This is a genomic window from Mesorhizobium sp. M0715 (genome assembly GCF_040320355.1).
GTDB lineage: Bacteria > Pseudomonadota > Alphaproteobacteria > Rhizobiales > Rhizobiaceae > Mesorhizobium.
Map to the genome: position 1 here is coordinate 57,672 of NZ_JAMYPL010000023.1, position 55,884 is coordinate 113,555.

Consider the following 55,884-nt stretch of genomic DNA (forward strand, 5'->3'; position numbering starts at 1 on the left):
ATGCCCGAAGCCGATCAATCTTTCGGACTCGGTGGAATCAACAACTCTTCGAAATTGCAAGTCAAATATATTGGCAGAATCCGACCAATGCCCTTGGTCTGCAGAATTATCTGAGCCCATTAAAAAATAGCGTCAGCTTTTCCTTGGATTTCTCCACATCCGCGATCCCCCCCGCCTACAGGCAGGGATTTCTGCATATTGGTGGTATGTCATGCAATGGATTTTATTTTCTATTTGAAATTGGCGTCATGAATTGGCCGAGCTTCAGGCTGTCTTGATCGCCTTGTTTGTGATCTGATCCGCCGCCATCGTTGGCTCTTCTGGTTTTACCTCTCCTCGACAATCCTCAGATAAGCCGCGGTGACGAACAGCACGATCAGCCCGAACAAGATCCGCCTCGCCCCCTCCGGCATCTGCAAAATCGTCAGCAGCGTCGTCAGCACGGTCAGGATCAGGGCGCCGATGATGGTGCCGGTGTAGCCGCCGCGGCCGCCGAAGATGGAGGTGCCGCCGGTGACGGCGGCGGCCACCGAGGGCAGCACCAGCGGTTCGGCGAGCGACAGCGAGGGGGCCTTGATCAGGCCGATATAGAGCAGGCCGGTGGTGCCGGCGAGCATGCTGGAGGTCACATAAGGCCAACGGCGGCTCTCCATCGCCGCTTCGCAGCCCGGCGCCTTTGCCCGGGAAGGCGCGGCAGGGCTATGGATACTTCGTCGGCGGCACGCCAGGGTTCAAATCGCCCTGCAGTTCCTTCGGCAGCGGCAAGCTCGAGCATTGCAGGTGCACCTCGCGGGCGAACAGTTTTCGTTGCTTCTGCTCATGCTCCTTGATGGCTGCGACGAGCCCCATCGAGTATGGACCAAGCAAGACGCCGAAACCCCACCCCGGATGCTCTTTCTCGCGAGCCTCGTAATTCGAAGCCGCCCTGCGGGCCTGCTGGCATGCCGGCGAAGCCCATTTCTGGTCCTGCTGCGAAAGCGACGCCTCATAGTCGACCGGGGAGGTCGCGCATCCGGCCACTGCCGCGGTCAATGCGAGGCAGATTGCGATTCTCATCCGAAGCCTCTCCTGAGCCTTGTAAAGGGCCTGCATAGACCTCTTCATCCCACAAGGCGATAGCTGCGGTCAGGCGCCTTCCCCACCCTCCGCAATCCGCCGCCCTCTCCCGGCCTTCCAGCCGCCGGATTCGAACCCATGCCTGGAACCAAATCATGGGGCCTGGAACCAAATCACGGGCGAGACTGTTCAGTTGTAACTTTGATCCCACGCTGCGGCCGGCAAAGCGGCGACATTGAGGAGTTCTCACCATGAAGATTTCATCCGGATTTCGTTCCATCGCGGTGGCCGCCATCGCCACCGCGAGCATCGGCTTTGCCAGCGCCGCGCATGCCGACAGCGGCACGATCCGCTTCGCCGTCTACAAGGCTGCCTTCTTCGTCGGTGGCTCCGGAGGCGAAGGAACGCTGACCTTCCATGGCCGCCGCTATCCCATCTCGGTCGGCGGCGTCTCGGGCGGTCTCGCCTTCGGCGTCTCCAAGACCTATTTTCAAGGTACCGTGCGCCACATCAAACGTGCACGGGATGTGACCGGGGTCTATGGTGCGGCAGGCGGTGGCGGCGCGCTTGGCAAAGGGGCTCAGGTGATCGTCATGAGCAATGACAAGGGCGCCCGGCTCGAATTGACGGGCAGGCAGGTCGGCCTGCAAGTCAACGCCGACCTTAGTGGTATGAGCATCTCGCTGCGGTAGGGCTAGCTCCTCAACCCCGGCGCTTCCTGCCCCGTCCGCTCGACATATTCCGTATAGCCGCCGCCATAGGTGTGGATGCCTTCGGGCGTCAGTTCCAGCACGCGATTGGACAGCGCGGCGAGAAAATGCCGGTCGTGCGAGACGAAAAGCATGGTGCCCTCGTACTGCGACAATGCCGTGATCAGCATCTCCTTGGTGGCGATGTCGAGATGGTTGGTCGGCTCGTCCAGCACCAGAAGGTTGGGCGGATCGAACAGCATCAGCGCCATCACCAGCCGCGCCTTCTCGCCGCCTGACAGCACGCGGCATTTCTTCTCGATCTCGTCGCCGGAAAAACCGAAGCAGCCGGCAAGTGCCCTGAGCGGCGCTTGGCCGGCCTGCGGAAACGCGTCCTCCAGTGTCTGAAACACGGTGCGCTCGCCTTCCAGCACCTCCATCGCGTGCTGGGCGAAATAACCCATTTTCACACTCGGCCCGCGCGCGACCGTGCCGGTGTCGGGCTCGGAAGCGCCGGCGACCAGCTTCAAGAGCGTCGACTTGCCGGCGCCATTGACGCCCATGATGCACCAGCGCTCGCGGCGGCGGACCTGGAAGTCGAGCCCTTCATAGATGGTGCGGCTGCCATAGCCCTTGTGGACGTTCTTCAGCGTCACGACATCCTCGCCGCAGCGCGGCGCCGGCAGGAAATCGAAGGACACGGTCTGGCGGCGCTTCGGCGGCTCGACGCGGTCGATCTTGTCCAGCTTCTTCACCCGGCTCTGTACCTGTGCGGCATGCGAGGCGCGCGCCTTGAAGCGCTCGATGAAGGCGATCTCCTTGGCCAGCATCGCCTGCTGGCGCTCGAACTGTGCTTGCTGCTGCTTGTCGGCGATCGCCCGCTGCTGCTGGTAGAATTCGTAGTCTCCGGAATAAGCGGTCAGCGAACCGGCGTCGATCTCGACCACCTTGTTGACGATGCGGTTCATGAACTCGCGGTCGTGCGAGGTCATCAGCAGCGCGCCGTCATAGTTTTTCAGGAAGGACTCCAGCCAGATCAGGCTTTCCAGGTCGAGATGGTTGCTTGGCTCATCGAGCAACATGGCGTCGGGCCGCATCAACAGGATGCGGGCCAGCGCCACGCGCATCTTCCAGCCGCCGGACAGCTTTCCGACATCGCCGTCCATCATCTCCTGCGAAAAGCCGAGACCGTCGAGCACTTCGCGGGCGCGGCCATCCAGCGCATAACCGTCGAGTTCCTCGAAGCGGTGCTGCGCCTCGCCATATTTTTCGATGATCTCGTCCATCCGGTCGGCCTGCTCGGGATCGGCCATGGCCGCCTCGAGCGCTGCCATCTCGGCCGCGACTTCGGACACCGGCCCGGCGCCGTTCATCACTTCGGCCACGGCGCTGTGGCCTTCCATGTCGCCGACATCCTGGCTGAAATAGCCGATGGTGACGCCGCGATCGACCTGCACCTGGCCTTCGTCGGGCTGCTCCTGGCCGGTGATCATGCGAAACAGCGTCGTCTTGCCGGCGCCGTTCGGCCCAACGAGGCCGACCTTCTCGCCCTTCTGCAGGGACGCCGACGCTTCGATGAAGACAAGCTGACGGCCGTTCTGCTTGCTGATGCTTTCAAGTCTGATCATACGGTTTCCGGGGCTGAGCCTGCGATGAAAGGATTTGCCCGGCGCCTTACGCGAAGGATGGCCGCAAAGAAAGAGGCGCAAGCGCCGCATACAGCCGATCTCCCCCCTCGTGGCAGGGCTATCGCATATGGATTCTTGCGAAGAAGAACCCCCACCCTAACCCTCCCCACAAGGGGGAGGGAACGCTGCCGCGTGCCTTTAATTCTTCTTGGCGCCGAAAAGACAGGCGATTCTCCCGGGTCAGTGCCAACGGAAGTCTCCCTCCCCCTTGTGGGGAGGGGTTAGGGGTGGGGGTCCGTGCCGGGCAGACATCTCAGGAATTCCATATGCGATAGCCCTGCCACGAGGGGGGAGATTGGCAGCTTCAACGCCCACCAGACACACCCCAGAAACAAGATTCAACATCCGGGAAAAACTCGCGAAAACATCGCCTGTCATAACCACCCTCGCGGCGGCCAAGCGGCCGCGGCACAACGCGAAGAAATGGTCCCGAAACATGCAACGACGTTCGACCGGATGGATCGGTGCCCTGACAGGCATTTCGCTCGCCATGCTGGCGGTCGCACAATCGGGTGCGGACGCAGCGGTCACCCGGAGCGAATATTGCAGCCAGCTCGGCCTTCAACCCGACGGGGCCATCCAAACGAAAGTCGCCCCAGGCACCAGCGCAAGCCAGATCGCCGAGGCAACCGCGCTCCAGGACAAGGCGAACCGGTTTTGTGCCGAGCGCAAACAGGCCCAAGGCATCAGGACCTACGCCAACGCCCTGAAACTCCTTGGCGTGACACCGGTCGACCTGAACCAGTGACAGCAACCATCAATTCTCGAAGGAAGGGCCGCCTCTCTCGCAGAGCGAGGGCGGTTTTTCCAGCGCATCGCACCGCGGAAGTTCCTGCCGGACTACTTCTCGCCCAGATATTGGAAAACGGCCTGTTTCCACCAATCGCTTTCGATGGTCTGCAGGAGGGCGACATCGAGAGACTTGCGCAACGGGCTGCCGAGCGGCAGCGCAATGGCATATTGCTGCTGGTCGAAGGTCGCATCGAGAACCTGCAGGCTTGTCGCGTAATTCTGCCCGACCAGCCAGCCAAGCAGCGGCTTGTCGTGCACCAGCGCATCGATCTTGCCGGCGCGAAGCGCGTTGAGGCCCTGCTGGATCGAGGCAAAGTCCTGATGACGGATCTGGGTCGAATCCAGATAGGACGCCGTCGACGAACTCTGCACCGCGCCGACCCTGACCGCGGCGAGATCGCTTTCGCCCTGCACCATTCCTTCCATCTGCGTCACCGTCAGCACCGATGTGACGCCCGCGGTGAACACCGCGATGGCAATGATCGATCCCATCATCCAGAGCGCGGCCAGCACGCGCCCCGGCACGGTTCGCGGACCGAAGTCGCCGGTGCTGGCTTGCGTCGCGGCGATGGTCGACCACCACATGCTGGAAAACAGTCCCTTGGCGACGCCGCCGCCGAAATCGTCATTGTGCCGACGTTCGAACATCCAGATCAGGACGCCGACCACCACCGAAATGACGACCAGCGCCAGCACCGCCTGCAGGAAGCCGAACGACGTCAGGGCATGCAGAACCGGCCGCCATGACGGCTGGTTGTTGAGCGGTGTCGCAATGCCGAGCCCAGTCGTGAAGAAGGGCTGCGTGAAGTCGACGGCCTTTTCGCGGTCGGCCGTGACCGTGATCGCGGCCATCGCCGCATCGAACCTGCCGTTGACGACGCCATCGATCTGGTCCTGCACGGCAGGCACTTCGACATAGCGGAAGCGAAGGTTGAGCCGCCCGGCTATTTTCTGCCAGAGGTCGATGCTCAATCCCGACCAGCTGCCGTCCTGCAGCTTGAACGCAAAAGGCGGCGCCTCCTTGATCCCGACCGAGATCTCTTTTGCCGGCGAGGCCGAGGGGGAAGCCAGGTCGGGAGACGTCTGGTCGGGCGAGGTCTGGGCAAGCGTGGCGCCGGCTCCCACACACGCGACGATGACAATGAGACCCAGCGCCATCGTCCACGAAGCAACTCTTCTCAACGGCAACGACTCCCAGCGTCCGCCGCTCGATCGTCGCGGCTTTCGAAGGGTAGCCGCCGTGCCGTCCTTCGTCCACCGGCGATGTCGTTGCTGAAGCAGCCGCGCGACGCGCCGACCATCGAATTGCGCAAAAACAAGCAGTTGGAACAATTTCACGATTCAGATCCTGAAGCGCTTCGCGCAACGCCGGATCCCGTGCGGACAGGCTTGCCGTGCCGAAGACGAACTCGCGCCCAAACCAGCCCACCCCAAACCTTACTTCCTGCCTTGCGGGTAGATCGTCTCGCCGCGCTTCAGCATTGCCACAAACGTCTCGATCTTCTTCTTGCGCCCGGCCTCGGTCTTCATGTTGTGGGTGCGGAAGGCGAGCGCGAAACGGTTCTGGGCACTGAGCTTTGCCAGCATCACCTTCGCAGCGGGTTCGGCGTCTATGGCAGCCTGCAGGTCGTCGGGGATTTTCATCTCCTTGCCGCTGCCATAGGCGCGCGCCCAGCGCCCGTCCGCCTTGGCCGCCTCGACCTGTTTGAGCCCATGCTCGGTCATGCGGCCCTCCTCGACCAGCCGCGCGACATTGTCGATGTTGATCAGGCTCCAGATGCTCTTCCGACCGCGCGGCGTGTAGCGCTGCAGGAAACTCTTGTCGTCCAACCCCTTGCGCACCGCATCGATCCAGCCGAAGCACAGCACCACGTCGATGGCTTGCTTGGGGGTGATCGACTTCAGTCCCGACCCCACCTTGTGAACCTTGATCCACACTTCGGTTTCCGTGGCGTGGTGCTTGCCGAGCCATGCGTAGAAGCTGCCCGGATCCGGGAATTCATGGACCTTGTCGGGATCAACCTTGACCGGCGCCATTAGCCGGCCCGTTTGTTCAGTGCCGCTCGCGCCATCACAGTTCCTGCTCCCACTGTCGTCTTGCCCCCCGCATTGCGCCCATCGTCATTGCCCGGCATGTGGCACAGATCGCTGTCAGTTTTCGTCAGTTGCGTCACCACAAAGCAAAGGAAAGCATCGCCGCGCGACTTCGTCGGGGAGAAGAGAGGGCGCGCGATATTCCACCGCCATGCTATAGGACCGCAAGGTGTCAGTCTGGGGGAATATGCCACCATGAAATCTCTGCTGCTCGCTTTTCTATCTTTGCTGTTGCCGAGCCTCGCCCTTGCGGAGCCGATCGAAACCCGGAAGATCATCACGGCGGTGACTGGCGACTTCAATGGCGATGGCGCCGTCGATCTCGCCATGGTGGTGGAGACCGAGCCCGGCCACCCGATGGATGTCCACTTCTTCCTCAGGGACAAGGAGCACAATTACCTCAAGCCCGTCGAGATCGTGCACGAGCAGATCCACGGGGAATGGAACGGCTACGACCGGCCGGGCTACGAGAACTCCGACACCGAGCCGGAACTGACGATGCTGCCCAACGGCTCGATCAAATTCTACCTGCCGGCGATGCCGGTCGGCAGCGAACGGACCGACATGACGCTGACCATCGCCTGGCGCGACGCTGCCTTCATCGTCGCCGGCTTCGCCTATGACCATGATGACTATTTGAAGGAGAATGCCGAAAGCGCCTGCGAGTACAATGTCCTGACCGGCAAAGGCACCGGCAGCGAAAAGCAGCCGGACGGCAGCACCAAGCACAAGACCGTCTCGGTCGAAGGCCAGACCATCGCCTTCAAGGACTGGAACCCGGGCACCGCCTTCACCGCTTGCGGCAACTGATCGCCCTGCATCATCGGCGCTTCCGATAGCGCTATCGGTTTCTTCCGTTTTCACTTGCCGTACCGAACTGCCAATTCCCTGCCCTTCTCCATCCAAGCAAAGGCAGAGCGAATGAGCATTTCAAATGAGAAAATCCTGATCGTCGGTGGCGGCTCTGGCATGGGTCTGGCGCTGGCCCGGCGCTGCGTCGAGGCCGGCGCCGAGGTGATCATCGCCGGGCGCGGCGAGAACCGGCTGCGGCAGGCGCGCTAGGCGCTTGGCAATCCCGCCGAGGCCCTGGCCGCGATGGCCGAGCGGCTGCCGGGTCGGGCGGATCGGCCAACCCGACGACATCGCCGACGCCATCGACGCGTCTACTGCAGTTGCGGCTTTTTCAGAAAGCTGCCGCGGTCGGCCGATTTGACGCGCAGCCAGGTTTCGCGGCCGTCGCGCAACACCCGCATCGGAATCTCGGCCCCCGCCGAGCCGCTTTCCCACAGCTTGCGGTAGAAATCGGCCAGCCCGTCGACCGCGCCGTCCCGGATGTCGGAGATGATGTCGCCCTGGCGCAGGCCGGCCTTGGCCGCCGGGCCGCCCTCGGTCACGCTCATCACCACCACTCTGCCGTCGCTTTCGGCCGACAGGGCGCCGAGCCACGGGCGCGGCGGCTTGGCCACCTGGCCGCGCGTCAGGAGGTCATCGAGAATGGGCGGCAACAGATCGATCGGCACGATCATGTTTATATCGGCGACCTCGCCGTTGCGGCTCATCTGCAGGCGCAGGGAACCGATGCCGAGCAGCGAGCCGTCAGCGCCGAACAGCCCGGCACCGCCCCAGGACGGGTGCGCGGGCGCAATGAAGATCGCCTCGTCGAGCAGATACTCCCAGTAGCCGGCGAATTCCTGCTTGGTGACGATCCTGGCCTGCACCGACTGGCCGGTGCCGTCGGCCAGCACGACGGCGTCGCCGATCCTGGTCTTGCCGGCATCGCCCAGCGCCACCGCCGGCAGGCCGAGCGGCGCCAGCGCCTGCACCAGCCCAAAACCCGATTCCTGGTCATAGGCCAGCGCATGCGCGGGGATGACGCGGCCGTCATGGCTGGTCAGCCAGACCTCTTCCGCCTCCGTGATGAGATAGCCGATGGTCAGCACCAGCCCATCGTTGCGAATGACGACGCCGCTGCCTTCCCTGAGCGTGCCGAGCGCGCCGGCCGTAAAGGCATCTTCGGGGACAGTGGCCCGCACTGCAACGACCGAGCGCGGATTGGGATTGATGGTCATGCTTTTGTCCTGGATGGGCTTTGGTGACATCTTCTATAGGTATGCCACGCAGGAGAAGGCGCAAGGGTGAGGAAGTGCCCAATTGCCGATCTTGGCTCCGCGGGCATCGATAATAGTTCAACGCAAGTTGAACTTACACATCCGCAGCCCTAGTTTATGGCGACCTGCCATCCTTCCCCGACACGAGGCCACGAAATGACCGACTACACACCGCCGAAAGTATGGACCTGGAACAAGCCGAGCGGCGGAGCCTTTGCCAGCATCAACCGGCCGATCGCCGGGCCGACGCATGACAAGGAACTGCCCGTCGGCAAGCATCCGTTGCAGCTCTATTCGCTGGCGACGCCGAACGGCGTCAAGGTCACGGTCATGCTGGAAGAGCTTCTGGCGCGCGGCCACAAGGGTGCCGAATACGACGCCTGGCTGATCCGGATCAACGATGGCGACCAGTTCGGCAGCGGCTTCGTCGAGGTTAATCCAAACTCCAAGATCCCGGCCCTGATGGACCGCAGCGGCAAGACGCCGGTGCGCATCTTCGAATCCGGTTCGATCCTGGTCTATCTCGCCGAAAAGTTCGGCGAATTCCTGCCTACCGAACAGCCGGCGCGCGCCGAGGTGCTGTCCTGGCTGTTCTGGCAGATGGGCTCGGCGCCGTATCTGGGCGGCGGCTTCGGCCATTTCTACGCCTATGCGCCGGAAAAGTTCGAATATGCCATCGACCGCTTCTCGATGGAGGTGAAACGCCAGATGGATGTGCTCGACCGCCGGCTGGCCGAGACTGAATATCTCGGCGGCAAGGACTATTCCATCGCCGATATGGCCGTGTGGCCCTGGTATGGCGGGCTGGCGCTCGGCCGCATGTACAATGATTCCGCCGAGTTCCTATCCGTGCAGGAATACGCACATGTGCAACGCTGGGCCAAGGCGATCGAGGCCCGACCGGCGGTCAAGCGCGGCCGCATGGTCAACCGCGCTTTCGGCGAGCCTGCCATGCAACTGCATGAGCGCCACGACGCCGGCGATTTCGAGACCAAGACGCAGGATAGACTGGCCGCCGAATAGGCCATCGCGGATCGCGACAAAGGAAACCCGCCACCGACGCGACGTCGGGGCGGGTTTTTCCCAAGGTCCAATGCTGCGGGAACGCCTTAGTGCAGCACTTCAACGATCTGGCGGGTCTCCGGGTCGACGAGGACCGTCTGGTCATTGATCACCGCGACCCGGTATTTGACGTCGGGCACCTCACGCAGTTCGACAGTGTCCGGTACCGACGAGCCGAGCTTGAGTTCGACCCCCAGAAGGTTCACCGAGGCAAGCGGTTCCCTCTTGATGTATTCGCGAACGACCGTCTCCTGCTGCGGCTGGACGACGACGACGCTCTCCGCCAGCGCCGCACCCATGCCACCCGTCAGGACGATGGCAGCCGCCGCGCTTGTAAGATAAAGTTTCATGACCGTCTCCTAGTGACAATTGAATTCCGCCCTCCATAAAAACTCCACCGCTGCCATGTGGTTCCATCCAACTTCAGAATTGAAGATGTTATGTTTGCAGCCCGGATATTAATTTGTTGCTGATCAAGCATGCGGCAGACAGCGCGGAAATGCTTGAAAACTTGCACAAATGTGTACGGACATTAGAAGACGAAAAATCCCTTCTGCAGCCGAATTGGCGAAGCACCTGTTGTCGCCGCGTCAAATCAGCCTCGCGTCCCTCTATCTCGACGATGGGAGCACGAAAAAGACTCGCCCCGCCGGGAGCAGAGCGAGCCATGGCAGTGCCGATAGAGGTGGCAACCTCACCGGTACTGCTAGAGGACGCGAAGCATGATCACTTGTTCCACCTGACGGCCTGAGCCATGCGAAGCCGGTCGCGCATGCATCATGTTCCCACGACGACGCCGAAATGTTCCCACGATACGCTGTGCCGAAACCTCCAGCGGGGCTATGCCCAGACAACGCTGTCTCTCAGTGACCAAACACCGTGATCGCGCTGTGGGCGAGGTTCCCCGAATTTGCCCGGGCGCACACGCGCGAGTGATCCTGGCCAGCCGGTCTCAAAGCTGGACACCGTCGCGATGCAATGGCGGGAAGGCGTCTACCGGATCCTGGCTCGGCACGATATCGTGCGAGCGCCTGAAGATCAGCCTCACGATGAGCACGAAGTAGCCGACCTGCAGGACAAGCAGCGTCGCTATCGTCCAGGCAAATGCCTCCCAGAAAGAGCCGGTGACCATATAGGTCCACACCGCGACAATGAGAGCCGTGGCTGACATTCCTACGAGAAACTGCCCAAAATACATGGTTTCCCCAAACCGCCGAAACCGCGCCGGTTCCAACCAGTCCCTGCTCATCCCATTTCCCGCGAACAACATTTCATTATTTTAGCAACTTCGCAAGTAAGCGGCCGATCGCCACTGCGCGCTTTCCATTGCGCGGCGACTTGGCAACGGTGGCGATCCGGCGCGCGGCGGCGGTGCCGGCGGGGCTGGGCTGACGCGCCAGCCGTCGAAAATCCAGAAGCACGCCCGCTCTTTGCACTTCGAGCAGGGGAACAAATGCCGGCACGCCGAGTTTCGCCTCCAGTTTTTTCAAGGAAGGAGGCCGGCATGGCACCGCGCAACAAACCAAGCGCCGACATCGAAGATGACGCACCGCAGGCGGATGGGCCTACCATCGAGCAGCAGGATTGGGATGCGATCAAGGGCGGCGAGATCCTGCCAGAGTCCGTGCCGGAAAACGGCGACATGCGTTACGGCGTCGAAAAAGACGGCGATCTGCCCGACGAGGACGACGATAACGCGTACCAGGACAGCGACGATGCCCTTCCCGATGATGAGGAAGAAGCCGCGATCACGCGCGATCAGACCCGCGAGGGCCGATTCGACGAGACGTGAGCCATTCGTCGCCCGAGACATGACTGCCTGTTGTTGAACTTGCCAAAGCCACATTTTCCATGCCCGGTTCGCGGGAAAATGTGCTTGGCCGGCTAAGTTTTCCGCCTAGGCATTATATCAGATTTACCTAAAATAGCGGAACATCCAAGGGACATTATCGGAACTGAACAAGGCCCCTTGGACTTTTGCGCACGACGGATAAGACCTTGGTCCTACAGGAAAAAGCAAAAGCCCGACGTGACCGATTGAAGCTTCCAACGAGGGAACATCGGGGCCGTGTTCGTCGTTTGTCGAAAGCGGCCCCGCCGGGTGCCATGCCTGGAGAACAGCGCGATGCCCCACCGATCCACCATCATCAAGACGGGCCATGGCCCAGGAACGGCGATCGCCGTGCTCATGGTTGGATTAACGGCGGTGGGCATCGTGTTCCTTCTACTCGGCAGTTCACTTTACTTCAGTGAGCAGCCTGCGGATCAACGTGCCCTGTCTTCCCCGCCCGCTCGATCGATACACGCGGCCGATAGCAAAGCGGCAAACTGAACGAGCTACTGCTGAGCCATAGCGAGATTGCCGCCGCGCAAGTCCTCCAGACTTAGGCCAGGAAGATCCGCCATTGCCGCTGTCTGCAGTGCGGCGGCCGTGCTGGTGATCATGCAGCGAAACGGACAGCTTCGGACGGTGTTTTGTCCATCGGAGAAGTTTTGGGTTGCTTGCATTAACATTAGATATATCTAATGTAGCGATGGCCGACGACCGCCAGAAGTCGGCTGGCCCGGCGTCCTCCCTTTGCACCTGGCTGCCGGGCCATTTCTTGTCCTCGCCTTGCCGTCTTCGCCTTTGTGTGGCGCGGATTCATCTTCGCGCCGTTTCGCCACGTATAGCTTCAGCCTCGACAAACAGCCTCCGGCTCGGCAGCCGCAGGAAAGATGCGGACGCCGAGCCCATCGCACTGATCAAATCGCTAGGACGTGCAGGCTAGCTGCTAAAATCGAAGGACGACCGAAGGGCCACGTCTGCGATAGCACCGGACGCGACGGCGACCATGCCGCCAGTAACTGCGGCAGACCCGTCTCCAACGCCGCCCGTGCCGGCGCCGGCGCCAGCCCCGATCCCGATCCCAGTCCCGATCCCAGCCCCGATCCCAGCGTCGATGGTCGACCGGCTGCACCTCCGCATGTGCACCTTCGTCGTCGAGGGCCTCTGCCTCAATTTCATCGAGAATGCCGTTTCCAGCGCTTGGAACACCGGCCGCTGCCTCGATCGGGCGAATTGCCCCTGCAAGGGCCGCGGCCCCGGCAATGCCAAACATCGCCGTCAAGAAGGATCGCCGATCCATAGTAACCTCCCAACGTTGCATAAGCTGAACGAAGCGCTCGGCTGCCGAATGAGCAGGCCGGCGCATGGTGAAAATAGAGGATTCGCCAGCCGCCGAAGCGGCTTGCGAATCCTATCAGCGCAGGAAGGGACGTTGCTGCGCCGATCGACGACATGTCAGCCAAGGACTATCCCCATCACCAGAAAGGTGACAGCTGTCGCGAAAATCGGTGCGAGCAACCAGCGCGCTTGGCCAACACTTTTGTCCATCTGTCTCTCCGAATTCCGGGAGACAAACAGCCATGAACAGAGAGCCGTTCCCGTCGGTAAGACCAATGCGCTCGCAGACCAGACTTAAGTCGCACGTCTCACCCGACCGAAGCCCCAGCGGAGGAACATTTTCATTTGGCTCAAGTTCAGTTGCCGTCAGCGTTGAACGATCCTGTCATGCTGACTCGCAAGGAGAAACGGTATGAAAATGCACCTAACGGGCGCCGCAGCGGCGCTATTGCTGTTGGCTGGTGTCGGCGCCGTTGCCGCTCAGGACGTTGTCATTCAGCCTGAACAGGACACGGTCATCCGCGAGTATGTGAAGAAGCAGCCTCTCGCTTCGGTCAAGGTTCCCGGTGTGGAACTGAATATTGGTAGCGCGTTGCCGGACACGGTCGAACTTCATGAGATCCCCGATGTCAAATACCGCTACGTGGTGGTCGACAACCGCACCGTCCTGGTGGATCCGGGCACCCGCAAGATCATCAAGGTCTACGATTGAATTTCGAACTGTCCAACCCGCCGCCAGCCATGGCGGCGGGTTGCCCAGCTTCCAATCAGGACGAGTGAAGATGACAAGCAAAGCTGTGACATCCCCTGCTTTGGGCGTTCGCCTGGCCGATCTCCAAGCCAGGATGCGTGATGCGCGGGTGACGGATGCCGAAATGAAAACCTTTCAAAAGGTCGCGGCCATCATGGAAGATCGTCATGGTCGGATCGATGCCGACGACCTGATTGCGGCATCGTTCCTCGCCGATCCGGTGCAGGACCCGGCAAACGCCCTGAGCGACATCCCGACAAGCCAGCAGACTTTTTGACTCCCTGACCGGGAAAGCGCGCCGAAAGTCTCAGCCGAATCCGCACTTTTGCTCCGGCCTATTCCGCTTTCGCGGAAGTTTCGAGCGGCCCGCAATGTGCAATGTTGCTAATGCGGCGGTACGAGCCGCCCTGGTTGACGCGGGCGCCCGAGCCATCCCAACAATGCGCCCCCCCGTCCGCGTCGACCACGGCAGCCGCCTGTCTTCTCTCGCGAAGTCCTCAAGCCGGCCCGCCTGATAATGCGCGCTGCGGCGACGGTCGGGCTTCAGCCGCCGACAAGCGCCTTTGTGGTCACCAGATTGACGCCGGCCTCGGCGATTCGCCATTGTGCCTGAGGATGACCTGCTCGGCACTCTCGCTGGCATTGTCCAGCGTGCTGTGCACATCGGAGACCACGGTCACGCCGAGCCCTCTGGCGATGGCGCCCTTGACCGTCGCGGCCACGCAAAAATCGGTCTGTGCGCCCAAGAGCACGACAGCACTCGCACCCTGACCGGCAAGCCAGTCGCCGAAGGCAGGATTGCTGAAAGCATCGCGAACGGATTTGGCAAAGGTCGGCTCGTCCGCCGCTTGGCCGAGCGCGGGCCAAACCGGCCAGCCCAGCTCATCCGGTGCCAACGGGTCGCCATCGGGTCCGTCATGCCTGATAAAAGCGACCTTGCGCCCGCCGCGCCGCGCCCAATCGATCACCGCCTTGGTGCGCTCGACAATATCAGGCGCATCATGGATCGGCTGCTCGTGCACACCGTCGAACATGCCGGTCTGGAGATCGATGACGATGAGCGGCGCATTGTCTGGGAGGCTGGGTGCTGGCATGGGTTTTACATAGCACGGCGGACAGGGTGATCAAGATTTCGCTCATTCCGGCGCGCCGGCAAACAGCACCACGCCGTCGCCGCCGGTGGCCGGCAGTCGCGGATGGTGCGGTCGTTGCCGCCGGTCAGCACCGCGCCGTCGGCGGCGAAGGCCACCGCATAAATCGGGCCGGTCTGGCTGTCCAACATTGCGATCCGGTTGCCGCTATTGGAGGGCGGGCGCCTTGCCGCGCCTCCTTGGATTTATTGCAGTTTGCCGATTTCAGCCCGCATGGTTGACAGATGGCCGCAGTCTGGCATCATCGGATCGGGATTTTAGGAGAGTCTGATATGAAAAAAATCTATGTGAAGCCATCGTTCTTGAAAAAAGGCCGGTTGTCGGCGGTCACTGCGGCCAACGGCTCCTCGTTGCCGACACCGCAATAATTTCAGCGCCACCTGCTCCTGGCGCGTCCAAACCTCAACGCACCAGGATCAGGTCGTCCAACACCATTTGCCAATAGTGCTTCGTCGACAGGCGAACACGCGTTACAGCTTTGAGCATTGGAGCGTAGTGCAGCGGCGTTAGCGCCGACAGCGTGACCTCGTCGCTTGCAATCAGCTGCTCGCCAAGCCAGCTTTCGATCAGCGCCACCTCCCCTTCCGACGCCAGCCAGGCGGCGCTCAGCATGACCGAGTGAAAGCCGAACGGCCGTTCGCAGCTGAATTCGGCCGGCAGCCCGCTGCTGGTGTAGAGCACATGGTCGCCGGAAACATTACCATTGACATAGCCCTGGCTGTCCTTGGTGAAGTCGCGGGCCATCGCATTCAGGTTGCGCCACGCCAATCCGGCATGGCCAGCCGGAATTTTCCTGAGGCTGCGCGACGTCACATCGTCGAAATCGATCGTTTCGAGGGCGGCATCAGTGTCGATGCCGGCGCGTTGCGGCGACAGCAGGCCGAGATCCGCCGAGTAGGGCGATAGCGTCAGCCGCCGCGCCAAGCCGCCGCCGCTGACGCTGACCGTGTCGGCTTCTTCAGCCAGGTCGAAGCTGAAGACGGCACCCGGCGCCAGTGCCCGCGTCTCCAGGACGTACCCATTCCCCGACACGGAGAGGGTCGCTGGTCCATCGCCGGCGACGCGCCCGCTGACGCGGCGCGGCGGTGCCAGACCGACAGGCAGCAGCATCTCCTGCGATACCATCCCGGCCGGCGAACCCGGCAGCGGCAGGAAGTGTCGGGACTGAATGTCATTTTCGCTTTTCGCCTGCCAGCCGGGCGGCACCGAAACCACAAAGCGCCAGTTGCCCGGCTTGCGGATCACTGCCTTTCTGCTTTTCACCGACATGGGAAAGTTGGCAAAGCCGGCATTGTTGGTGCGCGCGGACGCGGCGAGCTTGCCGGCTTCGTCATACAGCCGCACCATGATCCCGGCCATCGGCCGGTCTCCGGCGCCGTATTTGCCGTCGCGATCGACATCGAAATAGACGAAGGACGAGTAATTGAGCATACCCCCGCGGGCGTTCCAATCGGTACGGACGGCATAGTCGGCAGCCGGATTGGTTAGCCGCCGTCCCTTGCGACGGCTGCGCTTCCGCCACAGCAGCCAGGACGCGACAGCAGCCGCAAGCACCACAATGGCGGCGGCCAGTATCTGGACAGCGCCCAAGTCAGGCATGGAGCCTCGCTTGACAAATCTCATGGGGGATTGCGTTCACGGGCGATCCGGCTGCGTTGGGCTACTTGCCGACAGGTTATTGCATGTCGGCCAAAAGCGAACCCGGATTTGGGACAGCGACATGCATCGAGACAAAGACTTAAAGCGCGTTGCAGGAATCCGTTCAAGCGCGACGCATGAAAGCAGTCGCCTTACTTCAATTCCACCCACACCGGCGCATGGTCGCTGGCGCCGTCCTCGCCGCGCACGTCGCGGTCGATGCCGGCAACGGTCAGGCGGCGTGCCAGTTTCTTCGACAGCAGGATGTGATCGAGCCGGAGGCCCGCATCGCGCGGCCAGCGGTTGCGGCGATAGTCCCAGAATGTGTAGAGCGTTTCCTTCGGATGCTTCTTGCGCAGGGCATCAAGCCAACCCTGGTCGAGCAGGCGCTGGAACGACGCCCGGCTTTCCGGCTGCACCAGCGCGTTGTCCTCATAGGAGCGGGTGGGGTAGATATCGCGCGGCTCGGGCACGATGTTGTAGTCGCCGGCCAGCACCACCGGCAGGCCGGTGTCGAGCAACTGTTCGGCATGCACCTCCAGCCGCGCGTGCCAGGCGAGTTTGTAGGCGAATTTCGGGCCGGGCTGAGGATTGCCGTTCGGCGCATAGAGACAAGCGACGATGATGCCGTTCACCGCCGCCTCGATATAGCGGCTCTGCCTGTCGGCATCGTCGCCGGGCAAGGCATCGCGGGTCAGCACTGGCTCGGCACCCCGCGCCAGGATGGCAACACCGTTCCACGTCGGCTCGCCCTTCCACACCGCGCCATAGCCGGCCGCCGCCAATGCCGAGCGCGGAAACTGCATGTCGCGCGCCTTCAGTTCCTGCAGGCAGACGACATCGGGTTTTGCCGCAGCCAGCCAAGCCAGCAAATTTTCAAGCCGGCTGTTGATGTTGTTGATGTTGAAGGAGGCGATCTTCATCGCTTCAGGAAGCGATCCGACCCGACCACGCCTTCACCGTCTCGGCCAGCGTCTTCAGATGGTCGGCCGCCGAAAATCCCGAGATGCTCTTGCGTGGCTTGAGATCATGGTCGCCATCCTCCAGCCAGATAATCTCGATGCGGTCGGAAAGGCCATAAGTCGCAACCCCGTCCCTGGTGCCGAACTCGTCGCGCGTGCCCTGGAAGATCAGCGTCGGCGTCTTCAACCCGGCGAGGTGTTTTGTCCGCAATTGCTCGGGCTTGGCCGGCGGATGGAAGGGATAGCCGAGGCAGACCAGCCCTGAAATCTCGCCCTTGGCAAACATCTCGTCGGCGATCATGGAGGCGACGCGCCCGCCCATCGACTTGCCGCCGATGATCAGCGGTCCCGTCACGCCCTTTGCCCTGAGGTCGGCTATCGCCTTGATATATTCCGGGTTGACCGTCTCGGCCCGCGGCGGTGGCTTGCGGTGGCCGTAGCGGCGCGCGGCCATATAGTGGAATTCAAAGCGCGCGACCTGGAAGCCGGCCGCGGCCAGCGCCTTGGCGGTGGCGGTCATCGAGGGCGAATCCATCGACGCACCGGCGCCGTGGGCGAGCAGAATGGTGGTGGGCGCGGTGTCGGGACCGTCGAAGAGGAAGGCGGTCATGGGGCGGTCTCGCTGGAGAGGTCGAGTTCCGTCACACCCCCCTCTGTCCTGCCGGACATCTCCCCCGCAAGGGGGGAGATTGCGCGCTCAACCGCTTTCGCCAATCTCCCACTTTGCAAGAAGGAGCGGGACGCCCAAGCTTCCGATCTCCCCCCTTGCGGGGGAGATGGCCGGTAGGCCAGAGGGGGGTGTTCAAGCGCCAGCATCACTCACCCCGCCGCCCGCGCCAGCTGCAGATCCACGAACTGCACGCCCTTGGCTGCAACCCGTGCCCATTCGGACTCCGCGTCGAGTTCGAGATACCGCGCCCATAGCCGGCGCGCCTCCAGCAGATTGCCGGCGTCGAATTCCAGCCGGGCCAGATTGAACACCGGATCGGCATAGGTCTTGTCGAGCGCGATCGCTTTCTGCAGGTGCCTTCGCGCCGAGGCTTCGCGACCTTGCTCGCTCATCAGTCCGGCCAGGTTGAACCACGCCTCGACGAAGGCCGGGTCGAGTTTTATCGCATTGATATAGTCGTGCGCGGCGTCCGCCGCGTGGCCGCCGGCGCGCAGGCAGTTGGCGCGGTTGAAGGCGGCAATCGCATCGCTCGGATCGATGGCCAGGCAGCGCTGGTAGAGCGCGGCGGCCCCATCATGGTCGCCCTGCTCCTCCGCCGCTTCCGCCTCCGCGAACAACTCCTCTAGCGTGTCGTCACCCTCTGCCCCGGCTGTTCCGAGATCGAACAGCAACTGCCCATCGAGTTCGCTCTGGCCGCCTTCGAGATAGATGGCATCGGCGCGCCCATGCTGCGAACCGACATTGAGCGACTTGGCGGTCAGCGACGCCACCGGGCCGGAGCGGTGGACGGAGCGCGCGATCGCCCCCCATGTCGCGCCGCCGGCGATGAGCCCGGCATATTTGCGCGCCAGGATCAGGTCGCGGAAGGAATAAGGTTCTGAGTCATGCTCGAACGCATCGAACAGCGACAAAAAATCGAGGTCGGAGCCTGATAGCCGCGACTGATCGATCAGCGATTGCCGCGACAGCGAAGACGCTTCCGGTGTCTTCATCAGTCCGAGAAGGCGCAGGAATCCGTTCTCGCTGATCAGCGTTCGTCCGGCCGCGCGCTCGGCGGCGACACGGCGTTCGATCTCGGCATCGCCGTTTTTGACGAGGCCTGCCCTGGCGAGAAGTGTCCGGCCGAAGACGACATGCGTGGTGCGCCTGGTGATACCGCGCCGCAGCTGGCCGTGTCGGCGTTCCACTTCCCGCGCAGCCAGCCTGAGCGGAAAAGCCGCCAGCGCGCCTATCGTGCCAAAAACAGCGCCGGTCGGTGCCGTCATTTCTTGCTCTTGCCGACCGCCTTCAGCAGATTGGCCTTCAACGGATTTTCAGCAGCACCACCCGCTGCCGCCTTCTTCGCGGCGGGCTTGGCAACCTCGTCGGCCTTGCTTTTCGACTTGGCCGGCGGCTTCGATTGCGACAGGCTCGCTTTGAGCGCATCCATCAGATTGATGACATTACCGCGCTCGGGTGCCGCCGCGATGATCGGCTTGTGGCCTTTCAGCTTCTCGCGGATCATCGTCATGAGTGCCGCCTCGTAGCGGTCCTCATAGTTCTTCGGATCGAAGGTGGTTTCCTTCTGCTTGATCAGTGCTTCGGCGAGCTGCAGCATTTCGGGATCGGGCTTGCCGGCTGGGATGTTGCCGAAATATTCAGCTGTGCCACGCACTTCGTTCGGATTCCTCAAGGTGCACACGAACATGCCGTTCTCGCGCGCGCCGATCGTCACCACCCGCTCGCGGCTCGACAGCACCAGGCGTGCGATCGCCAGCTTGCCGGATTTGCGCATGGCTTCGCGCAGCACGGCGAAGGTCTCCTCCGCCATCGCGCCGTCAGGCGCCATGTAGTAGGGCGCGTCCTGATAGATGACGTCGACCTCGTCCTCGTCGACGAAGGCCTCGATGTTCATCGTGTGATTGGATTCGATGCGCACCGCATCGAGGTCGGCATCATCTATGATGATGTACTGCTTGTCCTCGTATTCATAGCCCTTGACCAGATCAGCACGCTCGACGAGCCCCAATTCGGGGTCGACCGGTTTCATGTTGATGCGGTTGTGGGTCTTCTTATGCAACTGGTTGAACGAGATGCGCTCGCTGGCGCTGGTGGCGGGATATAACCGCACCGGACAGCTGACCAGACTGAGTTTAAGGTAACCTTTCCAACTTGCCCTGGGCGCCATGAAACACTCCTACGCGGCCATGCACTGACATTCACTGCAGCGCTTTTCGTCCGAAGGACGAACGAGGCTGCGCAAATCCTACACCGACCCCGCACAATACAGGCAAATCCCTGACGAAATCTTCCGCCACGTCTTTGAGGTCGTGGCGGAGAGAATAATTCAAATTGTCGGAAGCGTCGATGGCGTTGGGTTCCTCGCCCCGCAACGCTCTCCCCCATTTCATGGGGGCCGAGGAACCTAGTTCTTCAAGGTCGGCAAATCCCGCGCGAACTCGTCGATCTCGGCCCACGGATCGCCCGACGTCGCCAGCAGCCCCGGCAGGGAGGAATAGTTCAGATCCTGCGGCGCATCGATGGATTCGAGGTCGCTCCAACTGACCGGCGTCGAGGCCGGCAGATTGGTGCGGGCGCGCAGCGAGTAAGGTGCTGCCGAGGTGTGGCCGCGCGCATTGCGGTGATAATCGATGAAGATGCGCTTCTTGCGGTTGTCCTTGCCCATGGTGGTGGTGAAGGTGTCAGGCGCCGTTGCCGCCAGATGCGTGGCGATCGCGCTGGTCGCCTGGTGGAGCTTCTTCCAGTTCTGCGCGCCCGTCACCGGCACCGTGATGTGGATGCCGCTGCCGCCGGAGGTCTTGGCGAACGGTACCAGCCCCAGGCGCTCCAATTCGCCCTTGATGTGCACGGCGGCCTCGACCACCTCGCGCCATGAAATCCCCTCGCCCGGATCGAGGTCGAGGACGATCTGGTCGGGCCTGTCGAGGCTGGTGCGGTGGGTGCCCCAGGTGTGGAACTCGACGACGCCGAACTGCGCCAGCGCCAGATACCCTTTCGCGCCTTCGACCGAGAGATAGGATTTGGTCTCGCCCTCGGAATTCGTCGCGTCGAATGTCACCACTGAGGGCGGCATGCCGGTGAAGGCGTGGCGCTGGAAGAAGCAATCCTTCGGCAGGCCGGTCGGGCAGCGCACCAGCGACACCGGCCGGCCGAGGATGTGCGGCAGCATGAAGTCGCCGACCAGCGCGTAATAGACCGCGATGTCGAGCTTGGTCGGGCCGGTCTTGCCGAACAGCCGGCGCGTCGGGTTGGTCACCCAGATTGTGGCAAGGTCGGCCTCGGCGATCAGCCGCTTGCGTTTGGACGAGACCGGCGTCGACAGGTCGACATCCCTCAAACCACGGAAGACGCCGTGGCGCAGCGCATTGTCTGAGGTGCGGTTGGCGTAATGAATGCGCGCCGACAGCAGCGGCCGCACCCAGTTCATCTCGCGCATGATTTCGCGCGGGACACCCTCGGGCGGGGTGGCGCCTTCCCGCAGCGGCTCCAGCCTGGCGAGCAACTCACCGGCGGTGGCGGCATCGAAACCGGTGCCGACCTTGCCGCGATAATGCAATTCACCACCCTCGAACTCTGCCATGCCGAGCGCCGCCAGCCCTTCGGCCGCATCGGAGATGGTGAAGCCGGCGATGACGAAGTCGTCCGACAGCAGTGCCTTGGTCTTGGTCCAGCTTTTGGTTCGGCCGCTCTGATAGATGGCCGTGGCGCGCTTTGAGACGACACCCTCCAGCCCAAGTTCCGACACCTGGTCGTAGAGCCCCTGCCCTGAACCTTCGACATGGTCGGAGAACTGGATGGCGGAATTGGCGCCGAGGCCCGACAGCATCTGCGCCAGCAGCGCCTTGCGCCGGACCAGCGGCGCCTTGGTCAGGTCCCAGCCGTCGAGGTGGAGAAGATCGAAGGCGTAAAAATGGAGATTGCTGCCGGCGCCCTCGGCCAGCGCATCCTGCAGCAGCGCGAAGCGGCTGATGCCCCGGGCGTCGAGCACCACGATCTCGCCGTCGATGATGGCATCGCGGCAGGGCAGCTTGGCGAACGCATGCGGCAGGTCGCCATAGCGCTTCGTCCAGTCGATGCCGCCACGGGTGATCAGCTTGACGACGCCGCCAGTGAGATGCGCCATGGTGCGGTAGCCGTCGAATTTGATCTCGTGCAGCCAGACTTGTTGGGTGTCGTCGCCATCGGGTGGTTTTGGCACCTGCGTCGCCAGTTGCGGCTCGATACGGGCAAGCATGGGAGCCTTGAACACGCCCGGCAGCGTGCCGGGCTTCAGCGATCCCTGTCTGGGCGCGGGTTTGGTGGCGGGCTTCGCCGGCGCCGCCAGTTCCTCGATGCGCAATCCGGATTTGACGCTTTCCGGCCGGGCCGTGAGGATGTCAAGCGCGGTGTCGGCGGCGAGGTCGCGTTCCTTGAACAGCAGCCAGTTCTTCTTGTTCTCATCTTCGCCGGGTTTCGGCTTCAGCCGGGTCAGCATCCAGCCGCCATTGAGCTTGTCGCCGGCCAGCCGGAACTTGAAGGCGCCGGTTCGCAAGCTCTTTTCGACGTCGTCCATCGGCGCCCATGTGCCGGTATCCCAGACGATCATCGGCCCGCCGCCATACTCGCCCTCGGGAATGACACCCTCAAAGTCGATATATTCGAGCGGATGATCCTCGGTCTCGACCGCCAGCCTCTTGTCGGCCGGATTGAGCGAAGGCCCGCGCGGCACCGCCCAGCTCTTCAAGACATCGCCGACCTGCAGGCGCAGATCATAATGGTCAGCGGTGGCGTGGTGCTTGTGGACGACGAAGCGGTTGCCGTCGCTGCTGACGAGCCCGCCAACCGGTTCCGGCGTCTTGGCGAATTCGCGTTTGGCGCGATAGGCTTTGAGCTTTGGTGGAGTCGTCATCGCCAGGATCGAAGCACGGCGGCCAGGAACAAGCCAGTCACGCTCTCAATCGTCAGCGGCCGGCGTCAACTCGAGCTCCGCCGGCGACAGTCCTTGCTGCAGCTGGCTCAGCCGGAATTCGTCGACCCAATAGGCCTCGCCGTCGACCAGAACCCGGGCCTGGTAGGTGCCTGCCGAAAAACGCTGCGCGGTGATGTAGACCTTGTGACGATCGAGCGCCTTGCGCACCGCGGCGCGCTTGGAATTCTGACCTGTGACGGGACTGAACATGACACTGCCCTCGGTCGCCCCAGACACAAAACGCGGCCGCTGCCGGCAGCCTGACGACTGGGGTCAAGGATGGCGGAGACGCGCCGTCCTGTCAATTTCGCGGACAGCGCAGGATGCGGCCCGGTTAAATTTACCAATCTTTTGAATATGCTTGGGCCTTGGCCTGAATCAAGACGTGAAGCACACGAAGATGAACTGTGCACCACCACGCCGCCAAAACTAGCGTCCGTCGCTGCCGCTCTGCTACGCGGCCGGCGTGCCCGAATGAGCAGATTTTTGAACTTCCGTGCCGATGAGATCGAGTGTCGCCGCCGCAACATCGGCAACCTGGAGCCGCTGGACGCAATAGACCCCACCGGCGTTGTTTTCTTTACACAAACCTGGAGCGATGCATGGGCAAGGCATGGGCGGCTGGAGCGTCCGGTTGGGGACACCGAATGGGCCCCATTGCTCAGGCGACGTCAGACCGTACAGCCCCACCGCTGGAGTTCCGACAGAGGCCGCGATGTGCATCGGGCCGCTCTCATTGCCAAGAAAGATCGACGCTTCGGCCAACAATGCTGTCAAGACCTCAAGCGAGGCTTTTCCGACGACACTTGCGACCGGCGATGCTGCCACTTCAAGGATCCTTTGCGCGGCAAGCCCTTCATCCGGCCCACCAACGAGCAGGGATCGCAGCCCGGTTTTGGCGTATACCTCATCGATGACCGCAGCAAAATGTTGCGGCGGCCAGCAACGGCCTTCAAACCTCGCGCCGGCATGCACGGCCACATAGGACTTCTTCGCCAAAGCGTTTTCCGCAAGAAGCCTGGCACACTCTTCCTGGGCAGTCCTGGTCGGCTCCAGCCGAGGCGTTGGATCCTGATAATCCAACCCGAGGGCGCTGAGTGGAGACAGGTTCCTGTAGAGATAATGCGGTCCGCCATGTCCGAAGGTCGCGGCGAGCACGTTTGCAAGCTGGATTTCCCAGAACTTCATCGGATGCTCGGAAGGATCGAAGCCGACGCGAAGTGGAGCCCCGATCAAGCGATGCATGATCCGCGAGGTTTTTGAATCGGTAAGGTCGATGCTAAGATCGAATTTCCGACGCCGCAGATCAGAGATGACGCCACGATGGTCGCTCAAACGCTTGAGCAGAGTCCTTCCTCTGCCACGGGATTCAAAGCCAACGGCAACATCGGCGATCCCTTGCGCGACGATGAACTGCTTGAGACCCGGCGCACAAAGCATGGTCACCGATGCTTGCGGATAAGAAAGACGCAGATTGCGAACCAAAGCAGATGTCAGAACGACATCTCCAATGTACTTCGTTTGAATAATGAGGATGGAACGAATCCCATCTCCTAAACTTGCATCCATCGATATGATCTGCCGAAAACGCCAACTTAAAAAATCTGCCGAGGACACTCATTTCTGAACGGCAAGCGGCGCTTTCAGATATAGAGCCAACCAACCCAGTCAACAAGCTTGCCGGCCTTGGTGCCTCCTTGCATCGGTCGTCGGCAAACGCTCGTACTCAGTCCTTCAATCGCCGCAAGCGGCGCGTCAGGCCCTGGACGGCCTTGAGCAGCCGGGGACGCGACCGCGTCATGCCTTCGACCCGGCTGCGCAGCAAAATGGCTGCGTTCGCAGCTCTGCCCCGCACCGTCACCGGTTCGCAGATCTCGGCCAGTACCGAGCTCGAGGCACCGATATGTCGCTTGTAGCCCTGGCCGCCGACCGACAGGTCGAAATAGTCGAAGCCCCGCTCGCATCCCCACATCATCAGCTTGCCCATCGTCGTCAGGCCGGGTGAGACATTGGCGACCGCATTCTGGTCGATGCCGAGCAGGAGGGCGTGAAGTGTGCCTTTTCTCACCAGCACATAGATGGAGGCAAGCCAGGCTTCACCGACGCGTAGTCCGAAGAGCCGCACCGATCCGTTGGATAGGCCTTGCAGCGCCGCGGCGCGGTAGAAATCGACGACCGGCGCCTGCGTCAGAAGGTCGAAACGTCCGAGCTCACGAAAACGCTTGAGCCGCAGTTCCAGCAGTGCATCCAGGAGCTCCTCGGTCAGGTCAGGCGTATCGGCCTCGACCAAAGCGAGGCCACCAAGCTGTTCGAAGCCGCGGCAATGCTTGCGGAAGGCCTTGGCGAAGGACGGCTTGCAGATTCGCTTGATGAGCGTCTCCGGATCGCCATGCAGGACGAGGCCGGAGGTGACCTGGATGGAGTCGCGCGCCACCGAAAGCAATGCCAGCGGATTGGCCACGCCGTGGACCTGCTGCGGAATTCCCGCGATATGGATGCGATCCGCCGATGGCAGCACGGCACGGACCGCTGCCCACATGGCGTCGGCACTCTGCCTGGTCCACGCTCTCCCATCCGCCAGCAGCGGCACCGCGTAGTCGCACACGCGGCAGCTCAGCCATTCGATCACGTGGTGGCCGAGAGCCCGGCGCCGCATCAGCGGCAGCAGCATGGCCGGCGCGCCGGTCACGGCGTCACTCACCTCGACGAGGACCAGATCCGCGTCTTTGGGCATCAGCCGTGCGGCGATTCCTTCGACCCAGGCATAATGCTGGTGGGCAGTGCAGACGCCGTGAGCTTCAAGGAGCAGCCATAGCAGCCTTACGGTGTCGAAGCTGGTGTGCAGCCGAGCCGTGAAGTGCGCGGTTGCATCAACGTTGGCGACAGTCGGGGAAAACGGCCCACCGGCCAAATCCCCTATCGGAGTCGTTCCCGCCGCGTAGCTTGCCACATGCTTCTCCCGTCATTCTGATCCCCCACGCAGGCGCCGCAAACCCCGCATCAGTCCCTGGAGCCTCTTCAGCAGCCGAGGTTTGGAGCGCACGAACACCTCGGCCCGGTTGCGGATCTCGATGGCTGCGCTCACGGCGCTGCCTCGCACCGTAATCCCGTGGCAAAGCTCGCGCAGGCCCGAGCCCAAGGCACCCATATGTTCCTTATAACTCTGGTTGCCTACCGACAGGTCGAAATAATTGAAATCGCGCCCGCGCGCCCAGCTCATCAACTTGCCCATGATCAGAAGTCCCGGCGAGACATTGGGCACCGCGCCCTGATCGATTGAGATCAGCAGAGCATGAACGGTGACTTGATGGATCAGCAGGTATTGGACCGCGATAAGAGCTTCACCCACACGCAACCCGAAGAGCCGCACCGACCCATCCGACAGGCCCTCGAGAGCGGCGTTTCGATAGAAGTCGACAACCGCCGCCTGCGTCAGCAGGTCGAAGCGGCCCAGTTCGCGAAAGCGGCTGAGCCGCATCCGGACCAGGCCGCCGAAGATGACCTCCACCAGGGCCGGCGTGTTGGCTTCGACCAGTTCCACGCCGCCAAGCCGTTCGAGGCGACGCCAGTCCTTGTTGAAAGCCTTGACGAAGGATGGCCGGCATAGGCGCTTGAGGACGGTTTCCGGGTCGCCGTCGATGGCGAGGCCGAAGCTGGTATGCAGGGAATCGCGCGTGGCCGCGAGCAAGGCCAGCGGATTGGCGACGCCGCTGATCGATTGCGGAATTCCCGTGATCTGGATGCGGTCCGCCGGCGGCAGCACGGAACGCACCGCGGCCCACGCGGCCTGCGCCGATTGCGTCGTCCACGGGCTGGCATCGGCCAGCAGCGGTGCCGAATAGTCGCAAACGCCACAGCTCAGCCATTCGATCACCCGATGGCGGAAGGCCGGTCGCCGTATCAGCGGCACCAGCATTCGCGGCGCGCCCGTCACGGCATCGTTTACCTCCACGATGAGCAGTTCCGCACCTTCCGGCATCAGCCGCGCGACGATCCCCTCGGCCCAGGCATAATTCTGGTGAGCGGTGCACACACCGTCCGCCTGGAGGCGCAGCCAGAGCGGCCTCACCGCTTCCAGGCTGGTGTGGAGCCGCGCCGTGTAGGCATCGTTGGCGACGACGATGGCCGGATGGGAGGACTGGCCATCGGGCGAGCCGGTCACCGCAGCAATTTGCACCGCCTGGACTGCCATGTTTTTTCCTATCGCTTTGCCGTAGCGAACGGCAGCGTGCGCCGCCACGCGCCCAACCGGCTGTCGCGCGCCTCGTCGGGATGCTCGATATTCCACATGCGGTGATGCGCGAAATACCACGATGCCACGAGCACGAACATCTCCGAGACGGCGGAACCCAACAACGCCCACGGCGGAGACGCGATTGCCAGCAGGGCCGCGATCAGCGCCAGCCCGACGACCGCGCCGCCCGTCGTGGTGAACGCGACGATCCGAAAATCGCCGAGTATCTCAAGCACGATGCGGGGCATGATGTAGAGCATGATCGGGACAAAATTCGCGATCACGAAAAGTCCGATGAACCAGATCGAAGCGTCCTGGAGAGCCTGAGATTTTATCATCGGCAGGACGAACATGATCGCACATCCATAAGCAAGGCCGCCGAGCCCCATGACGAGCGCCCAGATCTTGGCCTGCGTCCAGACACGGCCTGTTTCATTGTTCCGCATCAGCCTGGCGAGATCCGGCTGCGTCATGTTGACGAACGCAAGGCTGATGATGCGCAGCGGAGCAAACAGCACCAGAACCGCCGCCAGAGGTGCGTAGGCGGCAGGACCGGCAATGCCGGCGACCAGCAGCGCCAGACATTGACCCTGGATGTTGGTGGTGGTCGCGCTGAATGCCGACCAGCGCAGCTGGGGCCAGAGCCTGACATAGCGTCGCCGCGTCGGCATGCGGAAGCTGATGCGAAGCGAGCGCCGAGCCAGCCGGACCAGGACGAAAATGCCGAACACATTTGCCGCGGCTAGTGCATAGAACACGGTCTGCAGCGGGTCTTGGACCAACCAGATCGACAGCCCGGTCAGGACACAGCCGGCGACTGTAAAAGCGCCATCGCTGACGGAGACGACAACCTGCTGGCGCCGTGCGAAGAAAGCCGTGCGCATATGGCTGCGCAACGACCAGGCACCGACGAAGCAGCCGGCGGCAATTCCGCTTGGATCGCCAAGAACATGCATCAGGACTGCCGTGCCGACGGCCATCAGCAAAGCCACGATCAGCGCCGCCGTTCCGAACGCCACGTCATAGGTGTCGACGCCGGCGCTGTTGGTGCTCTTGCTCATCCAGATGCTGGCGGGAACGGCGGTGAGCGACCTGATATAGGACAGGCCGACACCACCCATCACCATGCCGATGGCGAAGAGGCCGTAGCCCTGCGCCGACAGCATGTGCAACAGCATGATGTTGAGGGCAAAATGAAAGCCGCTCTGCATCGCCTCGCCGCCGATCATCAGCACGAGGCGTCGAACCAGATGGCTCGGAAACGCTAGTTTCACGGCCGCGTCTCCGCTTCGCGGGCGGCAGGCACCCTGCCCGGCCGCGCGATGGTGGTCAGCTTGTCGGCGGCGATCGCGGTGATCGCCGCGGCCGCGACCGGCTCGCTGAAGATTGCCTCGTAGCGCGCGCGCCCGGCAGCGACAAACCCGCGCCAGGCCTCAGGGGCGAGGATGATCTCCTGCAATTTCGCGCCAAGAGCTGCTGCGTCGCCGGGCGGAACATGCCAGCCGGTCTCCCCGTCGCTGACCACTTCCACCAGCCCGCCGATCGCCGACACAAGTGGCGGCCGGCCGTAAGCCATCGCCTCTATGGCGACGCGGCCCAGCGATTCCGGACGCCGCGACGGCACGGTGACGATATCGGCCCAGCGATAATGCTCCGAAGGGTCGGGAATGAAAGGCAGGACTCTGACGCGCCCGGTAAGCCCCATGGTTTCGACCAGTTCGGCAAGCGCATGCTCGCGCTCAGTGCTTTCGAAGGCGCCGCCGACCAGCCGCACCTCGATCCTCGCCTGGAGTTCCGCCGGCATCGAGGCGATCGCCTCCAGCAGGATTTCCTGCCCCTTGATCCGGTTGATACGGCCAAGCAGCAGCACCCGCAATGGGCGCTTGCCGTCATACGTCATCGGTTCGATCGCCGCCGGCCCGGCAACACCGTTGTAGACGACATACGCACGCGCCGCCTTTGGATCACCAAAGGCGGCGCGTGTCGCGTGTGAATTGAAGATCAGATCCGCGTGGCTCCAGCGCATCAGGCCGACAAGTACCCTGCGCATGGCGCCTTCGGGGATTTCGTGGATGTGCAGGACGGCTTTGTGGGGAAGAAGGCGTGCGGCCAGCGCGTAGTCGGCCACGATCGAGGTGTTGACATAGACGAGGTCGCAATCCTTGAGGCGCCGCCACGCCCTGAACACGGCAACCGGCAATCGCGCCATCTCAACGGTCGCAAGGCGCGCAATGGCCTGGCGCCTCAGCACCCAGAGCGGTTCGAAGACGATCCGGCTGGCATGCGCTTCCAGAATCCGCACGATCGGCCCGCTACGCGGCAAAACCACTTCGATGTCGGCCGACGGAAACGCGGCGCGCAGCGCGGCAACGCTCTCCGCGAAGCTTCGATCAGAACCATAGAGTTCATAACCCTGATGAACGCAGGCAATCCGCATCTTTATATCCCGCCGGGTGCTACAACCATCGCGCTGGGCGATTGTGGCAGAAGCCCGTCCGCAAGAATCATGCCTGGTTCGATACGCCCGACTGCCGGCCGTACGCCCCAGGCATTGCTTCGTTTCGATACAGCTACGCACAGAAGGGTTGACCGAGAATGAAACAACCACAGGGTTCAACACCGTTTTTTTACAACCCCGCGCGATGATCCCTCGCAGGATACCGAAATCGGGAGGTGGCACGGAAGTTGCCACCTGCTCATTATAAATTAAGCAATATCTAATATATGAGACATGTGAAAGTGCCGCCGGCCATGAAACCAGCAACGCCCGCCATTCTGATCCTGGGGACCCGCGGCATACCTGCGGCCCATGGCGGCTTTGAAACCTTTGCCGAAAAACTGGCGCTGTTTCTTGTCGGGCGCGGTTGGAAAGTCGGCGTCTATTGCCAGGATGAGGTCGAACGGATCGACCAGAGGGTGCGCAGCGAAACCTGGCGCGGCATCGAGCTCATTCACATCCAGGTCGCCTCCAAGGGACCGCGCGCGACGCTGGAATTCGACTGGCAATGCGCCCGCGACGCCGCCCGGCGACCGGGTGTTTGCCTGGTGCTCGGCTACAATGGCGCGGTCTTCCTGACCTGGCTCAGGCTGAAGCGACGCAAGATCTTCACCAACATGGACGGCATCGAGTGGCGCCGCCCAAAATGGGGAATGGCGGCGCGAACCTGGTTCTGGCTCAACGAATGGATCGGCGCATGGGCCTCGCATCGGCTGGTCGCCGATCATCCCGCCATCGCAGATCACCTGGCGACACGCCGGCCGCGCAGCGCCATCGCCACCATCGCCTATGGCGCCGATCCGGTGACATCAGCGCCCGAGGCGCCGGTCCGGGCGCTCGGCCTCGAGCCCGGGCGCTATCTGGTCTCGATCGCCCGCATCGAACCCGACAACAACATCCTGCCGATCGTCGAAGCTTTTTGCTCCGCCAAGCGCGACATGAAGCTGGTGGTGCTGGGAACGCTGTCCGACGACATCCCCTATCATGTCGCCGTTCGCGAGGCGGCGAATGGCTCGGTGGTCCTGCCGGGCGCCATCTACGACCAGGCGACGGTCAAGGCGCTCAGATACCATGCCCGCGCCTATCTGCATGGCCACACGGTCGGCGGCACCAACCCCTCGCTGGTCGAGGCGCTGGCGGCCGGCAACATGGTGATCGCCCACGACAATCCCTACAACAGGTGGACCGCGGGGGCGGCGGCGATCTACTTCACCGACAAGGACAGTTGCGCCGAGCGGATGCAGCAGGCGCTGGACGATAATGCCCTGGTCAAGGCCTGCGGCGTTGCCGCCAGGGCGCGCGCCCGCGAAGCCTTTCGCTGGGACGATGTCCTGCTCGCCTATGAAAATGAGGCCTATCATTTGCTCGGCGTGACCACCGCCAAGACCGCCGCGATGGACCACGCATCGCCAGGGACCGTATGACAGGCTGGTCGCGCCGGCGGGTGCTGCGGACGGCGCTTTCCACCGCGGCGGCTCTCGGCTCGCTCCCGGTCGCGCCAATCGCTCGCGCCGCCGCCGGGCCACGGTTTCGGCGCGGTGTCAACGCCTGGCCCTGGTTCTCGCTGACGCGCGAATTTCCCGCTCCGCGCACCGACTATGGCTGGCCGCCCTTCCAATCGCAACGGCCGGTGCCGACCCCGGACGACCTGCGTCGGCTGCGCAGGACCGGGCTCGATTTCATCCGTCTGCCTGTTGATCCCGGCCCTTTCCTGGCCGCCGACGCCACCACGCGCGGCCGGTTGCTGGACATGCTGGACGCGGCTGTCACGGCCACTCTCCACGCCGGTCTCGGCATCATCGTCAACATCCAGGCCAATGCCGCCACCCATTATTGGAACCCCGACCGCATGGTCTCCAGCACCGCGGCGCCCGCCTTCGATCTCTACCGCGGGCTAGTCGGCGAGCTTGCCGGCAGGTTGGCGCGGTTCCAGCCCGGCAGGGTGGCGCTCGAGCCGGTCAACGAACCGGCGCAGGCCTGCGCGTCGAACGTCTGGTTGCAAATTCAGCTCGCGCTTCTGACCGCGGCAAGGGCATCGGCAGCGACCCTGCCGCTGGTCGTCACCGGAGGCTGCGGCTCGATGGTGAGCGGACTGACCGCGCTCGATCCGGCACCGCTGTCGCCCTTCGAGCCGATCCTGTTCACCTTCCACTTCTATGAGCCCTATCTGTTCAGCCATCAGGGGGCACCCTGGATGCGCGAGCCCGTCTACCGGTCGCTCAACAATGTGCCGTGGCCGGCATCCGCCGGCTCGCTGGAGCAGACGCTGGCATCGGTCAGGGCGCGCATGGCGCAGGACACCGAAACCCCTGAAGACGCCAAGCAGGCAGCCTATGCCGAGACCGAGCGTGTGCTGAAAGTCTATTTCGACGCCCGGCCCGACCGCTGGTTTGTCGACAAATATCTTCGCCAGGTTCGCGACTGGGCCGACGGCCACGGCCTTGCGCCGGAACGCATCATCATGGGCGAGTTCGGCGCGCTGCGCACCGACGCCCGCTATGTCGCCGCGCCCAACCCGGATCGCGGGCGCTACATCGCCGATGTCAGGCGGAGCGCCGAGGAACTCGGCTTCGCCTGGGCACTGTGGGATCTCTTCGACGGCATGGGCATGATGGACGATACCACCCGGGCGGTGGACCCTGATATCATCGCGGCGCTTGGTCTGACCATGCCGGTGGACTGACCGGTTTGAAAGCTGCCCGCGCCGGCCGGTAAAGCACCAATGCCAGCACCACGAACTTGGTCAGCAGCGTCGTCTTCGACGCGACGCTTTCCGAAGTGTTGATCAGGATGACCCAGCCCAGCATCGGCAGCCAGATGCCGGCATGGCAGCGGCGCGCCACCTCGAACAGGAACAGCACGAAGCCGAACGTCAGCAAAAGGGTGAAGAAGGCGCCCTGATAGAGGACCGTGCGGATGATCGGGTTCTCGATGCCCTGTTCGAGACCGTTGATGCGGCGCAGGCTGTCGATCAGCTCGACATCCGGCCCCACGATCAGATCGCGCAATTCCAGGTGCTTGAAAAGCTCGAACATCTCGACGCGGGCATTGGCGCTTCCGCTGTCCGACACGAAGCGCTCCAGCAGCGCGTCGAAAAAGCCCAGATATGCCGCCACTATGATGACGACCGGCAGCAGTGCGGCAAGCATGAAGCCGAGTGCCGCACCCAAGAGATTGACGCGGCCCTGGCGCAATTTGGTGGTGCCCTGAAAAAGCAGGTAGCAGCCGCCGAGCACCACCGTCGTCACCATCGCCGTGCGGCCGCCGAAGGCGACGAGTGCCGCGCATTGCAGGCCGATCAACCCTATCCGCACAGGCATCGACAGGGATCTGGCACCGGAGAGCAGCGCAAGCACATAGATCGACGTCACCATGGCATTGGCAAGCGGATGCCCCTGCAGCGCGCTCGAGCGCAGATCGGTGGTAAACGCCACGCCGTCCAGGCGATAGGGGAAGATAAGCGTCTTGGTGGCGAACTCGAAAAGGGCAAGCAGCGCATTCGCCGTCATGACCACGTGAACGACGGTCTGCAGCCCGGCGAAGGTCCGTTCGTCGTCCTCGCTGAGCATCAGGACCAGAAGTGCCGCGGCCACGAACGTATCGATCATGCCGGCCATGCCGGGCCGCTGCCTTGCGATGACGACGAACAGAAGCACGATCGATATGGCGGCCATCAGCGCGCTGGCCGGCCGCCTGTCGGCGAGATGGACGATATGGCCCACCGGATTGCCTGATGCGCAGGAACGCCAGGCAAACAGGAGGACGATGAGATAGGTGGACGGGTGGATCTTGGTCGCCGGGTTGCCGAACAGGCCATCATAATTGTAGCCGACCAGCCACAGCATGCCGCCCGAGATGCTGAACAGCACCGCTACCGCCGCGATCAGTCCGAAGCGCGTCAGCGCATCGAGCGACGTGCCGGCGCGGGGTGCGGCAACACCATGGTTCGAAGCGCTTGCGCTCCAACTGGCAGCCATATCAGGCGGCCTCGTCGACCAGCAAGGCGGCCGTTGGCAACCGCCCCATGACGGAAACCGCCTGCGCGGTCGTCGTGACGTCGCGCATCGGGGTGGCGTTCAGCGTGGCGACGAGCACGATCTCGTCGGCCATGGCGACCAGCGGCGAGGCATTGAGATTGTCGGCCAGCGCGCCGCCGTCGATGACGACGAGTTCGAAGCTCCGGCTGGCCCGCGCCAGCATCTGCTGCGCAAAATAGATGCCATGCGCTTCCTGGAAGACCGCCTTTGAGCGGCCCCTGCCCAGCACGGCAACGTTGCTGCCGGCTGCGTAATGGCTGACGGCCTCGAAGGCGTACTCGCCGCGCAGCACATCGAGGACTCCCGGCTGCGGATCCTTCTGGTCGCCGCCGGCATTGGCATCGATGAACAGCACACGGCTGCCCCTGGATGCCGCGGCATCGGCCAGCAGCCGCGCCACCCGGCTGCGCTGCGCGCCCTCGCCCGGCGGCGATGTCACCAGGATGGAAGGCACCAGCGGCCAGTCCGCCGGACGCTGGCCCGAACTGAACATGCGCCTCAGTGCAAGGCCGACGACGGCGTCGGTCTTCTGGCTGGAGGCGACGGCGCGCGCCCCGCCGAAAGGCCACCAGCGCCGGCCAGTGCCCGACTTTGCCGGCACCACGCCCAGCACCGGCGCGTCGATGGCCGACTGCATCTGGGCGCTGGAAAGCACCGTCGGCGAGGAATATTCGGCGATCAACGCCAGACCGGTGCCGAGCCCGAGGCCGCCGAATATCGCGCCCAGCAACAGCAACGGCAAAGGCGGCCAGCTCTTCTTCAAGGCGGGCATGGCGTTGGAGATGATGCGCGCATTGGTGCTGTCGACATTGATCTGCTCGCGCGTCTCCTGGGCACGCTGGAGATAGTTCGAGTAGACGGAACGCAGCGCCTCGAGATCGCGCTGCAATTCGCGCAGCCGCACCGAGGCCTGGTCGGTGTCGAGCGATTTGCTCTTCATGCCCGCCACCTTGGCTTCCAGCGCCTGCTGGTTGGCCAGCGCCCGTTCGTAGTCGGTCTCGGTGGCGGTGGCGATGCGGCCGAGTTCGCGCGCGATCAGCTGGCGCGTGTCGCGCAGCTGCTGCTGGGCTGCGATCAGCGAGGGATGACGCGGCCCCAACTCCGTGCCGAGCTGCGAGACCTGGTCGACCAGCGTCGCCTCTTGCGCCCGCAGGCTCGAGATCACCGCCGAGCGCATTGCTTCCGAGGTCGCGTCCGCCGTGCCGCTCTGGCGGCGCATCTGGTCGACCTGCGCCTTCAGCGCCGCGGTGCGGCTCTGCGCCGCCGCAAGCTGCGTATTGATCTCGGTCAGTTCCTGGTCGCTGACCAGGTTGCCTGCCGCCATCACCATGTTGTTGGCGGACTTGTAGGCCTCGACGGCATTCTCGGCCTGCTGGACGCGTTTGCGCTGCTCGTCCAGCCGGGCGGTGATCGACTCGGAGGCGTCCCTGGCCATTTTCGCACGCGCGCTCGCCTGATCGACCAGGTAGGCCTGCGCGATGGCGTTGGCCAGGAGGGCGGCCTTGTCGGCGCTCTTGGCGGTGACGATAACGTCCAGGACCAGGACCTTGTCGGCCCGCTTGACCGCCAGGCGCCGGCGCAGCGCGTCGAGTGTCTGCACCGACCTGTCGCCTTCGGCCGATGCCGAACCGAGTAGGCGCGACAGCAAGCCCTGCCCGTTGAATTCCGGATCCTGCGTCAGGTTTGTCGCCGCGATCGCCCGCATCAGCACGCCTGTCGACTGGACCACGCTGACCTGGCTCTCGACCTGCGTGATGCCGCCATCGGGTGAGATACGGCTGGGATTGACGTCGTTGGTGACCACCTGCAGGTCCTGCGGATCGATGAGGATTTCCGCCGCCGAGCTGTAGAGCGCGGGCGTGAAAAGACCGTAGAGCAGGGCGACCAGCGTCAGCAGTGCGACAGTGCCGAAGATCCAGAACCGGCGGCGCACCAGGATGCGCTTCAGGTCGCCCAGTTCGACAGTCGAAGCTGCGTATGATCCCGCGCGTGCCGCATCCGGAGAGTGTTGCTGAGGAACCATGGGCAGGGATGATTGCATGGCTGCCTCCGACAATACTCCATATGCCGGCAAGATCAGTTTGCGGCGCTAACCTAGCTATGCCTCCAACTGTTAAAAGATTGTTAATTATGTTGAGAAGTCATGTGAATTTTGGCACGCGGTTTGCTTAAAAATATACATACCGAGGTGCTGAGTGCGCAGCGAGCGGAGATGTATGCGGATGGGGCTACAATTTGACCGGACCGGCAAGGCCGGATGCCGCCTTTTCGGGTCTCCGACATGCGGATAAGCCTACGCCTGGACGGCGACTGCGTCCGCGCCTTTCATCTCACGCTGCTGGAGCGCCTTGCCGCGCTCGGCGACGTCGAACTGTCCGTCGATGTCAGGCCGGCGGGCGGCGGCATTCCGCGCAGCGCCGCGGCCCTGTTTCAACTCGAAACGGCGATACACGGACTGGCCCATGATGGACTGGCCAAGCGTGTGCCGCTTTCGGCGCTCGCGCCCTATCGGCGGTCCCCCGCTTCGCCTGACCTGGTCGTCGATCTCTGCGGCGATGTCAGGCTGGAAAGCACACGGGTCTGGCGCGTCACCTATGACGGCGCCAGCGGGGAAGCGGCCTTGCTGGCCCTGATCCTCGCCGGCCGCACGCCGCTTGCCCGCATCGATGAGAACGGCGTTGCGATCGCCGCCGGGCGTCTGGGCACAGAATATGGCGGCATCGCGCTGGCGTCCTTCCAGGATATGCTGGCGCGCACAGCAAGCCTGATCGTCGCTGCCATGTCAGGCGCGGCAAAGTCGGTGCCCGATCTGCCAGAGCCGGCGCAGGCAGGCAGCCCGCCGCCAATGCCCTCGGCCGGCAAGCTTGGGGTCAGAGCCGGCAAGACGCTGGCGCGGCGGATCGTCCAGAAGATCTATCACCTTTGCTACAACGCGCCGCATTGGAAGGTCGGCTGGCGGCAAACCGGGGGCCGCGATCTTTTCGACCTGCGTGCGCATCCGGCGTCGGGATGGCAAGAGCTGCCGGACGATGGCAGCCGCTTCTACGCCGATCCGTTTCCCATCCTCTACCAGGGCCAGCTGACCCTGTTCGTCGAGGACTATATTCACCGGCTCGGCAAGGCCATCATCTCCGCCGTGCCCTTCGGCCCGGCAGGCCCGCTCGGACGACCTGAACCGGTGCTGGATCTGCCCTACCATCTCTCCTACCCCTTCGTCTTCGAGCGCGACGGCGAGGTCTGGATGGTGCCGGAAAGCTGCGCCAACGGCACGGTCGATCTCTACCGGGCCACCGCCTTTCCCGGCGGATGGGTCAAGGAGGCGACGCTTCTGTCCGGTGTCGTCGCCAGCGACGCCACGCTTGTCGAGCATGGCGGCGCCTGGTGGCTGTTCGCCACCGTCCGCGACGGCGGCGGCGCCTTCTCCGACACGCTGCATCTGTGGTCGGCGCCGGATTTTCGCGGCCCCTGGACGCCGCACCCCAAAAATCCCGTGCTGATCGACATCGCCTCGGCGCGGCCGGCCGGCCGCATGGTCAGGCGCGGCAACGACCTGCTGCGCCCGGTTCAGGACTGCCGCAGGAGCTATGGCGCGGCGCTTGGCATCGCACGCATTTCTCACCTTGATTTGATCGGCATGGAGCAGGTCGTTGAAACCATCTTGCATCCAGGTGCGCTATGGAGTGGGCGTAAACTTCACACGCTCAACGAGGCTGGCGGCTTTGAGTTCATCGATGGCTCGGCGATCGCACCGCGCTGGAAGCAGCGGGCCCGCGATTAACCTAAACATTGGTTACTACCAGGCACGCGCTCCGGTTGCTTGCGGTTGATTCAGGTCCGGAAGATATTTTCTACCGGAGATTGTGAACGTGCAGTTGCCACCAGAAAGGGCAGCAGAATGAGTATCTCAGAGGCCTGCCCGGCCGAAGTCGATGTGGCGATCGTCGGTGCCGGAATGGCTGGGACCACCTTAGCCATGCTGTTGGGAAAAGCCGGGCGCAAGGTGGCGCTGATCGACCCGCACCGCGTCCACCACGAGGAGTTCCGGGCCGAGAAGATCGGCATGGATCAGATGCTGCTGTTCGAAAAGCTCGGCCTCGATGCAACACTCAAGCGTCTCGTCACCTCGACGACCGACACGCATGTCTTTCGCCTCGGCCAGTTTTTCGCGCATGAGAAGAAGGCTGAATTCACATTCTCCTACGGCGCGCTGATCAATGGCCTGCGCGATGCCTTGCCTGCGCAAGTGCCGCTGACGGTCGGCAAGGTAACCGAAGTCTCGACTGGACCGGACCGGCAGCGGCTTGTGCTGGCCGACGGCGCCGTCATCGATGCCCGCCTGCTGGTGGTGGCAACCGGCCACGGCGAGGCGGTGCGGCGCGCCGTCGGGGTCGAGCGTATTGAGCAATCGAAGGCGCATTCACTGTCGATGGGATTCGACCTCGCCATCTCGCCGCGCGATTTCGGTCATCAGTCCGTCACCTGCTACAGCAGGCGGGCTGCCGACCGTATCGCCTACATCAGCATCTTTCCCCTCGGCGACAAGATGCGGGCGAACATGTTCCTCTATCGCAATGTGGCCGAAGCGTGGACGCGGGCCTTTCGCCAGGAGCCGCAAAAGATGCTCTGCGAGCTGATGCCCGAAATAGCAGCGCGATGTGGCAACTTCGAAGTCGCAAGTCCTGTCGAGGTCAGGCAGATCAGCCTGAGCACCACGCAAGGCCATCGCCGCGACGGGGTCATCTTCATCGGCGATGCCTTCTGCACGACGTGTCCGACGCCGGGCGTCGGCATCGGGCGCGTGATGACCGATGTCGATCAACTCCATTCGGTTCACATTCCACGATGGCTCGAAACACCAGGCATGGCGGCTGACAAGATCAACGCTTTCTATGACGACCCGGTCAAGGTGGCTGCCGATGAGGATGGCATGCGGGTGAGTTACTATGCCAAGTCGATCACCGCCGGCACCGGACTGGAATGGCGCGCAAGGCGCCTGCGCAACAACACCGCGCGCCAGCTGATGATCATCGGCCGCAAGGTCCGGCATCTGGGACAGCGGCGGGCGCCCGTGGCCAATATGCGATAGGGCGCGACCAGTCGCGCCCTATCGATTGCTGCTATTGATTGCCCTTGTCAGGCGAATGCATCAGGCGCCAATCAATCACTGAGGATCGGCGGAGGTGTCGATGGGGCAGTCTGGGCCGTGACGCCCGAAAGCCTGTCGCGCTTCTGCAATGTTGGTTTCTCGTATTTCTTCACTGTAAAGTGCCCTCCAAATTAGTACGGTGCCAGCAGAACCAATTCCCTGCCCCGTGTCAATTGTGTCATTACTGGTCCTTACGTCGTTTCCGCGCCATCGTAGTCAAACGATTCTTCACTGTTGCATTGCGGCACATATCGGCTCCGACAGGGCACCTCATCCCAGCGCCAATCGCGCTCTCCTTGCCTCCCCGCGCGATGTTGTAAATCGTTTCATCCAAGGTATTTTGGCCATCGGGAACAGAGGGAATAGTCATGTCCAACAGCGCCTTGCCGCTGGTTATCAGTGCGCCGGAACCACGCACGCTCGACCTGATCTTCACAGCCCGGCAGCTGGGGCGGCTCAAGGCGCAATATCGCATTGTCGAGACGACCGCTGACGGCGTCGCGAAACTGCCGGCCGACGTGCTGGCCGAGGCGCGCTATATCATCGGCCAGCCGCCCATATCGCCCGAAACGCTCGACCGGATGAAGGCGCTGCGCTGCGTCTTCAATGTCGAGACCAACCTCATCAACAACATGCCCTACGAGACCTTGTTCGCGCGCGGCATCCATGTCGTCACCACCGGCCTGGTGTTCGCCGAGCCGGTCGCGGAGCTTGGCCTTGCCATGGCGCTCAACCTCGCCCGCGACATCGTCGATGCCGATCTCGCCTTCCGCCAGGGACAGGAACTGTGGGGCGGCGACGGCAACCACACGGCGCGGCTCTTGTCCGGCGCCGATGTCGGCATCATCGGCTTCGGCGATCTCGGCCGGGCGCTCAACCGGCTGCTGTCGGGTTTCCGCACCCGCACCAAAGTCTTCGATCCCTGGCTGCCGCCATCGATCCTCATCGACAATGGCGTCGAACCGGCCTCTCTCGACGAGGTGCTGTCGACCAGCGACTTCATCTTCGTCGTTGCGTCGGTGACCAGCGAGAACCAGGGTTTTCTCGGTGCCGAGGCCTTTGCCGGCATGCGCAAGGGCGCCGCCTTCATCCTGCTCAGCCGCGCCGGCGTGGTCGACTTCCCGGCGCTGATGGCGGCGGTGAAGAGCGGCCACATCGTCGCCGCCAGCGACGTTTTCCCCGAAGAACCGCTGGCGCGGGACCATCCGGTGCGCACCCTGCCCGGCTTCCTGCGCTCGGCTCACCGTGCCGGCGCGCTCGACATCGCCTTCAAGCGCATGGGCGATATGGTGCTGGAGGACATGGACCTGATCGACCGCGGCCTGCCGCCGCTGCGCTCCAAGCGCGCCGAGCGCGAGACGGTTTCGCGCATGCGTTCCAAGCCGGCCGACAGGAATTGAAGCGTGGATTTTCGTCCCGGTCGGCCGACCCTCGACAAGGTCGGCTTGACAAGAGCGCGGCCGGCGACGACGCTCCCGCAATCGAATTTTGTGCAGGGAAGCCATGAACATGAAGAAGATCTATGAAAAACCGATGCTGCTCAAACGGCAGAAACTCTCTGCCGTGACGGCGCAGCAAGCCGCTTCAGGAGTGACAGGTCCGACAGGGCCGACAGGCTAACGCCTCGCGGCGTCCAATAAAGGCAGCATTGGACGCGCCTGCGGGTCGGCGGCGAAACGACAGTCGCTCGCAACTTCAGTGTTCATGGCTGCTCTTCGCTCTGCGGGCAACCGCTTCCATAAAAGAGCGCGCGGCAGCGTCACAAGCCGTTCTGGACGGTCCGTTCGCGGACAGCACGACCTCCGCGGCCTTCCGCGACATGCCGTATTTCCGGGCGAAGATCGCAGCGTCGTAAGGTTCGTTTTTGGCTGCCGGTGTCGCGGACGTGATCCTGGCCTTGGTCATTGGCGGGTCCGCCTGAAACTTTCGAGCAACTCGCCTTCATTGCGGCAGCCATTCTGAAACAGCGAAAACACTGTGGCTGCCAGCCGCTGTACGTCCGACTCCCCCGACACGCGGTCAAGTTTGCGCTCCAGGCAGACCCGATCGAAGACGCGCTGGCACAGCTGCAGATCGGAAGGATGGAAACCGGGATTGCGCTTATGAAGGCTCGGCATAAGAAGCCCCTTTCGGAGCAGCGACCACTTCCTTGACGCTGTCGGTCAAAAAATGAAATCGGACTGAGCAAGAGTCAACATCGGCCTCATCACAGTAAGTATCGTACAATTCTCCCGCCGGTCTGCCGAACGGTTCTCAGGCCCAGCGCGACATGGCGCTTTGTCATTAGCCGGCGGATTTTATTGGCCCTCACCGTGATCCGACGCTCTCAAGATATATGTCGGTTTTGTACCAAGTGGCGCTTGGTACGTTTCCGACACTAACATTCAGGCCGATCTTTTCATATGCGAACGGGCGTTGGGGGGCGCCGTGCTTCGAATTTCACATCGCATTCATAGCTTTATTCGTTCTGCGCCCCTATACATAGGCGATCGTCCGCACGTTTTTACGGGCACGGACGGCTGGGAGATTGGATGGCTCTTGCCCTGCATTGGGCCACGCCATGTCTGATCCCAACAAAAATCATCAATACCGAAACCAACTGCTGCGACGCATGCCTGCGGATGATCTGGCGTTGCTCGAGCCGCACATGCAGCGCTGCGACTTGCCGCTACGCATGATGCTTGTGACCCCGAATATTCCGATCGAGGCCGTCTACTTCATCGAACAGGGCATCGGTTCGGTGGTCGCCAGCACGGCGAGCGGCCAAGAGGCCGAAGTGGGCTTCATCGGCTTCGAAGGCATGACGGGATACTCCCTGGTGATGGGCGACGACCGTGCGCCGCATGCCTGTTATGTACAACTCGAAGGCGAGGCGATCCGCATCGAAGCCGGCGCATTCAAGGCAGCATTGGCGGCAAGTGCGACCATGCGCATGTTCCTGCTGCGCTTCATCAACGCGCTACAAACCCAGGCCGGCTGCACCGCGCTCGTCAACGCGCGGCTGAAGCTCGAGGAGCGGCTGGCGCGATGGCTGCTCATGTGCGACGACCGCGTGCCGGGCGAACATCTCGCCATCACGCACGAATTCCTGGCCATCATGCTTGGTGTCAGGCGGCCAGGCGTCACCGTTGCCCTTCAATTGCTCGAAGGCCGCGCGCTGATCCGCTCGCGTCGGGGCGAGATCGTCATTCGTGACCGCGCCGGGCTGCTGGAACTTGCCAATGGCAGTTACGGCGAAGCCGAGGCCGAATATGCAAGGCTGATCGGCGAGATCGGCGCGCCCTGATCAGGAGCGGTCGCCGCCGGCATCCGGCTTGCCCGATGTCGCTTTGCCGGGCGGCGCCGCACCGCCTTCAAATGCGCCTCGGCCAATCGGCCCATCCCTGCCGACCGGCAAGCCGGCATGCTCCAGACTTGCAAGCTTGCACTTCGTCTGCTCGGCCGCCGCTCCGACAAGGCAGTCGATGGTGAACATGGCACCGGCGTGCTCGCTTGCCGCGACCGCCTGGCGGATCTTCGTCAATTGCGCTTGTGTGTAGTCCAGAAGCTCGACCAGGCCGGTATGATCCAAACCGCCCTCCATTGCAGGATGTCGAGAGGCCGATCTGAGGTCGCTCTTGCCACCGAAATACGCCCATTTGCGGGGCTTGCATAGCCGGACTGTCAAAATCGTACAGTCTACGCGCCACGGGATCCTCGCCCTATTGGACAAAGGTCCATCTTCGCACCCTCGCTACGTCATGCAAGTGTATATAAGCTATCGCTTGAATACTGGTCCGTACGTCTGTCGGGGAGATGTCGTGCCAATCCGCGAGAATCTCGCCGCCAATCTCAGGCGGCTGGTCCAACGCCACGCTTCCGTCAGCGCGGTGTGCCGTGAGCTTGGCATCAACCGCACCCAGTTCGAGCGCTATCTGCAAGGCAAGGCGGTTCCCAACAAAGCCACCGCCAGGCTGATCTGCGACTATTTCAAGATCGACGAGGATGAGTTGTATCGTGAGCCGGCCGCCGCGGCAGCCAAGGGCGACAGCAATGCAACGTTGCGCGAGGCACTGTACGAGAACATGGTGCGGCCGCCGTCGCCCGCCATCGCCGGAGGCACCTATTTCACCTATTTTTCGATCCCCGGCCGGCCCGATTTTTTGATGCGCTCGGTCACCTTCGTGCGGCGTGAGGCCGATCTCGTCACCTTCAGGCGGGTAACGCGCTGGGCTCCGGGCGATGGCCAGGGTGGTTCGAGAATGCCCGGCAACCATTACGGCGTGGCGATCTCGCGCCTGAACTGGATCTATTTCACAGGCATCGACCGCCGCCAGACAAGCGAGCCCTCGATCATGACCGTACAGTGGGCGCCCATCTCCGAACCAGTTCTGGTCGGCAGGGCGATCGTCCTCACCGGATCGGGGCCGGCCTTTGTGTCGGTCATCATGCGGCAGGACGTCACCAGGATCAGCATGAGGCGAGCGATGCTGATGGCCCATATCGTCAGTCTCGACGACCCCAGCGTCGATCGGCTGGTGGTCAGTCTTGCACGCGAGACCCGCTAAACTCGCTTTCTACGGGAAAAATCGGGGAAAGTTTCAAGTTTTTCGACTATATTTTTCTTCGTTTCGGGATTTTTGCGCAAAAAATGCCGGAACTTTCACCCAAACCTGTCGTTTTCCAACTGATCGTTGCTTCGACGATCCCAAGCAACAGGAGGAGTACACCATGAACATCAAGATGATCTGTTTCGGCGCGATGACGCTCTCGATGGTTGCCGGCTCCGCGCTTGCGGCAGGCGACACCGGCACGTCGGCTCTCGACGATCCGGCCAAGATGCAGCCCTTCTACACCGATAGCGGCATGAAGACGATGGTCAGCAACGACGACTTCGTTAAAGCTTGGAAGGCCCTTACGCCGGACGACCAGACCGCGATGATGAAGGCCTGCGAGGACGAGGCGAAGGACGCCACTGCGGCCAACAGCCATCCGGAATTCTGCAGCAGCGTGAAAGCGAACGGCGGCAGCAAGTAGCAATCCAGCGAACCGATGAGAAACAGCCCCTTCGCGGGGCTGTTTTGCGTCTGCCGCAGGGCGCGCGGCCAAGCCCGCCACGCAACGATCAAGCCCGGCCGGCGCGCCGGCCCATTTCCATTCCTGCTATGTTGCACTGCGACAAAATTGTTTTATGTTGCACTGCGATAAAATTGTTGCATTGCGATATCGGCCTGCCCGGCCGACGTTGCGCAGGGGCTGGGCCTTGCACGAAGGAGCCGTCGTGGCAGCATCGTTCCGGTCGGACATACAAGGATTGCGCGCGCTCGCTGTCGGCGGTGTCGTCGCCTACCATTTCGGCCTCACCGCGCTCCCCGGCGGCTTTGCCGGCGTCGACATCTTCTTCGTCATCTCGGGCTGGCTGATAACAACCCACCTCATGCAGGAGATCGGCGAGACCGGCCGGCTCGACCTTTGGCGCTTCTATGCCAGGCGCGCGCGGCGGCTTCTGCCGGCAGCTTTGTTCGTCATCCTGGTTACGCTGGCCGCCGGCTACTTCATCCTGGCGCCGCAGGAGCAGGCGCTCTATTCGCGCGGCGCCATGTTCGCCTCCGCCTATGCCATCAATCTCTGGCTGCTGCGCTGGTCGTTCGACTATTTCGCCGCCGACGCCACCAGCAATCCCTTCATCCACTTCTGGTCGTTGTCGGTGGAGGAGCAGTTCTATCTGGCCTGGCCGGCGCTGCTTCTGCTGGCCGCCTGGCTGCGGCCGGGCCGGCGAACGGCCGCAGCCGTGATCGGCGTTGCCGGCCTTGCCTCCTTCGCCGCCTGCCAGTGGCTGACCAGCGCGGCGCCGGCCTGGGCCTTCTATTTTTCGCCGCTGCGCGCCTGGGAGTTCGCCGCCGGCGGCCTTGCGACGCTGGTCCCCATGGCTTTGCTGCAGCACCGCATCTGGCTGCGGGCAGCACTTGGCTGGCTCGGCCTGGCGCTGATCGCGACCGCCTATCTCCTGTTGAGCGAAGACCTGCCCTTCCCCGGCTGGTACGCGTTGCTGCCGGTGGCGGGCACCGTTCTGGTGCTGCTGAGCGGCGTTGGCGGGCCGCAGACCAATAGACGGACCGGCTGGCAAGCCCTTGGCCCGGCTACCGCTTTGTCCCTGCCTCCCTTGCGATGGATCGGCACGCTCTCCTATTCGCTCTATCTCTGGCATTGGCCGGTCATCGTCTATGCCGGGATGCTGGCGCCGGACCTTTCCGTGCCGCAGCGCCTTGGCTGTGGCGTGCTGGCGCTCGCGCTGTCGGTGCTCACCTATCATTTGATCGAAGACCCGGCGCGGCGCGGCGCCTGGATGGCGGTGGGCGCCCGCGCCTTTCCCAGGGTCATTCCAGACGCAAAACCGCTTCGCGCTTTTCCCGGCCTTGTGCTGGTTCCCGCTCTGATGCTGACCGGCACCGGCGTGGCGGTCGCCTATGCCAACGCGCATCTGGCCACGCGCAATATCGGCCCCGAGCAGCGCGGCATCGAGCAGGCGGTCGAAAGACCTTCCATCGCGCGGGCCGTCGACAAGAACTGCCTGGCCGACTTCCAAACGGTGACGCCGAAACCCTGCATGTTCGGCCCGGCCGATGCCACCCGCACCATCGTGCTGTTCGGCGATTCGCACGCCGACCAGTGGTCGACGCCGCTGATCGAGGCGGCCAAGCGCAACGACACAAAGGTCATCACCTATCTTAAATCATCGTGCCGCGCCTCGCGGCTCTCCACCTTCAACACGGTGCTGAAGCGCGACTACACCGAATGCGACGCCTGGCGCGAGCAGGCCATATCAGAGATCATCCGCCGCAAGCCGCGCCTGGTGGTGATCTCCGAATTTTCCATCGGCAATCTGACCCGCGACCTGCCCGCCGCCGAACGCACCGCCGAAGTAGCGCGCTGGCAGGCCGGCCTGCGCTCGACCTTGCAGGCCTTCAGCCGGGCCGGTGTCGAGACGGCTGTTATCCGCGACACGCCGATTAACGCCAGCTTCGCCGGCTCCTGCGTGGCGCGCACCCTGTGGTGGCGCGAAGCCCCCTCGCCGCACTGCGATACGCCAAGGGCGGACGCCGCCAACGACAGCACCGCCGCCGCCGAGCGCGCCGTGGTGACCAGCGTACCCGACACCCGCTACATCGACCTCACCAACCAATTCTGCGGCCCGACCACCTGCCACGTCGTCATATCAGGCAAGCTGGCGTTTCGTGACAGGCACCATCTGGCGACGGGCTTTGCCGAGACACTGGCGGGGCCATTGGAGAGGGCCTTGTTTTAGAGGTTCCCTTCTCCCCGTCTATACGAGGAGAAGGTGCCGGCAGGCGGATGAGGGGCGGCGCGGCGCGGCAAATCAATGCGCCCCCGCGAACAGCTCGCGATGATGAGCCAGAAACGCCGGATGTGGCATCAACCGCGCATCCTTGGGCCAATGCAAACCCTGGGATTCCGGACGGAAGAGATTTCTCAATTCGCTCGGCACCCGGTTGTGCGCGACCAGCAGTCGATGGTTTTCGTCTATCGAAATCAGATGCCGATCGAACAGCCAATGCACGGTGGCCGATAGCGCGATGCCGTTCCGGACAACATCCGGCCCGCCGACCGCGACAGGTTTGATATGAGCGGCCTGAACCTCGGCCCTGCCGCCACCATTGATAATGCGCAAGCCGGTGACTGCGCATTTATCCTCATAAGCACGGCAGACTTCCAACCGGAAGGTGGCGTCGCGGATTTTGCGGTTCAGCAAGATCTGTTCGACCCGACGATCGACCGTCTCGGCAAAACCGGGCTGTCCGGCAAAACCAGGCTGGATCGGCCATGGAACATCCAGCGGCAGCATGTCGGGGCTGAGCCTTCTGGCGTTGGCAGGGTCAAGTGTCTCATTCAAACCAGCCAGCACGATGTTGTCGAAATCCTCACTCAGGATCGGGCGCATCGACTTGCCCTGCACGGCTTGGCCGACGTGGCTGGGGTCGAGAACCTCGCGCAACAGCGCCTCCGCGTAGCGGCCATCCTTAACGAAAGGCACCGGTGTAGGAAATTCGAGATAGTCCGTCACATGGGCATAGTAACGGTCGGATCGGTCAGGATCCGGCAAGACATCTGTTACACGCGCATAGGCGATATACGCACGACGGCCGCCATTGCGCTGCGGTTCGCGAAACAGCACCCAGTCGCCAATGGCGTTCCGGGCAGCGTCCAGATAATTGCTGCGAGCGGGGAATTGATAGCGGCGGGTGATGTCATCGTCGTAGCCAGAACCCGGCTTCACATCGAAAACGGCTTTCACGATTCTATTCCTGGGAATGCAAACGCCTAGGCTAGCGATGTTTTACGCATCGTGCGAGCCATCCGTTGCACCATCTCACCATCTCACCACCTCACCACCTCACCTCCTCATCATCATCCCGTAATGCACCGCCAGCAGATCCAGCCCCACCTTCAGCAGCTTTGTCACCACATTCCGGCCCTCGCCGGTCTGCTCGGACAGGCGCTTGAGGGAACCGTCAGCGCAGCAGACTTGTCGCACCACGGCGGCCACCTCCCAATGGCCTAGCGCTCTTGTGGCGGCGGCATAGGCCCTGCCGGCGTCGAGAACGCTGTCGGCGATGCCGCCGCCCTCGCGGCCGCCGTCGACGCGCTCGGTCCAGCGCATCGGCTTGACATCAGCCTGCTGGCTGCAGCGGAAATCCTCGCGGTAGCGCAGGCCTGCCTCGCGCTGCTGGCGCGACAGCGAGGTGATGCCGATAAGCGCATCGATGGCGCGCACCCGCACGATGCCGCCGGCGGCGGCGTGGCCGTCATTCGACACCTCGTAGACACGAGCAGCCTCCAGCGTTCCCGCCGCCAGCCGCTTGCGGCCGAAGGCGTCATCCCTGAGCGCGAAATCATGGCCGATCTGGCGGCGTATGCGCACCTGCTCGGCCTCACCCTTCGGCAATTTCGGCGCCTGCGGTTTTGCGGATTTGGTCTTTTTGCTCATGGAAGGCTCCTGGTTGGCTTGGGATGATGGAGGACGGCAAGGCGGCGATCCTTCGCGCTGTTGGGCATCTCCCCACATGGTCGGCAGGGCGGAGAGGGCCGCCGTTCGGTTGGCCTTCGTTGAACCGGAGGTCGTCGCCTCTTCGCCGCTGCGCCACCATCCTTGCCGCCCGGCATCCAGGCTGATGGAACCGGCGCGAGCTTTCGACGTTATGTCGCGTCCACGCCAAGGGGAGGTTCGCCGATGACAGCCTTCATGCCGGTTACCGTGCGCTTTTGCGACAACAAAACCATGCTGGTCAGTTCGGTGGCCGGCGCAGCCGAGGCACTGCGCCACCAATGGCCCGACAAGACAGCACCTGGTTATCTCGAGGCGACGCGGCTGGTTACGCTCGCCGTCGACGGCACCTGCTGCCAGCGCATCGCATTCGACGCCTTCACCAGGGCGGCCAAGCAACAGAACATACTGGTGGCCAGGCCCAAAAGCCGCGCCCATGACTGGCTGGACGCGGTGGCTAGTCCATGAGGATCGCCAGCCAGCCGAAAAATTGATGCAACCGCCCGCCAGCGGGGCGCGTTTAAGGATGCGGTAGACAGAGCCGCGCGCAAAGCGAAGGTGAACGCGGTGGGTACGATGAAAACCGGAGTGCCGCTCAAAGTGCGGGTGGAGGATGAGGTCGAAGAGATCGACAGCGTCAGCGAAGCCGCCGATTTTCTGCAGCGCTGGCCGCTGGAGCGACGCGGCCATGTCTACCGCAGCGCGCTTAACGCCTGCAGCGCGGCGATCGCCGCGCAGATTTCCGAAGCCGACGCCATGAAGGTGTTTACCGGCTTTGCCCGGGTGACCGGCATATTGATCGCCGAAGGCAACCCGGCGATGGCGATGGACGCAAGGAGCATGCAGAGCCGCACGCCCAAGCAGGGCCGGCAAATGCCGAAGTAAGGTTCTGGCGATTTTGCTCCGGGCTTGATTCATCTCAGATCCTCCACCTTTGTGCGGCGAGGCAGCCCCCTCACCCAGCCTCCGCTTCGCTCGGCTGACCATTTTGGGGCGAGCCACGTGTCTCGTCCGTCCTTCGGACCCCCGAGGGGAGAGGAGACTTGCACCGTCGGGTGCCCTCTCTTCTCCCCCACGGGGAGAAGGTGGCCGCGAAGCGGCCGGATGAGGCTGGCGCAGCAATGGGAGAGCGTGCTCATCCCGCCACAAATACGCGGCGCTGGAAGCGCGCCTGATGGTAGGTGCAATAGCTTTTCAGCGGCGTGGTGCGCATGCCGCAGCACAGCATGTCGGCGCCCGGCCGGCTGCCGGGCGCATCGTTTTCAGAATCCTCCTCCACCGTCAGATCCAGCGGCGCGCGGCAGCGTGAAAACAGGCAATCGATGAAGCGCATCGCCACGCCATGCGGCTGCCGGCCGATGGCCGCGCGCGGCGGCGCCGGCACCTCCAGGCGATAGGCTACGCCGTCGGCGATCAGCACGCCCGCCTCGCGCACGAACGAATGGGCGCGCCTGGGCCGGGCCACTTCACGCGCATGGATATCCTTGGCGGCAAGCACGCCATGCATCTTGCCGACGGCAGGCGTCGCATTCGCCGACATGCCATCGGCCCGCTTGCTTCCAGCGCGCTTGCCCCCGGCCTGTCTGGCTCGCGGCGGCGGCCCCTTGCCATTGGCAAAGCCGATCGCGCCCAGCATGGCGTTACGATGCACGATGCCGATGATGGCGTCGCGCGACACCGGACTGCCACGCAGCGCGGTGAACGCGACTGCAATCCTGGAGGCTGAAAGCCCGTCCTTCAGCCAGCGGCCGATCTCGTGCAATTCCGCGTCGCTATAGCTTGCCATATACCAGCTCCATCCAAAGTTCGGCCGCGCGCCGTCGGGCAGCGTCAAGGTTCGACCCGGTGGCCGGGCCGCAGTCAGGTTGTTTTTCAAGAGCCGGCTGTCAGCCGGCCAGCCTCAGCCGGATTGGGCCGATTTCCCGCCGGCAAGGTGCAAAAGCCGCGCCTCGGCCGTGTTTCTGTCCAGGGCGGAAACCGCCCTGCCCGTTAGCCTGTCCAACAGGATGACGGTGCCGTCCTCGGTGCGGATGCAGGATCGGCCAGCCGAAAAAACAGCGCCGGCGCCATGCCGGCCGAATTGGGGACCGGAGCCGCTGGGAGCGGCGGCTCCGGCCGTTCCGGTCGCCGGAAACAGGCGGACCGGACCCGAGGCTGGTGCAGTCAAGCACTGAGCCTCGGGCTTCACCCCGGCCGGGGAGGAGGACGGCCGGGGCGGAAGGGAATGGGCGGCGGTTATGACCGCCGGATGCGCCTCGCGTGAGGCCGGCGACTCGGCGCCATCAAAGCTGGACAGGTTTTGCATGACCGGATATAAGCATAACTCGAAAATATATGCAAGCCATTCTTTCATAGACGAGAGCCGCTTTCATCGCTCACATGGGCGCCATGGCAAAAACGGAACTGTCGATCAAGGTCGGGGCGGCGATCCGCAAGGCGCGCAAGCAGCGCGGCCTGGTCATGCGCCACATTGCGGAGCACAACGACACCGATGTCGCCGCCGTCGGCAACTGGGAAACCGGCCGCAATCTGCCCAAGACCGAGAACCTCCTGAAGACCGCCGCCTTCCTGCGCGTCGACCCGGTGGCGCTGGGCCAAGGGCAGGTCGTGTTTCTCGACGATGCCGGACCGGTCGCCGACGCGGAGATCGTCACCGATGCCGGTCCGCTGCCCGCCGGTTCGATGGATATCGAGGTGCTAGGCGCGGCCGTCGGCGGCGACGATGGCGATTTCACCTTCAACGGCGAGCCGGCAGGCTACGTCCAGCGCCCGCCGGGCGTGCGCAACCTGCCGAAGGTGTTCGCCCTGCACGTGCTCTCGGATTCCATGGTGCCGCGTTACGAGCCCGGCGACCTGATCTATTGCGGCGGCCGCGACGCGGTGCCCGGCGACCACGTGGTGATCGAGACCTTCCCCGAAGAAAACGAGCGCAACGGCAAGGCCTTCATCAAGAAGCTGGTCAAACGCACGGCGGGCGAGTTGGTGGTCGAGCAATACAATCCGCCGAAGACGCTGACCTTCAACCGCTACGCCATCAAACATGTCTGGCGCGTGATTTCGCTGAAGGAATTGCTGGGGTATTGAGGAGCGCTTCTTGCCTTCTCCCCTTGCGGGGGTGAAAGGCGGTCCGCACAGCGGACGAAAAGCCAATTGCTTGGCTTTTCGAGCCTTGAACGCCCTGAGCTTGCGAAGGGCCGGGTAGCGCAGGATCCACCTGCCGGGTCCCCGCTGCTTCGCAGCGCCCCGGCGTTCGCTGGCCTTTGATCGTGCCACTGGCACGATCAATTCGCTTACGCGAACCGGCCGTTCACCCTTTCGACAAGACTCAAGCCCGCCGCGCTCCCTCCAGCGGCACCTCGCGATCGCTCAGCATCTGCGCTTCGCTACGCACGCGCTGGCGCTCGTCGATGAAGGCCGCCTGGATCGTAACGGTCGCCCCCGGCAGTCCGTCGGCACGGCAGGCCGAGCAGACGATGCGGCCCGACAGAGCGGCAAGCGGCGTGTTCCTCGTCACGCCGAACCGCTTCAACTGATCGGGCCGCCACCAACGGTTGCGGCCGCAATCCGCGCACTCGACCGAGATCGAGGCGACATGCGCCATTGTTGGTTCCCTGCCCGGCAATGCCATCGCCCCTGCCTCGTCTTTGTTCCTGATTTGTTCGCATATTCCTGTGTTTTGCGCCCGGAGTCGAGTCGCAGTTTTCAAACTTTCCCAGAAGTTTTTCTTCTAAGGTAATTTGAGTTATGCTTTCACGCTGGATATGCAAATGTGAGTCGGAGCACGAACCCGCCCATTGCATCAAACCCGGGAGCGATAATGGACGCCCTTGCCGCCGATTTTGCCCGTTCCTGCGGTTACGCCGGCGACAGCCTGGCCCTGCTTGAAGCCTTCGAAGCCATCCGCCGCAACGGCATCGCCCACGCCCGTCAGGATCACGTCAGGCGCAAGGCGGTGATCGACGCGTTGAAACCGTCGGAGGCGCTGTTCCTGGCCGCGATTGGCCCGGCCCTCTCGGCGGAGGAGGCCATCGAGGACGCCGTCCGCTTCATAGCCTGCTGGCGCAACATACCGCGCTGGCGCCAGGAGCGGCGCCTGCCCGACCTGATCAGGGCCAAGCAACAGCGGCTGGTGGCGCGGTATTTTCGTCGCCATGGCCATCTTCTATGGGCGCGCGAAGCAGCGTGAGGCTGGACCAGCCATTTGCGGGTTCCATCAGCAATTTTTTCTTTCTAGACTGCGCAGGGGTGGCTGATCGTCGACGTGCATAGTTTGGAATGTTCAAGACTGCCCGCTTAAAATTTCAAACCTGGATAACGGCCGGCGCGGGAACCATCGCCGCCCTGTTCGTCGCCGGCCTGATGGGCGCGTTCGGCGCCCTGCCCCCCCACGCCCCGCCGCAATTGCCGCCCGATGCCGGCATCGATGCCGGGCGTTGGCATCTCAAGCCGGTGCGTGCATATGTCAGCCGCGCCAAGGTCTATGGCGTGCCGCTGAAACCAGGCCAGAAGGCGCTGGTGCTGGAGGTCGACCTGACCAATCGCACGGCGCAATCCGACAAGGCCTATTTCAATGTCTTCACGCCGGACGGACTCGCTCTGCTCGACGGCCTGCCGATGATCGCGCTGACCCGTGATTCGACTCTGACGCCGGAACTGCATCCCGGCATGACCGAACGCATGGCCTATGTCTGGCCGCTTGCCGGCGACGCCATCGTGCCGGCAAATCTCAGCTTCGGCATCATCGCCGAGCTCTTCAAGCCGCGCGACAACCTTTACGGGACGCCCGGCTGGTTCAATCCCACTCGGCTCGGCACCGTCACCTTGCCCGTCGTCGACCTGCCCGTGGCAGACTCACGGAAAGGCGGCTCATGAATATCCGGGCCATCGGCAATCTCCTGATCCTCGCCACCACCGTGGCGCTGAGCTACGGCATGCAGGTGTCGAAGCCGCATTATGCCGAGCTCACCGCACCGATCCCGGTCGACGGCGCCGTCCACGACACGGTGCGGGCGCGCAGCTTCGCTGTCCGCCTCGACAGAGTGGTCTTTGCCCGCACGCTGAAGAGCGACCAGTTCGGCCAGGAGAAGCTTTTGACGACCAGCGGCCTGTGGGCGGTGGTGACGACCAGTCTCACCGCCACCAGCACCTCCACCACGGTCGCCGACGGCACCTGGCAAGGCCCGACCGGCCTGCGCTACCACCAGAGCGAACGGCTGGGCTACCGCCAGGACATGCCGCCGCATTCCATTGATCCGGGGTTGGAAAGACGCGGCCTGTTCATCTTCGAGATGCCGCCCGACCAGATCCCCGGCGCCAGCCTGCTGGTCGCCGCGCGCCGGTTCGGCCCGCTCGACGCCCAGGCCCGCATCAGCCTCGACGCGGTGCCGACCGGCGCCGATGGCCAGCCAGCGGATGTCTTGCCGCAATACGATCTTGATGCGCGACTGTAGGAAGGGGCGCGCAAGCCTAACTGCCCATGACCTGGCGCAGCAATGCAATCACTTCCGCAACAGAAGGACCTTCGACAGGGGGTGGATCGGCCCGCTCACAAAATTCCCTCCAAATAAACAGCGTGAGTTCCGCGCCATCGGTGCCCGGTTCGCTTGACGCATCAGTGAACTGTTCAAGGATCGATATCGATGGTCGGACCAGAAGAGCCGTTCGACCCAGTCATAGACAGGTATCAGGTGAAAATGGAACGAATGACCCGGAGAATGGCCGTAGCGACTGATGTAGAGCCGGTTAGGCCGCAGCCGCGACGTCAATGCCTTCTGAGCTTCCGCAAGCAATGGGCCCAATTCGGCCAGAGCCGCTTGCGGCAGTTCCAAGAGGTTGTTGGTCGGCAGCTTGGAACCAAGCACCAGGTACCCGGGCAGAGCAGAGTCAGTCCGGTGGCTCAGGAGCCAGAAATCCGTCGCGGAAATCTGAAACGGTTCGGGACTCTGCAAATTTTGTTCTCCGATGCAGGGAGCTCAATCGTTTCAGAGTAACCCAGCTTGAACCCAAAGCAATTCCGCAGCGCAGTTTGCGCTCGAAACTCTCAACACTGAGCAAGACCAAGGCAAAGGCATGACCGCAGTTTCGACCGATCTCGAACCAGCCGCCGACGAAGGCCGAGAGACCGAGAAAAAATGGCGCCGGCGCGGTCTTGCCGCGCTCGCTATCCTGCTGCCGCTGACGCTGGCCGAGACCAGCTATGACAGCGTCCGTGAATGGCTGCACGGCGACGACCTCATCGCCAGGGATGTCGAGTTCGGCCAGTCCGTGCCATTCGGCGGCAGCGAGTGGCGGCTGGCCGATCTGCGCGGCGGCAAGGCCGGCCGCTTGCCCGACCACGCCTTCGCCGTCATCGCCACCTTTGCGGTAACGGTTGGCGACCCCGATCTGCAAAAACAGTGGCTGGGCTGCAAGGTGATACTGACCGACGCCGCCGGGCGCCGCTGGCTGTCCGACTTCATCTCCGGCGTCGGCCTGCCGGACGGCGTGATGAACTGCACCTCGGCGATCTTCTCCGGCGCCAAGAAGGGCGAAATCATCACCGTGGGCGAAACCTTCATCGTGCCCGAGGACGCCATCAAGACCATCCGCCCGGCTGTCGGATTGGGCAGCGAGCGGCCGTGGTTCCTGCGCTTTCAGAGGCCGCCGAAGTGAGCGTCCTTCTCCCCGTAAACGGAGAGAATTCACTTCCCCGCCCGCTTCGCCATCGAAAACGCTGTCTCCAGCACGGCGGCGAGAAAGCATATGCGCAGCGGCTCGATCAGGATGCCGGTGGAGGAATCCTGGAACGGGCTGCCGAACAGCAGCGTCACGCCATGCGAAAAAATCTGCCAGACGTCGAGCTCGTGCGGACCGATCAGCCGCGTCGTGCCCAGCCATAGCCAGGCAGCGCCCCAGTCGAGCAAGCGGTAGCCGACGACCAGCGTGCACAAAAGCACCAGACTGGAGCTGACTGTCAGCCGAACCCCGTTGGCGATCGGCAGATAGCGCGAGCGGTAACCGGCGATGAAATGCTCGACGAAATCACGCAGGAATTTCGGCAGGCCGACATAGCGCCGGCCGGCGCGCTCCAGCCGGCCGTGCACGCGCATCAGGGCGGCATCGTCGCCCACGTCATAGCCATAGATCAGCGCCGCCATCACCAGCCAGATCAGCGGCAGCAACATGAAGAAGAACAGGTTGACGGCAACCGTCGATGGCGCGATCGACTCGACCGGCACCATGGGGGCGGCCGAGGCCATCGGCACCGGGTTCGCCAGCCCGTCCACTGAGGCCTGCAGGGCCGACCAGAAATTGCGGCTCATCAGCCATTGCAGCGCCGAGTCCTTCCAGCGGCTGATCACATAGAGGCCAACGAAGATCCAGTTGGTCTCGCAGATCACCACGACGATCTGCCAGAACGAGGCGGCTTTCGTTTTCGTCTGCATGAATTTGGCCAGCCGGTGGATCAGCCAGGACACCGCCACCGAGACCAGCAGCCAGCGCGAATCGAGCACGTCGAGCACATTGGCGCTCTGGCCGAAATCGGCCTGGTCGAGCGTGGCGCGCGAATATTGGCGAACGATGTCGCCCAGAAATCCCCAGGCCGCGTAATAGGCGAAGAACGGCAGCAGCGCGATGGTGATCATCCGCACCAGCCGCGAGCCGCGCCGGTCCACAGCACCCGGCTCCTTGACGGCTTGCGCCTCGGTGGTTGCGGCCTTGTCCGCGCTGCGCTGCGCGGCCAGCACATGCGGCAGGCCGGGGCGCAACACATGGAACATCGCCACCGTCACCACCAGCTGCGCCAGCGCCACCAGCGTCAGCATCGCCAGCCCGGCGAAGTGATTGGCCAGCGCCACCTTCGCCGCGAGCTGCATGAGGAGATCGCCGACCAGCACGCCGGCCAGCACGAGTGCCACGAGTTGCGGCCAGAACCGCCGCAGCAGCGAAAAACTCAAGGTGATCGGTCTGATGATATCGGCAAACATGAGGTTCTCTCACGATGCCACCCGCCCCAGGTCTTTCTAGCAAAGCATGCTTGTTTTGCAAGAATGGGGGTCCCTAGCAAGCGCAGGTGCGAGGCACCCCCCTTGTATCTACACGAGAGAGATTTCGTGGGATTAGAGCGATTGAGCCAAGGTCCGGGCGGCCGCCCGGACCTTGGCTTGGCGAA

Annotated in this window: 56 protein-coding genes and 3 pseudogenes; 25 read left to right on the forward strand and 34 right to left on the reverse strand. The window is 63.2% G+C overall.

Features of this window, described 5'->3' with window-relative positions; genetic code table 11:
* Positions 1-326 precede the first annotated feature (326 nt).
* Both NKI21_RS24345 and NKI21_RS24350 read right to left on the reverse strand, forming a co-directional pair.
* Positions 327-632: pseudogene (locus NKI21_RS24345) on the reverse strand (ABC transporter permease); the annotation flags it as partial.
* A 67-nt stretch (positions 633-699) separates the two neighbouring features.
* Complete coding sequence (locus NKI21_RS24350) at positions 700-1,056, reverse strand: hypothetical protein (RefSeq protein ID WP_352867666.1); 357 nt, start codon at positions 1,054-1,056, stop codon at positions 700-702.
* A gap of 251 nt (positions 1,057-1,307) precedes the next feature.
* Between NKI21_RS24350 and NKI21_RS24355 the strand changes: the two genes are divergently transcribed.
* Positions 1,308-1,748, forward strand: a complete 441-nt coding sequence (locus tag NKI21_RS24355; RefSeq protein ID WP_023813342.1) for a lipid-binding SYLF domain-containing protein — start codon at positions 1,308-1,310, stop codon at positions 1,746-1,748.
* A 2-nt stretch (positions 1,749-1,750) separates the two neighbouring features.
* On the opposite strand, the gene abc-f is transcribed toward NKI21_RS24355, so the two are convergent.
* Positions 1,751-3,373: a ribosomal protection-like ABC-F family protein gene (gene abc-f, locus NKI21_RS24360; RefSeq protein WP_352867671.1), complete on the reverse strand. Its 1,623-nt coding sequence runs from the start codon at positions 3,371-3,373 to the stop codon at positions 1,751-1,753.
* A gap of 496 nt (positions 3,374-3,869) precedes the next feature.
* On the opposite strand from abc-f, the gene NKI21_RS24365 reads away from it, so the two are divergent.
* Complete coding sequence (locus NKI21_RS24365) at positions 3,870-4,181, forward strand: hypothetical protein (protein ID WP_352867713.1); 312 nt, start codon at positions 3,870-3,872, stop codon at positions 4,179-4,181.
* 92 nt (positions 4,182-4,273) lie between these two features.
* On the opposite strand, the gene NKI21_RS24370 is transcribed toward NKI21_RS24365, so the two are convergent.
* Both NKI21_RS24370 and NKI21_RS24375 read right to left on the reverse strand, forming a co-directional pair.
* The gene (locus tag NKI21_RS24370; RefSeq protein ID WP_352867674.1) at positions 4,274-5,407 is read right to left on the reverse strand and encodes a transporter substrate-binding domain-containing protein; all 1,134 of its coding nucleotides are present in this window, start codon (positions 5,405-5,407) and stop codon (positions 4,274-4,276) included.
* Positions 5,408-5,662: 255 nt separating this feature from the next.
* Positions 5,663-6,262: a YdeI/OmpD-associated family protein gene (locus tag NKI21_RS24375; protein ID WP_352799700.1), complete on the reverse strand. Its 600-nt coding sequence runs from the start codon at positions 6,260-6,262 to the stop codon at positions 5,663-5,665.
* A 252-nt stretch (positions 6,263-6,514) separates the two neighbouring features.
* Between NKI21_RS24375 and NKI21_RS24380 the strand changes: the two genes are divergently transcribed.
* Positions 6,515-7,129 (forward strand): hypothetical protein, encoded by a 615-nt coding sequence (locus NKI21_RS24380; RefSeq protein WP_352867677.1) that lies wholly within the window; start codon positions 6,515-6,517, stop codon positions 7,127-7,129.
* A 111-nt stretch (positions 7,130-7,240) separates the two neighbouring features.
* A pseudogene (locus NKI21_RS24385) lies at positions 7,241-7,378 on the forward strand (SDR family NAD(P)-dependent oxidoreductase); the annotation flags it as partial.
* Between the two features lie 104 nt (positions 7,379-7,482).
* Here NKI21_RS24385 and NKI21_RS24390 read toward each other — a convergent pair.
* The gene (locus NKI21_RS24390) at positions 7,483-8,388 is read right to left on the reverse strand and encodes a S1C family serine protease (RefSeq protein ID WP_352867680.1); all 906 of its coding nucleotides are present in this window, start codon (positions 8,386-8,388) and stop codon (positions 7,483-7,485) included.
* 195 nt (positions 8,389-8,583) lie between these two features.
* Here NKI21_RS24390 and yghU point away from each other — a divergent pair, with 195 nt between their 5' ends.
* Entirely contained in the window at positions 8,584-9,450 is an 867-nt protein-coding gene (yghU, locus tag NKI21_RS24395) for a glutathione-dependent disulfide-bond oxidoreductase (RefSeq protein WP_352867683.1), read from the forward strand.
* An 86-nt stretch (positions 9,451-9,536) separates the two neighbouring features.
* On the opposite strand, the gene NKI21_RS24400 is transcribed toward yghU, so the two are convergent.
* The 3 genes from NKI21_RS24400 to NKI21_RS24410 form a co-directional block, all read right to left on the reverse strand.
* The gene (locus tag NKI21_RS24400; RefSeq protein ID WP_352867687.1) at positions 9,537-9,839 is read right to left on the reverse strand and encodes a DUF1236 domain-containing protein; all 303 of its coding nucleotides are present in this window, start codon (positions 9,837-9,839) and stop codon (positions 9,537-9,539) included.
* Positions 9,840-10,441: 602 nt separating this feature from the next.
* Positions 10,442-10,660 carry an exopolysaccharide production repressor protein gene (locus NKI21_RS24405; RefSeq protein ID WP_245486367.1) on the reverse strand — a complete coding sequence of 73 codons (219 nt, stop codon included), beginning with the start codon at positions 10,658-10,660 and terminating at the stop codon, positions 10,442-10,444.
* 103 nt (positions 10,661-10,763) lie between these two features.
* On the reverse strand, positions 10,764-10,979 hold the full coding sequence (locus tag NKI21_RS24410) for a hypothetical protein (RefSeq protein ID WP_023813333.1): 216 nt from the start codon (positions 10,977-10,979) through the stop codon (positions 10,764-10,766).
* Between the two features lie 14 nt (positions 10,980-10,993).
* On the opposite strand from NKI21_RS24410, the gene NKI21_RS24415 reads away from it, so the two are divergent.
* The 3 genes from NKI21_RS24415 (at position 10,994) to NKI21_RS24425 (ending at position 13,683) form a co-directional block, all read left to right on the forward strand.
* Positions 10,994-11,281: a hypothetical protein gene (locus tag NKI21_RS24415; protein ID WP_023813332.1), complete on the forward strand. Its 288-nt coding sequence runs from the start codon at positions 10,994-10,996 to the stop codon at positions 11,279-11,281.
* Between the two features lie 1,786 nt (positions 11,282-13,067).
* Entirely contained in the window at positions 13,068-13,367 is a 300-nt protein-coding gene (locus tag NKI21_RS24420) for a DUF1236 domain-containing protein (protein ID WP_031213630.1), read from the forward strand.
* Between the two features lie 70 nt (positions 13,368-13,437).
* Positions 13,438-13,683 (forward strand): hypothetical protein, encoded by a 246-nt coding sequence (locus NKI21_RS24425; RefSeq protein WP_031213628.1) that lies wholly within the window; start codon positions 13,438-13,440, stop codon positions 13,681-13,683.
* A 292-nt stretch (positions 13,684-13,975) separates the two neighbouring features.
* Here NKI21_RS24425 and NKI21_RS24430 read toward each other — a convergent pair whose 3' ends face one another.
* The 14 genes from NKI21_RS24430 to NKI21_RS24495 form a co-directional block, all read right to left on the reverse strand.
* Positions 13,976-14,500 (reverse strand): isochorismatase family protein, encoded by a 525-nt coding sequence (locus NKI21_RS24430; protein WP_352611080.1) that lies wholly within the window; start codon positions 14,498-14,500, stop codon positions 13,976-13,978.
* Between the two features lie 5 nt (positions 14,501-14,505).
* The gene (locus tag NKI21_RS24435; protein WP_245486366.1) at positions 14,506-14,685 is read right to left on the reverse strand and encodes a WD40 repeat domain-containing protein; all 180 of its coding nucleotides are present in this window, start codon (positions 14,683-14,685) and stop codon (positions 14,506-14,508) included.
* A gap of 274 nt (positions 14,686-14,959) precedes the next feature.
* Positions 14,960-16,156: a hypothetical protein gene (locus NKI21_RS24440; protein ID WP_023813323.1), complete on the reverse strand. Its 1,197-nt coding sequence runs from the start codon at positions 16,154-16,156 to the stop codon at positions 14,960-14,962.
* A gap of 191 nt (positions 16,157-16,347) precedes the next feature.
* Positions 16,348-17,118, reverse strand: coding sequence for an exodeoxyribonuclease III (locus NKI21_RS24445; protein ID WP_023813322.1), 771 nt, complete (start codon positions 17,116-17,118; stop codon positions 16,348-16,350).
* 4 nt (positions 17,119-17,122) lie between these two features.
* Positions 17,123-17,767 (reverse strand): alpha/beta hydrolase family protein, encoded by a 645-nt coding sequence (locus tag NKI21_RS24450; protein ID WP_023813321.1) that lies wholly within the window; start codon positions 17,765-17,767, stop codon positions 17,123-17,125.
* Between the two features lie 209 nt (positions 17,768-17,976).
* Positions 17,977-19,092: a tetratricopeptide repeat protein gene (locus tag NKI21_RS24455; RefSeq protein ID WP_352461288.1), complete on the reverse strand. Its 1,116-nt coding sequence runs from the start codon at positions 19,090-19,092 to the stop codon at positions 17,977-17,979.
* Entirely contained in the window at positions 19,089-19,994 is a 906-nt protein-coding gene (gene ku / locus NKI21_RS24460) for a non-homologous end joining protein Ku (RefSeq protein ID WP_024501732.1), read from the reverse strand. Before ku ends, NKI21_RS24455 begins: the two co-directional genes overlap by 4 nt.
* Before the next feature lie 237 nt (positions 19,995-20,231).
* Complete coding sequence (gene ligD, locus NKI21_RS24465; protein WP_128305559.1) at positions 20,232-22,715, reverse strand: DNA ligase D; 2,484 nt, start codon at positions 22,713-22,715, stop codon at positions 20,232-20,234.
* 45 nt (positions 22,716-22,760) lie between these two features.
* Entirely contained in the window at positions 22,761-22,985 is a 225-nt protein-coding gene (locus tag NKI21_RS24470; RefSeq protein ID WP_023813316.1) for a hypothetical protein, read from the reverse strand.
* A 243-nt stretch (positions 22,986-23,228) separates the two neighbouring features.
* Positions 23,229-24,392, reverse strand: a complete 1,164-nt coding sequence (locus tag NKI21_RS24475; RefSeq protein ID WP_352441840.1) for a glycosyltransferase family 9 protein — start codon at positions 24,390-24,392, stop codon at positions 23,229-23,231.
* 109 nt (positions 24,393-24,501) lie between these two features.
* On the reverse strand, positions 24,502-25,725 hold the full coding sequence (locus NKI21_RS24480) for a GNAT family N-acetyltransferase (protein WP_352441841.1): 1,224 nt from the start codon (positions 25,723-25,725) through the stop codon (positions 24,502-24,504).
* 12 nt (positions 25,726-25,737) lie between these two features.
* A complete protein-coding gene (locus NKI21_RS24485; RefSeq protein WP_352441842.1) occupies positions 25,738-26,967 on the reverse strand; it encodes a GNAT family N-acetyltransferase in 1,230 nt (409 codons plus the stop codon).
* Between the two features lie 8 nt (positions 26,968-26,975).
* The gene (locus tag NKI21_RS24490) at positions 26,976-28,283 is read right to left on the reverse strand and encodes an MATE family efflux transporter (protein WP_352441843.1); all 1,308 of its coding nucleotides are present in this window, start codon (positions 28,281-28,283) and stop codon (positions 26,976-26,978) included.
* Positions 28,280-29,446: a glycosyltransferase gene (locus NKI21_RS24495; RefSeq protein WP_352441844.1), complete on the reverse strand. Its 1,167-nt coding sequence runs from the start codon at positions 29,444-29,446 to the stop codon at positions 28,280-28,282. Before NKI21_RS24495 ends, NKI21_RS24490 begins: the two co-directional genes overlap by 4 nt.
* Before the next feature lie 314 nt (positions 29,447-29,760).
* On the opposite strand from NKI21_RS24495, the gene NKI21_RS24500 reads away from it, so the two are divergent.
* Both NKI21_RS24500 and NKI21_RS24505 read left to right on the forward strand, forming a co-directional pair.
* Positions 29,761-30,930: a DUF1972 domain-containing protein gene (locus NKI21_RS24500; protein WP_352441845.1), complete on the forward strand. Its 1,170-nt coding sequence runs from the start codon at positions 29,761-29,763 to the stop codon at positions 30,928-30,930.
* Positions 30,927-32,189, forward strand: coding sequence for a glycoside hydrolase family 5 protein (locus NKI21_RS24505; protein WP_352441846.1), 1,263 nt, complete (start codon positions 30,927-30,929; stop codon positions 32,187-32,189). Before NKI21_RS24500 ends, NKI21_RS24505 begins: the two co-directional genes overlap by 4 nt.
* On the opposite strand, the gene NKI21_RS24510 is transcribed toward NKI21_RS24505, so the two are convergent.
* Together NKI21_RS24510 and NKI21_RS24515 are read right to left on the reverse strand one after the other, a co-directional pair.
* The gene (locus NKI21_RS24510) at positions 32,152-33,483 is read right to left on the reverse strand and encodes a VpsF family polysaccharide biosynthesis protein (RefSeq protein WP_023813308.1); all 1,332 of its coding nucleotides are present in this window, start codon (positions 33,481-33,483) and stop codon (positions 32,152-32,154) included. The two genes, NKI21_RS24505 and NKI21_RS24510, sit on opposite strands and share 38 nt — an antisense overlap.
* A gap of 1 nt (position 33,484) precedes the next feature.
* On the reverse strand, positions 33,485-35,584 hold the full coding sequence (locus tag NKI21_RS24515) for a GumC family protein (RefSeq protein ID WP_352441847.1): 2,100 nt from the start codon (positions 35,582-35,584) through the stop codon (positions 33,485-33,487).
* 240 nt (positions 35,585-35,824) lie between these two features.
* Between NKI21_RS24515 and NKI21_RS24520 the strand changes: the two genes are divergently transcribed.
* From NKI21_RS24520 to NKI21_RS24535, 4 genes are all read left to right on the forward strand, one after another.
* Positions 35,825-37,321, forward strand: a complete 1,497-nt coding sequence (locus tag NKI21_RS24520; RefSeq protein WP_352441858.1) for a glucosamine inositolphosphorylceramide transferase family protein — start codon at positions 35,825-35,827, stop codon at positions 37,319-37,321.
* Positions 37,322-37,438: 117 nt separating this feature from the next.
* Positions 37,439-38,629 carry an FAD-dependent oxidoreductase gene (locus NKI21_RS24525; protein WP_352441848.1) on the forward strand — a complete coding sequence of 397 codons (1,191 nt, stop codon included), beginning with the start codon at positions 37,439-37,441 and terminating at the stop codon, positions 38,627-38,629.
* 428 nt (positions 38,630-39,057) lie between these two features.
* A complete protein-coding gene (locus tag NKI21_RS24530; protein WP_352441849.1) occupies positions 39,058-40,089 on the forward strand; it encodes a hydroxyacid dehydrogenase in 1,032 nt (343 codons plus the stop codon).
* 109 nt (positions 40,090-40,198) lie between these two features.
* Positions 40,199-40,309 (forward strand): hypothetical protein, encoded by a 111-nt coding sequence (locus NKI21_RS24535; RefSeq protein ID WP_081734952.1) that lies wholly within the window; start codon positions 40,199-40,201, stop codon positions 40,307-40,309.
* Between the two features lie 75 nt (positions 40,310-40,384).
* Here the strand turns inward: NKI21_RS24535 and NKI21_RS24540 are convergent, their stop codons facing one another.
* Entirely contained in the window at positions 40,385-40,594 is a 210-nt protein-coding gene (locus NKI21_RS24540; RefSeq protein ID WP_023813302.1) for a hypothetical protein, read from the reverse strand.
* A 655-nt stretch (positions 40,595-41,249) separates the two neighbouring features.
* Between NKI21_RS24540 and NKI21_RS24545 the strand changes: the two genes are divergently transcribed.
* Positions 41,250-41,975, forward strand: a complete 726-nt coding sequence (locus NKI21_RS24545) for a Crp/Fnr family transcriptional regulator (protein WP_031213618.1) — start codon at positions 41,250-41,252, stop codon at positions 41,973-41,975.
* On the opposite strand, the gene NKI21_RS24550 is transcribed toward NKI21_RS24545, so the two are convergent.
* Positions 41,976-42,260, reverse strand: a complete 285-nt coding sequence (locus NKI21_RS24550) for a hypothetical protein (RefSeq protein WP_081734951.1) — start codon at positions 42,258-42,260, stop codon at positions 41,976-41,978. It lies immediately after the preceding gene.
* A gap of 229 nt (positions 42,261-42,489) precedes the next feature.
* Here NKI21_RS24550 and NKI21_RS24555 point away from each other — a divergent pair, with 229 nt between their 5' ends.
* The 3 genes from NKI21_RS24555 to NKI21_RS24565 all read left to right on the forward strand — a co-directional run bounded on the left by NKI21_RS24555 (position 42,490) and on the right by NKI21_RS24565 (position 45,974).
* The gene (locus NKI21_RS24555; RefSeq protein WP_352441850.1) at positions 42,490-43,236 is read left to right on the forward strand and encodes a helix-turn-helix domain-containing protein; all 747 of its coding nucleotides are present in this window, start codon (positions 42,490-42,492) and stop codon (positions 43,234-43,236) included.
* 163 nt (positions 43,237-43,399) lie between these two features.
* Entirely contained in the window at positions 43,400-43,705 is a 306-nt protein-coding gene (locus tag NKI21_RS24560) for a hypothetical protein (protein ID WP_023813297.1), read from the forward strand.
* Between the two features lie 244 nt (positions 43,706-43,949).
* Entirely contained in the window at positions 43,950-45,974 is a 2,025-nt protein-coding gene (locus tag NKI21_RS24565) for an acyltransferase family protein (protein ID WP_352441852.1), read from the forward strand.
* A gap of 72 nt (positions 45,975-46,046) precedes the next feature.
* On the opposite strand, the gene NKI21_RS24570 is transcribed toward NKI21_RS24565, so the two are convergent.
* Both NKI21_RS24570 and NKI21_RS24575 read right to left on the reverse strand, forming a co-directional pair.
* Positions 46,047-46,982: an HNH endonuclease gene (locus tag NKI21_RS24570; protein ID WP_023813295.1), complete on the reverse strand. Its 936-nt coding sequence runs from the start codon at positions 46,980-46,982 to the stop codon at positions 46,047-46,049.
* A 99-nt stretch (positions 46,983-47,081) separates the two neighbouring features.
* Positions 47,082-47,675 carry a DUF6456 domain-containing protein gene (locus tag NKI21_RS24575; RefSeq protein ID WP_023813294.1) on the reverse strand — a complete coding sequence of 198 codons (594 nt, stop codon included), beginning with the start codon at positions 47,673-47,675 and terminating at the stop codon, positions 47,082-47,084.
* A 243-nt stretch (positions 47,676-47,918) separates the two neighbouring features.
* On the opposite strand from NKI21_RS24575, the gene NKI21_RS24580 reads away from it, so the two are divergent.
* Both NKI21_RS24580 and NKI21_RS24585 read left to right on the forward strand, forming a co-directional pair.
* Positions 47,919-48,200, forward strand: a complete 282-nt coding sequence (locus NKI21_RS24580; RefSeq protein ID WP_023813293.1) for a DUF982 domain-containing protein — start codon at positions 47,919-47,921, stop codon at positions 48,198-48,200.
* Positions 48,201-48,308: 108 nt separating this feature from the next.
* On the forward strand, positions 48,309-48,617 hold the full coding sequence (locus NKI21_RS24585; RefSeq protein WP_023813292.1) for a DUF982 domain-containing protein: 309 nt from the start codon (positions 48,309-48,311) through the stop codon (positions 48,615-48,617).
* Between the two features lie 250 nt (positions 48,618-48,867).
* On the opposite strand, the gene NKI21_RS24590 is transcribed toward NKI21_RS24585, so the two are convergent.
* Complete coding sequence (locus NKI21_RS24590) at positions 48,868-49,518, reverse strand: GcrA cell cycle regulator (protein WP_023813291.1); 651 nt, start codon at positions 49,516-49,518, stop codon at positions 48,868-48,870.
* A gap of 114 nt (positions 49,519-49,632) precedes the next feature.
* The gene (locus tag NKI21_RS24595) at positions 49,633-49,899 is read right to left on the reverse strand and encodes a hypothetical protein (protein WP_245273285.1); all 267 of its coding nucleotides are present in this window, start codon (positions 49,897-49,899) and stop codon (positions 49,633-49,635) included.
* A gap of 212 nt (positions 49,900-50,111) precedes the next feature.
* Between NKI21_RS24595 and NKI21_RS24600 the strand changes: the two genes are divergently transcribed.
* Positions 50,112-50,816: an XRE family transcriptional regulator gene (locus tag NKI21_RS24600; protein WP_023813289.1), complete on the forward strand. Its 705-nt coding sequence runs from the start codon at positions 50,112-50,114 to the stop codon at positions 50,814-50,816.
* A gap of 241 nt (positions 50,817-51,057) precedes the next feature.
* Here NKI21_RS24600 and NKI21_RS24605 read toward each other — a convergent pair whose 3' ends face one another.
* The gene (locus NKI21_RS24605; protein WP_031213614.1) at positions 51,058-51,360 is read right to left on the reverse strand and encodes a hypothetical protein; all 303 of its coding nucleotides are present in this window, start codon (positions 51,358-51,360) and stop codon (positions 51,058-51,060) included.
* 189 nt (positions 51,361-51,549) lie between these two features.
* Between NKI21_RS24605 and NKI21_RS24610 the strand changes: the two genes are divergently transcribed.
* The 3 genes from NKI21_RS24610 (at position 51,550) to NKI21_RS24620 (ending at position 53,182) form a co-directional block, all read left to right on the forward strand.
* Positions 51,550-51,918: a hypothetical protein gene (locus NKI21_RS24610; RefSeq protein WP_023813287.1), complete on the forward strand. Its 369-nt coding sequence runs from the start codon at positions 51,550-51,552 to the stop codon at positions 51,916-51,918.
* An 89-nt stretch (positions 51,919-52,007) separates the two neighbouring features.
* Entirely contained in the window at positions 52,008-52,604 is a 597-nt protein-coding gene (locus NKI21_RS24615; RefSeq protein ID WP_352441855.1) for a hypothetical protein, read from the forward strand.
* A complete protein-coding gene (locus NKI21_RS24620) occupies positions 52,601-53,182 on the forward strand; it encodes a hypothetical protein (RefSeq protein WP_023813285.1) in 582 nt (193 codons plus the stop codon). The genes NKI21_RS24615 and NKI21_RS24620 overlap by 4 nt, the downstream gene beginning before the upstream one ends.
* A gap of 16 nt (positions 53,183-53,198) precedes the next feature.
* On the opposite strand, the pseudogene NKI21_RS24625 reads toward NKI21_RS24620, so the two are convergent.
* Positions 53,199-53,680: pseudogene (locus NKI21_RS24625) on the reverse strand (HIT family protein).
* A 121-nt stretch (positions 53,681-53,801) separates the two neighbouring features.
* Between NKI21_RS24625 and NKI21_RS24630 the strand changes: the two are divergent.
* A complete protein-coding gene (locus NKI21_RS24630; protein ID WP_023813283.1) occupies positions 53,802-54,383 on the forward strand; it encodes a hypothetical protein in 582 nt (193 codons plus the stop codon).
* Between the two features lie 29 nt (positions 54,384-54,412).
* On the opposite strand, the gene NKI21_RS24635 is transcribed toward NKI21_RS24630, so the two are convergent.
* Entirely contained in the window at positions 54,413-55,699 is a 1,287-nt protein-coding gene (locus NKI21_RS24635; protein WP_352441856.1) for a hypothetical protein, read from the reverse strand.
* Positions 55,700-55,884: the final 185 nt, after the last annotated feature.

Bases quoted from the DNA above. Each gene is read 5' to 3' on its own strand.
- NKI21_RS24350 (WP_352867666.1), bottom strand. From the start codon at position 1,056: ATGAGAATCGCAATCTGCCTCGCATTGACCGCGGCAGTGGCCGGATGC.
- NKI21_RS24355 (WP_023813342.1), top strand. From the start codon at position 1,308: ATGAAGATTTCATCCGGATTTCGTTCCATCGCGGTGGCCGCCATCGCC.
- abc-f (WP_352867671.1), bottom strand. From the start codon at position 3,373: ATGATCAGACTTGAAAGCATCAGCAAGCAGAACGGCCGTCAGCTTGTC.
- NKI21_RS24365 (WP_352867713.1), top strand. From the start codon at position 3,870: ATGCAACGACGTTCGACCGGATGGATCGGTGCCCTGACAGGCATTTCG.
- NKI21_RS24375 (WP_352799700.1), bottom strand. From the start codon at position 6,262: ATGGCGCCGGTCAAGGTTGATCCCGACAAGGTCCATGAATTCCCGGAT.
- NKI21_RS24380 (WP_352867677.1), top strand. From the start codon at position 6,515: ATGAAATCTCTGCTGCTCGCTTTTCTATCTTTGCTGTTGCCGAGCCTC.
- NKI21_RS24390 (WP_352867680.1), bottom strand. From the start codon at position 8,388: ATGACCATCAATCCCAATCCGCGCTCGGTCGTTGCAGTGCGGGCCACT.
- yghU (WP_352867683.1), top strand. From the start codon at position 8,584: ATGACCGACTACACACCGCCGAAAGTATGGACCTGGAACAAGCCGAGC.
- NKI21_RS24400 (WP_352867687.1), bottom strand. From the start codon at position 9,839: ATGAAACTTTATCTTACAAGCGCGGCGGCTGCCATCGTCCTGACGGGT.
- NKI21_RS24405 (WP_245486367.1), bottom strand. From the start codon at position 10,660: ATGTCAGCCACGGCTCTCATTGTCGCGGTGTGGACCTATATGGTCACC.
- NKI21_RS24415 (WP_023813332.1), top strand. From the start codon at position 10,994: ATGGCACCGCGCAACAAACCAAGCGCCGACATCGAAGATGACGCACCG.
- NKI21_RS24420 (WP_031213630.1), top strand. From the start codon at position 13,068: ATGAAAATGCACCTAACGGGCGCCGCAGCGGCGCTATTGCTGTTGGCT.
- NKI21_RS24425 (WP_031213628.1), top strand. From the start codon at position 13,438: ATGACAAGCAAAGCTGTGACATCCCCTGCTTTGGGCGTTCGCCTGGCC.
- NKI21_RS24430 (WP_352611080.1), bottom strand. From the start codon at position 14,500: ATGCCAGCACCCAGCCTCCCAGACAATGCGCCGCTCATCGTCATCGAT.
- NKI21_RS24440 (WP_023813323.1), bottom strand. From the start codon at position 16,156: ATGCCTGACTTGGGCGCTGTCCAGATACTGGCCGCCGCCATTGTGGTG.
- NKI21_RS24445 (WP_023813322.1), bottom strand. From the start codon at position 17,118: ATGAAGATCGCCTCCTTCAACATCAACAACATCAACAGCCGGCTTGAA.
- NKI21_RS24450 (WP_023813321.1), bottom strand. From the start codon at position 17,767: ATGACCGCCTTCCTCTTCGACGGTCCCGACACCGCGCCCACCACCATT.
- NKI21_RS24455 (WP_352461288.1), bottom strand. From the start codon at position 19,092: ATGACGGCACCGACCGGCGCTGTTTTTGGCACGATAGGCGCGCTGGCG.
- ku (WP_024501732.1), bottom strand. From the start codon at position 19,994: ATGGCGCCCAGGGCAAGTTGGAAAGGTTACCTTAAACTCAGTCTGGTC.
- ligD (WP_128305559.1), bottom strand. From the start codon at position 22,715: ATGACGACTCCACCAAAGCTCAAAGCCTATCGCGCCAAACGCGAATTC.
- NKI21_RS24470 (WP_023813316.1), bottom strand. From the start codon at position 22,985: ATGTTCAGTCCCGTCACAGGTCAGAATTCCAAGCGCGCCGCGGTGCGC.
- NKI21_RS24485 (WP_352441842.1), bottom strand. From the start codon at position 26,967: ATGGCAGTCCAGGCGGTGCAAATTGCTGCGGTGACCGGCTCGCCCGAT.
- NKI21_RS24495 (WP_352441844.1), bottom strand. From the start codon at position 29,446: ATGCGGATTGCCTGCGTTCATCAGGGTTATGAACTCTATGGTTCTGAT.
- NKI21_RS24500 (WP_352441845.1), top strand. From the start codon at position 29,761: ATGAAACCAGCAACGCCCGCCATTCTGATCCTGGGGACCCGCGGCATA.
- NKI21_RS24505 (WP_352441846.1), top strand. From the start codon at position 30,927: ATGACAGGCTGGTCGCGCCGGCGGGTGCTGCGGACGGCGCTTTCCACC.
- NKI21_RS24510 (WP_023813308.1), bottom strand. From the start codon at position 33,483: ATGGCTGCCAGTTGGAGCGCAAGCGCTTCGAACCATGGTGTTGCCGCA.
- NKI21_RS24515 (WP_352441847.1), bottom strand. From the start codon at position 35,584: ATGCAATCATCCCTGCCCATGGTTCCTCAGCAACACTCTCCGGATGCG.
- NKI21_RS24520 (WP_352441858.1), top strand. From the start codon at position 35,825: ATGCGGATAAGCCTACGCCTGGACGGCGACTGCGTCCGCGCCTTTCAT.
- NKI21_RS24525 (WP_352441848.1), top strand. From the start codon at position 37,439: ATGAGTATCTCAGAGGCCTGCCCGGCCGAAGTCGATGTGGCGATCGTC.
- NKI21_RS24530 (WP_352441849.1), top strand. From the start codon at position 39,058: ATGTCCAACAGCGCCTTGCCGCTGGTTATCAGTGCGCCGGAACCACGC.
- NKI21_RS24535 (WP_081734952.1), top strand. From the start codon at position 40,199: ATGAAGAAGATCTATGAAAAACCGATGCTGCTCAAACGGCAGAAACTC.
- NKI21_RS24540 (WP_023813302.1), bottom strand. From the start codon at position 40,594: ATGACCAAGGCCAGGATCACGTCCGCGACACCGGCAGCCAAAAACGAA.
- NKI21_RS24545 (WP_031213618.1), top strand. From the start codon at position 41,250: ATGTCTGATCCCAACAAAAATCATCAATACCGAAACCAACTGCTGCGA.
- NKI21_RS24560 (WP_023813297.1), top strand. From the start codon at position 43,400: ATGAACATCAAGATGATCTGTTTCGGCGCGATGACGCTCTCGATGGTT.
- NKI21_RS24575 (WP_023813294.1), bottom strand. From the start codon at position 47,675: ATGAGCAAAAAGACCAAATCCGCAAAACCGCAGGCGCCGAAATTGCCG.
- NKI21_RS24580 (WP_023813293.1), top strand. From the start codon at position 47,919: ATGACAGCCTTCATGCCGGTTACCGTGCGCTTTTGCGACAACAAAACC.
- NKI21_RS24585 (WP_023813292.1), top strand. From the start codon at position 48,309: ATGAAAACCGGAGTGCCGCTCAAAGTGCGGGTGGAGGATGAGGTCGAA.
- NKI21_RS24590 (WP_023813291.1), bottom strand. From the start codon at position 49,518: ATGGCAAGCTATAGCGACGCGGAATTGCACGAGATCGGCCGCTGGCTG.
- NKI21_RS24600 (WP_023813289.1), top strand. From the start codon at position 50,112: ATGGGCGCCATGGCAAAAACGGAACTGTCGATCAAGGTCGGGGCGGCG.
- NKI21_RS24605 (WP_031213614.1), bottom strand. From the start codon at position 51,360: ATGGCATTGCCGGGCAGGGAACCAACAATGGCGCATGTCGCCTCGATC.
- NKI21_RS24610 (WP_023813287.1), top strand. From the start codon at position 51,550: ATGGACGCCCTTGCCGCCGATTTTGCCCGTTCCTGCGGTTACGCCGGC.
- NKI21_RS24615 (WP_352441855.1), top strand. From the start codon at position 52,008: ATGTTCAAGACTGCCCGCTTAAAATTTCAAACCTGGATAACGGCCGGC.
- NKI21_RS24620 (WP_023813285.1), top strand. From the start codon at position 52,601: ATGAATATCCGGGCCATCGGCAATCTCCTGATCCTCGCCACCACCGTG.
- NKI21_RS24630 (WP_023813283.1), top strand. From the start codon at position 53,802: ATGACCGCAGTTTCGACCGATCTCGAACCAGCCGCCGACGAAGGCCGA.
- NKI21_RS24635 (WP_352441856.1), bottom strand. From the start codon at position 55,699: ATGTTTGCCGATATCATCAGACCGATCACCTTGAGTTTTTCGCTGCTG.